Origin of the sequence: Streptococcus infantis ATCC 700779 (genome assembly GCF_000187465.1) — a bacterium.
GTDB classification, from domain to species: Bacteria; Bacillota; Bacilli; order Lactobacillales; family Streptococcaceae; genus Streptococcus; species Streptococcus infantis.
Map to the genome: position 1 here is coordinate 1,453,111 of NZ_GL732439.1, position 57,671 is coordinate 1,510,781.

Annotated in this window: 55 protein-coding genes, 1 tRNA gene and 1 other RNA gene (1 of these 57 running past the window's edge); 52 read left to right on the forward strand and 5 right to left on the reverse strand. The window is 41.3% G+C overall.

The features are described 5' to 3' along the window. Window positions 1–73 precede the first annotated feature (73 nt). The 13 genes from HMPREF9423_RS09620 to HMPREF9423_RS09675 all read left to right on the forward strand — a co-directional run bounded on the left by HMPREF9423_RS09620 (window position 74) and on the right by HMPREF9423_RS09675 (window position 9,021). Window positions 74–147: transfer RNA gene (locus HMPREF9423_RS09620), tRNA-Asn, on the forward strand. A gap of 200 nt (window positions 148–347) precedes the next feature. Then, window positions 348–584, forward strand: a complete 237-nt coding sequence (gene comW, locus HMPREF9423_RS12685) for a sigma(X)-activator ComW (protein ID WP_006149115.1) — start codon at window positions 348–350, stop codon at window positions 582–584. 240 nt (window positions 585–824) lie between these two features. Further along, complete coding sequence (locus HMPREF9423_RS09630) at window positions 825–2,111, forward strand: adenylosuccinate synthase (protein WP_004250345.1); 1,287 nt, start codon at window positions 825–827, stop codon at window positions 2,109–2,111. Between the two features lie 199 nt (window positions 2,112–2,310). Next, window positions 2,311–2,778 carry a tRNA adenosine(34) deaminase TadA gene (gene tadA, locus HMPREF9423_RS09635; RefSeq protein ID WP_006155547.1) on the forward strand — a complete coding sequence of 156 codons (468 nt, stop codon included), beginning with the start codon at window positions 2,311–2,313 and terminating at the stop codon, window positions 2,776–2,778. Window positions 2,779–2,810: 32 nt separating this feature from the next. Further along, window positions 2,811–2,909: signal recognition particle sRNA small type (ffs, locus tag HMPREF9423_RS12085), an RNA gene on the forward strand. A 53-nt stretch (window positions 2,910–2,962) separates the two neighbouring features. Next, window positions 2,963–3,406, forward strand: a complete 444-nt coding sequence (locus HMPREF9423_RS09640; RefSeq protein ID WP_006149117.1) for a dUTP diphosphatase — start codon at window positions 2,963–2,965, stop codon at window positions 3,404–3,406. A gap of 1 nt (window position 3,407) precedes the next feature. Beyond that, window positions 3,408–3,947, forward strand: coding sequence for a histidine phosphatase family protein (locus tag HMPREF9423_RS09645; RefSeq protein ID WP_025170211.1), 540 nt, complete (start codon window positions 3,408–3,410; stop codon window positions 3,945–3,947). A 16-nt stretch (window positions 3,948–3,963) separates the two neighbouring features. Next, complete coding sequence (locus HMPREF9423_RS09650; RefSeq protein WP_006149119.1) at window positions 3,964–4,455, forward strand: hypothetical protein; 492 nt, start codon at window positions 3,964–3,966, stop codon at window positions 4,453–4,455. Window positions 4,456–4,494: 39 nt separating this feature from the next. Continuing rightward, the gene (gene radA / locus HMPREF9423_RS09655) at window positions 4,495–5,859 is read left to right on the forward strand and encodes a DNA repair protein RadA (RefSeq protein WP_080555149.1); all 1,365 of its coding nucleotides are present in this window, start codon (window positions 4,495–4,497) and stop codon (window positions 5,857–5,859) included. Window positions 5,860–5,930: 71 nt separating this feature from the next. Continuing rightward, window positions 5,931–6,626, forward strand: coding sequence for a TIGR00266 family protein (locus HMPREF9423_RS09660; protein WP_006155546.1), 696 nt, complete (start codon window positions 5,931–5,933; stop codon window positions 6,624–6,626). A gap of 161 nt (window positions 6,627–6,787) precedes the next feature. Then, window positions 6,788–7,282 (forward strand): beta-class carbonic anhydrase, encoded by a 495-nt coding sequence (locus HMPREF9423_RS09665; RefSeq protein WP_004250355.1) that lies wholly within the window; start codon window positions 6,788–6,790, stop codon window positions 7,280–7,282. 215 nt (window positions 7,283–7,497) lie between these two features. Beyond that, entirely contained in the window at window positions 7,498–8,466 is a 969-nt protein-coding gene (locus tag HMPREF9423_RS09670; protein ID WP_006149122.1) for a ribose-phosphate diphosphokinase, read from the forward strand. A 117-nt stretch (window positions 8,467–8,583) separates the two neighbouring features. Further along, window positions 8,584–9,021: a CoA-binding protein gene (locus tag HMPREF9423_RS09675; protein ID WP_006149123.1), complete on the forward strand. Its 438-nt coding sequence runs from the start codon at window positions 8,584–8,586 to the stop codon at window positions 9,019–9,021. 28 nt (window positions 9,022–9,049) lie between these two features. On the opposite strand, the gene HMPREF9423_RS09680 is transcribed toward HMPREF9423_RS09675, so the two are convergent. Continuing rightward, window positions 9,050–10,060: a YeiH family protein gene (locus HMPREF9423_RS09680; protein WP_006149125.1), complete on the reverse strand. Its 1,011-nt coding sequence runs from the start codon at window positions 10,058–10,060 to the stop codon at window positions 9,050–9,052. A gap of 154 nt (window positions 10,061–10,214) precedes the next feature. Between HMPREF9423_RS09680 and HMPREF9423_RS09685 the strand changes: the two genes are divergently transcribed. From HMPREF9423_RS09685 to purB, 20 genes are all read left to right on the forward strand, one after another. Further along, a complete protein-coding gene (locus HMPREF9423_RS09685; protein WP_006149126.1) occupies window positions 10,215–11,384 on the forward strand; it encodes a pyridoxal phosphate-dependent aminotransferase in 1,170 nt (389 codons plus the stop codon). Continuing rightward, a complete protein-coding gene (gene recO, locus HMPREF9423_RS09690) occupies window positions 11,381–12,151 on the forward strand; it encodes a DNA repair protein RecO (protein WP_006149128.1) in 771 nt (256 codons plus the stop codon). The genes HMPREF9423_RS09685 and recO overlap by 4 nt, the downstream gene beginning before the upstream one ends. Next, on the forward strand, window positions 12,148–13,140 hold the full coding sequence (gene plsX / locus HMPREF9423_RS09695; RefSeq protein WP_006149129.1) for a phosphate acyltransferase PlsX: 993 nt from the start codon (window positions 12,148–12,150) through the stop codon (window positions 13,138–13,140). Before recO ends, plsX begins: the two co-directional genes overlap by 4 nt. Window positions 13,141–13,150: 10 nt before the next feature. Beyond that, a complete protein-coding gene (locus tag HMPREF9423_RS09700) occupies window positions 13,151–13,387 on the forward strand; it encodes an acyl carrier protein (protein WP_006155550.1) in 237 nt (78 codons plus the stop codon). Between the two features lie 241 nt (window positions 13,388–13,628). Continuing rightward, the gene (comA, locus tag HMPREF9423_RS09705) at window positions 13,629–15,782 is read left to right on the forward strand and encodes a peptide cleavage/export ABC transporter ComA (RefSeq protein ID WP_006149131.1); all 2,154 of its coding nucleotides are present in this window, start codon (window positions 13,629–13,631) and stop codon (window positions 15,780–15,782) included. A gap of 12 nt (window positions 15,783–15,794) precedes the next feature. Beyond that, window positions 15,795–16,712 carry an HlyD family efflux transporter periplasmic adaptor subunit gene (locus HMPREF9423_RS09710; RefSeq protein WP_006149132.1) on the forward strand — a complete coding sequence of 306 codons (918 nt, stop codon included), beginning with the start codon at window positions 15,795–15,797 and terminating at the stop codon, window positions 16,710–16,712. Window positions 16,713–16,873: 161 nt separating this feature from the next. Continuing rightward, the gene (purC, locus tag HMPREF9423_RS09715) at window positions 16,874–17,581 is read left to right on the forward strand and encodes a phosphoribosylaminoimidazolesuccinocarboxamide synthase (protein WP_006149133.1); all 708 of its coding nucleotides are present in this window, start codon (window positions 16,874–16,876) and stop codon (window positions 17,579–17,581) included. A 55-nt stretch (window positions 17,582–17,636) separates the two neighbouring features. After that, window positions 17,637–21,362 carry a phosphoribosylformylglycinamidine synthase gene (locus HMPREF9423_RS09720; protein ID WP_006149134.1) on the forward strand — a complete coding sequence of 1,242 codons (3,726 nt, stop codon included), beginning with the start codon at window positions 17,637–17,639 and terminating at the stop codon, window positions 21,360–21,362. A gap of 159 nt (window positions 21,363–21,521) precedes the next feature. After that, window positions 21,522–22,964 (forward strand): amidophosphoribosyltransferase, encoded by a 1,443-nt coding sequence (gene purF, locus HMPREF9423_RS09725; RefSeq protein WP_006149135.1) that lies wholly within the window; start codon window positions 21,522–21,524, stop codon window positions 22,962–22,964. Between the two features lie 36 nt (window positions 22,965–23,000). Further along, the gene (purM, locus tag HMPREF9423_RS09730) at window positions 23,001–24,023 is read left to right on the forward strand and encodes a phosphoribosylformylglycinamidine cyclo-ligase (protein WP_006155543.1); all 1,023 of its coding nucleotides are present in this window, start codon (window positions 23,001–23,003) and stop codon (window positions 24,021–24,023) included. Next, entirely contained in the window at window positions 24,020–24,565 is a 546-nt protein-coding gene (purN, locus tag HMPREF9423_RS09735) for a phosphoribosylglycinamide formyltransferase (protein ID WP_006149137.1), read from the forward strand. Before purM ends, purN begins: the two co-directional genes overlap by 4 nt. 15 nt (window positions 24,566–24,580) lie before the next feature. Further along, complete coding sequence (gene purH, locus HMPREF9423_RS09740) at window positions 24,581–26,128, forward strand: bifunctional phosphoribosylaminoimidazolecarboxamide formyltransferase/IMP cyclohydrolase (protein ID WP_006155548.1); 1,548 nt, start codon at window positions 24,581–24,583, stop codon at window positions 26,126–26,128. Window positions 26,129–26,248: 120 nt separating this feature from the next. Beyond that, window positions 26,249–27,511: a phosphoribosylamine--glycine ligase gene (gene purD / locus HMPREF9423_RS09745; RefSeq protein WP_006149139.1), complete on the forward strand. Its 1,263-nt coding sequence runs from the start codon at window positions 26,249–26,251 to the stop codon at window positions 27,509–27,511. A gap of 190 nt (window positions 27,512–27,701) precedes the next feature. Further along, window positions 27,702–28,193, forward strand: a complete 492-nt coding sequence (purE, locus tag HMPREF9423_RS09750) for a 5-(carboxyamino)imidazole ribonucleotide mutase (protein WP_025170212.1) — start codon at window positions 27,702–27,704, stop codon at window positions 28,191–28,193. Further along, a complete protein-coding gene (purK, locus tag HMPREF9423_RS09755) occupies window positions 28,180–29,271 on the forward strand; it encodes a 5-(carboxyamino)imidazole ribonucleotide synthase (RefSeq protein WP_006149141.1) in 1,092 nt (363 codons plus the stop codon). The genes purE and purK overlap by 14 nt, the downstream gene beginning before the upstream one ends. 9 nt (window positions 29,272–29,280) lie before the next feature. Beyond that, on the forward strand, window positions 29,281–29,958 hold the full coding sequence (locus HMPREF9423_RS09760; protein ID WP_006149142.1) for a hypothetical protein: 678 nt from the start codon (window positions 29,281–29,283) through the stop codon (window positions 29,956–29,958). Window positions 29,959–30,127: 169 nt separating this feature from the next. After that, the gene (locus tag HMPREF9423_RS12450; protein ID WP_006149146.1) at window positions 30,128–30,295 is read left to right on the forward strand and encodes a hypothetical protein; all 168 of its coding nucleotides are present in this window, start codon (window positions 30,128–30,130) and stop codon (window positions 30,293–30,295) included. Between the two features lie 42 nt (window positions 30,296–30,337). Beyond that, window positions 30,338–30,577 (forward strand): DUF6261 family protein, encoded by a 240-nt coding sequence (locus HMPREF9423_RS12780; protein ID WP_006149148.1) that lies wholly within the window; start codon window positions 30,338–30,340, stop codon window positions 30,575–30,577. 145 nt (window positions 30,578–30,722) lie between these two features. Further along, window positions 30,723–31,589 carry a hypothetical protein gene (locus tag HMPREF9423_RS09765; RefSeq protein WP_233419435.1) on the forward strand — a complete coding sequence of 289 codons (867 nt, stop codon included), beginning with the start codon at window positions 30,723–30,725 and terminating at the stop codon, window positions 31,587–31,589. 13 nt (window positions 31,590–31,602) lie between these two features. Then, window positions 31,603–32,901: an adenylosuccinate lyase gene (gene purB, locus HMPREF9423_RS09770; protein ID WP_006149151.1), complete on the forward strand. Its 1,299-nt coding sequence runs from the start codon at window positions 31,603–31,605 to the stop codon at window positions 32,899–32,901. A gap of 152 nt (window positions 32,902–33,053) precedes the next feature. Here purB and HMPREF9423_RS09775 read toward each other — a convergent pair whose 3' ends face one another. Together HMPREF9423_RS09775 and HMPREF9423_RS09780 are read right to left on the reverse strand one after the other, a co-directional pair. Further along, the gene (locus HMPREF9423_RS09775; RefSeq protein WP_006149152.1) at window positions 33,054–37,199 is read right to left on the reverse strand and encodes a family 20 glycosylhydrolase; all 4,146 of its coding nucleotides are present in this window, start codon (window positions 37,197–37,199) and stop codon (window positions 33,054–33,056) included. A 270-nt stretch (window positions 37,200–37,469) separates the two neighbouring features. Beyond that, window positions 37,470–38,186 carry a GntR family transcriptional regulator gene (locus HMPREF9423_RS09780; RefSeq protein ID WP_006149153.1) on the reverse strand — a complete coding sequence of 239 codons (717 nt, stop codon included), beginning with the start codon at window positions 38,184–38,186 and terminating at the stop codon, window positions 37,470–37,472. Between the two features lie 322 nt (window positions 38,187–38,508). On the opposite strand from HMPREF9423_RS09780, the gene HMPREF9423_RS09785 reads away from it, so the two are divergent. The 7 genes from HMPREF9423_RS09785 to HMPREF9423_RS09815 all read left to right on the forward strand — a co-directional run bounded on the left by HMPREF9423_RS09785 (window position 38,509) and on the right by HMPREF9423_RS09815 (window position 45,246). Continuing rightward, window positions 38,509–40,296, forward strand: coding sequence for a glycoside hydrolase family 35 protein (locus HMPREF9423_RS09785; RefSeq protein WP_006149154.1), 1,788 nt, complete (start codon window positions 38,509–38,511; stop codon window positions 40,294–40,296). Then, window positions 40,293–40,769, forward strand: coding sequence for a PTS sugar transporter subunit IIB (locus HMPREF9423_RS09790; RefSeq protein ID WP_004250394.1), 477 nt, complete (start codon window positions 40,293–40,295; stop codon window positions 40,767–40,769). Before HMPREF9423_RS09785 ends, HMPREF9423_RS09790 begins: the two co-directional genes overlap by 4 nt. Before the next feature lie 26 nt (window positions 40,770–40,795). After that, window positions 40,796–41,701: a PTS mannose/fructose/sorbose/N-acetylgalactosamine transporter subunit IIC gene (locus HMPREF9423_RS09795; RefSeq protein WP_006149155.1), complete on the forward strand. Its 906-nt coding sequence runs from the start codon at window positions 40,796–40,798 to the stop codon at window positions 41,699–41,701. Next, complete coding sequence (locus HMPREF9423_RS09800; RefSeq protein ID WP_006149156.1) at window positions 41,688–42,509, forward strand: PTS system mannose/fructose/sorbose family transporter subunit IID; 822 nt, start codon at window positions 41,688–41,690, stop codon at window positions 42,507–42,509. Before HMPREF9423_RS09795 ends, HMPREF9423_RS09800 begins: the two co-directional genes overlap by 14 nt. 3 nt (window positions 42,510–42,512) lie before the next feature. After that, complete coding sequence (locus HMPREF9423_RS09805; RefSeq protein ID WP_000167445.1) at window positions 42,513–42,917, forward strand: PTS sugar transporter subunit IIA; 405 nt, start codon at window positions 42,513–42,515, stop codon at window positions 42,915–42,917. A gap of 114 nt (window positions 42,918–43,031) precedes the next feature. Beyond that, window positions 43,032–44,195 (forward strand): SIS domain-containing protein, encoded by a 1,164-nt coding sequence (locus HMPREF9423_RS09810; protein WP_006149158.1) that lies wholly within the window; start codon window positions 43,032–43,034, stop codon window positions 44,193–44,195. Window positions 44,196–44,208: 13 nt separating this feature from the next. After that, window positions 44,209–45,246: an aldose epimerase family protein gene (locus HMPREF9423_RS09815; protein WP_006155781.1), complete on the forward strand. Its 1,038-nt coding sequence runs from the start codon at window positions 44,209–44,211 to the stop codon at window positions 45,244–45,246. 42 nt (window positions 45,247–45,288) lie between these two features. Here HMPREF9423_RS09815 and rnjA read toward each other — a convergent pair whose 3' ends face one another. Together rnjA and HMPREF9423_RS09825 are read right to left on the reverse strand one after the other, a co-directional pair. Next, window positions 45,289–46,968, reverse strand: coding sequence for a ribonuclease J1 (gene rnjA / locus HMPREF9423_RS09820; RefSeq protein ID WP_004250408.1), 1,680 nt, complete (start codon window positions 46,966–46,968; stop codon window positions 45,289–45,291). A gap of 1 nt (window position 46,969) precedes the next feature. Next, window positions 46,970–47,203, reverse strand: a complete 234-nt coding sequence (locus HMPREF9423_RS09825) for a DNA-dependent RNA polymerase subunit epsilon (RefSeq protein ID WP_006149161.1) — start codon at window positions 47,201–47,203, stop codon at window positions 46,970–46,972. Window positions 47,204–47,475: 272 nt separating this feature from the next. On the opposite strand from HMPREF9423_RS09825, the gene HMPREF9423_RS0102230 reads away from it, so the two are divergent. The 12 genes from HMPREF9423_RS0102230 to HMPREF9423_RS09880 form a co-directional block, all read left to right on the forward strand. Next, a complete protein-coding gene (locus HMPREF9423_RS0102230) occupies window positions 47,476–47,682 on the forward strand; it encodes a hypothetical protein (protein WP_025170213.1) in 207 nt (68 codons plus the stop codon). 110 nt (window positions 47,683–47,792) lie between these two features. Further along, on the forward strand, window positions 47,793–48,476 hold the full coding sequence (gene tsaB, locus HMPREF9423_RS09830; protein ID WP_006149163.1) for a tRNA (adenosine(37)-N6)-threonylcarbamoyltransferase complex dimerization subunit type 1 TsaB: 684 nt from the start codon (window positions 47,793–47,795) through the stop codon (window positions 48,474–48,476). Further along, window positions 48,473–48,910 carry a ribosomal protein S18-alanine N-acetyltransferase gene (gene rimI, locus HMPREF9423_RS09835; protein ID WP_006149165.1) on the forward strand — a complete coding sequence of 146 codons (438 nt, stop codon included), beginning with the start codon at window positions 48,473–48,475 and terminating at the stop codon, window positions 48,908–48,910. The genes tsaB and rimI overlap by 4 nt, the downstream gene beginning before the upstream one ends. Continuing rightward, window positions 48,900–49,910 (forward strand): tRNA (adenosine(37)-N6)-threonylcarbamoyltransferase complex transferase subunit TsaD, encoded by a 1,011-nt coding sequence (gene tsaD / locus HMPREF9423_RS09840; protein WP_006149166.1) that lies wholly within the window; start codon window positions 48,900–48,902, stop codon window positions 49,908–49,910. Before rimI ends, tsaD begins: the two co-directional genes overlap by 11 nt. 65 nt (window positions 49,911–49,975) lie before the next feature. Further along, window positions 49,976–50,578 (forward strand): hypothetical protein, encoded by a 603-nt coding sequence (locus HMPREF9423_RS09845; protein WP_006149167.1) that lies wholly within the window; start codon window positions 49,976–49,978, stop codon window positions 50,576–50,578. 70 nt (window positions 50,579–50,648) lie between these two features. After that, window positions 50,649–51,344 carry an AzlC family ABC transporter permease gene (locus HMPREF9423_RS09850; protein ID WP_006149168.1) on the forward strand — a complete coding sequence of 232 codons (696 nt, stop codon included), beginning with the start codon at window positions 50,649–50,651 and terminating at the stop codon, window positions 51,342–51,344. Continuing rightward, window positions 51,334–51,657: an AzlD domain-containing protein gene (locus tag HMPREF9423_RS09855; RefSeq protein WP_006149170.1), complete on the forward strand. Its 324-nt coding sequence runs from the start codon at window positions 51,334–51,336 to the stop codon at window positions 51,655–51,657. The genes HMPREF9423_RS09850 and HMPREF9423_RS09855 overlap by 11 nt, the downstream gene beginning before the upstream one ends. 102 nt (window positions 51,658–51,759) lie before the next feature. Continuing rightward, window positions 51,760–52,602 (forward strand): amino acid ABC transporter substrate-binding protein, encoded by an 843-nt coding sequence (locus HMPREF9423_RS09860; RefSeq protein WP_006149171.1) that lies wholly within the window; start codon window positions 51,760–51,762, stop codon window positions 52,600–52,602. 139 nt (window positions 52,603–52,741) lie between these two features. Next, entirely contained in the window at window positions 52,742–55,084 is a 2,343-nt protein-coding gene (locus HMPREF9423_RS09865; RefSeq protein WP_006149173.1) for a CAP domain-containing protein, read from the forward strand. A 185-nt stretch (window positions 55,085–55,269) separates the two neighbouring features. Next, the gene (locus tag HMPREF9423_RS09870; RefSeq protein ID WP_006155779.1) at window positions 55,270–56,124 is read left to right on the forward strand and encodes a MetQ/NlpA family ABC transporter substrate-binding protein; all 855 of its coding nucleotides are present in this window, start codon (window positions 55,270–55,272) and stop codon (window positions 56,122–56,124) included. Window positions 56,125–56,245: 121 nt separating this feature from the next. Next, window positions 56,246–57,619 (forward strand): M20 family metallopeptidase, encoded by a 1,374-nt coding sequence (locus HMPREF9423_RS09875; protein ID WP_006149176.1) that lies wholly within the window; start codon window positions 56,246–56,248, stop codon window positions 57,617–57,619. Then, a protein-coding gene (locus HMPREF9423_RS09880; RefSeq protein WP_006149177.1) for a methionine ABC transporter ATP-binding protein crosses the window boundary here: on the forward strand, window positions 57,612–57,671 show its 5' end (the start). 1,002 nt of this gene lie beyond the right edge of the window; only the first 60 of its 1,062 coding nucleotides appear in the window; its start codon is at window positions 57,612–57,614; the stop codon falls past the right edge of the window. Before HMPREF9423_RS09875 ends, HMPREF9423_RS09880 begins: the two co-directional genes overlap by 8 nt.

Consider the following 57,671-nt stretch of genomic DNA (forward strand, 5'->3'; position numbering starts at 1 on the left):
GAAGTTAAGCCCTAGAACGCCGGAAGTAGTTGGGGGTTGCCCCCTGTGAGATATGGAAGTCGCTTAGCTTTTATCCGCCATAGCTCAGTTGGTAGTAGCGCATGACTGTTAATCATGATGTCGTAGGTTCGAGTCCTACTGGCGGAGTAGTTAAACGTTCTAAGGAACGTTTTTTTTATTTTCTTGGGTTTATTTACCAGAATATTTCAGAGTATTTTTTCATCTATTTTTACTTCTTTTCTTTGTTTTAAGTTTGTTCAGCTTAAAATTTTTACTTTATAGAAATATTTATCTATTTATTTAGCCTTTCTGGTAAACTTGTTTTATCAATAAGAAAGGTTTTTTATATGCTTCAAAAATATTATGATCGATCTTTGGTTTTTCTAAAGCAAATCGAAAATGAATATTCAATTTTATTTCAAAGTACTGATGAATGGGAATTACTTCATCTTAAATTTTTACTTTATTATTTAATTCGTTTTAAGATTAAGAATGAGAAGGATTTTCTTCTCTGTCATTTTAGAGCAGCATACCGGATCTATCTTAATTATCTATTAGGGCAAAATTTAAATTATTCATTTTAATAAAATTTCATTTCATTTATTACGAACAATATGAAGTAATCTATAAAAAATATTTAGATTATGCTAATTTTTTGTATTTTTTTAAATCAAAAATAAAAGAATTCCCTAATCTTTTCTAGTGTTAATTCTTGATAAAATAGGCTTTTTTTCTTATAATAAATTGTAAGATATTATTGTGGGTGAGAGTCCCACCATGTATATGAGAAAGGACGAGCCTTTTGGCTCAGACGAAAATTTATTATGACTTCAGTTGTTGTTGTAGGTACCCAATGGGGTGATGAAGGTAAAGGAAAAATTACAGATTTTCTTTCAGCTAATGCGGAAGTGATTGCTCGTTACCAAGGCGGAGATAATGCAGGTCACACAATTGTTATTGATGGAAAGAAATTTAAATTGCACTTGATTCCTTCAGGTATCTTCTTCCCAGAGAAAATCTCTGTTATTGGTAATGGGATGGTTGTCAACCCTAAATCTCTTGTAAAAGAATTGTCTTATTTGCATGAAGAAGGTGTTACAACAGATAATCTTAGAATTTCTGATCGTGCGCATGTTATTTTGCCTTATCACATTGAGTTAGACCGTCTTCAAGAAGAAGCTAAGGGTGATAACAAGATTGGGACGACAATTAAAGGAATTGGTCCAGCCTATATGGACAAGGCAGCTCGTGTTGGAATTCGTATTGCGGATCTTTTGGATAAAGAAATCTTCCGTGAACGTTTAGAACGTAATCTTGCTGAGAAAAATCGTCAATTTGTAAAATTGTATGATAGTGAACCTATTTCAATTGATGATATTTTTGAAGAATACTATGAGTATGGTCAACAAATCAAGCAATATGTGACTGATACTTCAGTTATCTTGAACGACGCGCTTGATAATGGTAAACGGGTTCTCTTTGAGGGTGCACAAGGTGTCATGTTGGATATTGACCAAGGTACTTATCCATTTGTTACTTCATCAAACCCAGTGGCTGGTGGTGTGACAATTGGTTCTGGAGTAGGTCCAAGCAAGATTGACAAAGTTGTCGGTGTATGTAAGGCTTATACAAGTCGTGTAGGTGATGGTCCTTTCCCAACTGAGCTATTTGATGAAGTTGGTGATCGTATCCGTGAAGTGGGGCATGAGTATGGGACAACTACTGGGCGTCCTCGTCGTGTAGGTTGGTTCGACTCAGTTGTTATGCGTCATAGCCGTCGTGTTTCTGGTATCACAAATCTCTCTTTGAACTCTATCGATGTTTTGAGTGGCTTGGATACAGTAAAAATCTGTGTGGCTTATGATCTTGATGGTCAACGTATTGATTACTACCCAGCTAGTCTCGAACAATTGAAACGTTGTAAACCAATCTACGAAGAATTGCCTGGTTGGTCTGAAGATATCACTGGAGTACGTAATTTGGAAGACCTTCCTGAAAATGCACGCAACTATGTTCGCCGTGTTAGCGAATTGGTGGGTGTTCGTATTTCAACATTTTCAGTAGGTCCTGGTCGTGAACAGACAAATATTTTAGAAAGTGTTTGGTCATAGGAGATTTTTTAAGATTTGTTTAAGACAGGTTGGATATACTATAGACAGTTACAAGAAGACCTCCTAACTTGTTGTAACAAATTTCCTAAACTTTTCTTTTTCATAATAATCTCCCTGTAAAGTCACCGCATTCGGTGGCTTTTTTTGTGTTGAGAAACATGGTATAATGATAGAATTGATAGCTAGGAAGAGAGAAGAGATGAATTACACGCTTGAAGAAAAAGAAGCTTTTATGAGAGAGGCCTTAAAAGAGGCAGAGATTGCTTTAGAGCATGATGAAATCCCGATTGGTTGTGTAATTGTCAAGGACGGAAAAGTCATTGGGAGAGGACACAATGCGCGAGAGGAGTTGCAACGGGCAGTCATGCATGCGGAAATTATGGCCATAGAGAATGCTAATTTGAGCGAAGAGAGTTGGCGTTTGCTCGATTGTACCCTTTTTGTGACCATTGAGCCTTGTGTTATGTGTAGTGGGGCAATTGGTCTCGCACGGATTCCAAACGTGATCTACGGGGCTAAAAACCAGAAATTTGGCGCCGCTGGGAGCTTGTACGATATTTTAACAGATGAGAGGCTCAATCACCGTGTGGACGTTGAAACAGGTGTTTTAGAGAATGAGTGCGCAGAGATTATGCAAGACTTTTTCCGAAATCGACGTAAAAAATAATTTCTCTTTAAAAATAAAGGGGAATGTGGTATAATAACTAGTGGAGCAACAGTTCTGCGTGAAGCGGGTCAGGGGAGGAATCCAGCAGCCCTAAGCGAGTGTGAATTGTGTGCTCTTTTTTCGTGCTTTTTTCGAATAAATAAGATAAAATAGCCTAGAATAAAAGATTAAAAAGAGGAATAATATGAAAATTCGTGGTTTTGAATTAGTTTCTAGTTTTACAGATGAAAATCTGTTGCCTAAACGTGAGACAGCGCATGCAGCTGGCTACGACTTAAAGGTTGCGGTGCGTACGGTTCTCGCTCCAGGAGAGATTGTTCTCGTCCCAACAGGTGTTAAGGCTTATATGCAGCCGACTGAAGTGCTCTATCTTTATGACCGTTCATCAAATCCTCGTAAAAAAGGTTTGGTCTTGATTAACTCTGTGGGTGTCATTGACGGAGACTATTATGGCAATCCAGGGAATGAGGGACATATCTTTGCACAGATGAAGAATATCACAGATCAAGAAGTTGTTCTTGAAGTTGGAGAACGTGTAGTTCAGGCTGTCTTTGCACCATTTTTAATCGCAGATGGAGATGAGGCAGACGGAGTTCGTACTGGTGGGTTTGGATCGACAGGGCACTAAGATGAAGATTGTCTTTGTACGTCATGGAGAGCCAGATTATAGTATGCTTGATAAACTTGAAAATCCGCAACTCTATAGTGGTTTTGGTCGTGATTTAGCACCATTGACAGGAAAAGGTCGCAGTCTGGCAAAAGAAGTTGCTAAAACTGCATGTTTTGGAAAGGCAGAGATTATTATTTCATCGTCTGTGACGAGGGCTTTAGAAACAGCACATTATATAGCAGTTGAAACAGGATTGGACTTATTTGTAGAGCCGTTTTTTCATGAGTGGCGTCCAGACTTAGATGGCACTAACTCTGATTTAACTAGTGTATTGGTAGCTCATGAATATTATCTAAAACATCCAGGAGTTGTATCTGAAGATTCTCCTTATCGCTATGAAACTGATCTAGAGATGCGTCATCGTTTTTTAAGAGCTTTGGAAAAATATAAAGATTATAAAACTATTATCATTGTAACTCACGGAATGCTCATGCGCCAATTTGTACCAGACGATAAGATTGATTTTTGCCAAGTGATTGAGTGTGAGATAGAGATATAGAAAGAAGCACAATGGAATGAGTTATAAGGATTTTCAAGCTTTAACCGCAGAGAATTGTCGAGGGTATAAGAAGGTGTATGAGATCAGTATTGGAGGATTTCTTTACCTAGCATTTCTCCCTGATGCCTATCATAAAATTCTGTGTATTTCTTCAGACTACATGTCAATTATTGACAGCGAAAATGGGAAAGTAACACCGATAGGCGGAGATTACGATGAGATAGAGTTAGTAGCCATGTGTGAGGGATATGATTCACCTATCCCTATCGCTGGTCAATACGGTGGAAATCTCCCTCTGGATAATGGCAAAGACATCAGAGTGACAATGGATAAAGACCAATCTGAAGAGTATCCCATTTTAACTATTTATTGGGGGAAAGATGAGGAAGCTAAAAGTCAAATTTATAAAGGTTATTTACCCTATATTTTTGGATTCAGTCCTGATAGTCGGTATTATGTCCATGCGGATGATGGTGGCCTTACTGTTCTGAAACAAGATAGTTGCTGACGTGAAAAGAATAAGAGATTTTATAATGAGAGGAATAGAATTATAGCTAAGAAAAAAGCGACATTTGTGTGTCAAAATTGTGAATATAATTCACCAAAGTATTTAGGACGCTGTCCAAACTGTGGAGCTTGGTCTTCTTTTGTGGAGGAAGTTGAGGTTGCAGAGGTAAAGAATGCGCGTGTGTCCTTGACAGGTGAGAAAACCAAGCCTATGAAATTGGCTGAAGTAACTTCTATTAATGTCAATCGAACCAAGACTGAGATGGAGGAATTTAACCGTGTACTCGGTGGGGGTGTGGTACCAGGAAGTCTCGTCCTTATCGGTGGAGATCCAGGGATTGGTAAATCAACCCTTCTCTTACAAGTCTCAACCCAGTTGTCTCAAGTGGGGACTGTTCTCTACGTCAGTGGGGAGGAGTCTGCTCAACAGATCAAACTCCGTGCAGAGCGCTTGGGGGATATTGATAGTGAGTTTTATCTCTATGCTGAGACCAATATGCAGAGCGTGAGAGCTGAGGTGGAGCGAATCCAACCAGACTTTCTTATCATCGATTCGATTCAGACCATTATGTCTCCTGAGATTTCAGGGGTGCAAGGATCGGTTTCTCAAGTACGCGAGGTGACAGCTGAACTCATGCAGCTGGCCAAGACCAATAACATCGCCATCTTTATCGTCGGCCATGTGACCAAGGAAGGAACCTTGGCGGGACCTCGAATGTTGGAACATATGGTGGATACGGTGCTTTACTTTGAAGGGGAACGCCACCATACCTTCCGTATCTTGAGAGCAGTCAAAAATCGTTTTGGCTCGACCAACGAGATTGGAATCTTTGAGATGCAATCAGGTGGCTTGGTTGAAGTCCTTAATCCTAGTGAAGTGTTTCTGGAAGAACGCTTGGATGGAGCGACTGGTTCGTCCATCGTTGTGACTATGGAAGGAACACGTCCAATTCTTGCTGAAGTGCAGGCCTTGGTGACGCCGACCATGTTTGGAAATGCTAAGCGTACGACGACAGGGCTTGATTTCAATCGTGCTAGTCTGATTATGGCTGTCTTGGAAAAACGGGCTGGTCTCTTGCTTCAAAATCAGGATGCCTATCTTAAATCAGCTGGTGGTGTCAAATTAGATGAACCTGCTATTGACCTGGCTGTTGCAGTTGCTATTGCTTCTAGCTACAAGGACAAACCAACCAATCCTCAGGAATGTTTTGTAGGAGAGTTGGGTTTGACGGGAGAGATTCGGCGCGTAAATCGTATCGAACAACGGATCAATGAAGCTGCTAAGCTTGGATTTACAAAAATCTATGTACCAAAAAACTCCCTAACAGGTATAAAGCCACCTAAGGAAATTCAGGTGATTGGGGTGACGACTATTCAGGAAGTCTTGAAAAAAGTATTCTCCTAATCGTTATGGTCAGTTTTAGATGACTAATTATTTTATTGCTAACATTTATTAAAAATAAGGAGGAATTTCTGATGAAATTTTCTATGGATAGTCACATGCAGTTTCCTTTGGTAGAGTTGTCGCTCAATCAGGGGGAAACGGTCTTTATTCAGCGTGGTAGCATGGTCTACCATACACCTAATGTAAGTCTCAATACCCAGCTCAATGCAAGCGGTTCTGGTTTGGGACGTTTTGTCAAAGCTGTAGGGCGTTCAATGGTTTCTGGTGAAAGTACCTTTATCACTCAAGCTGTTGCAGAGTCTGATAACGGCAACCTTGCTTTAGCACCAGACACTCCTGGTCAAGTGATTGCTCTTGAGCTAGGCGAAAACCAGTACCGATTGAATGATGGGGCCTTTTTAGCTCTTGATGGTACAGCTTTCTATACAATGGAGCGCCAGTCTATTGGGAAAGCTCTGTTCGGAGGGCAAGGCGGTCTCTTTGTGATGACAACCCAAGGTCAGGGAACTCTTTTGGCCAATGCTTTTGGATCTATTAAGAAAATTGAGCTACAAAACCAAGAAATAACGATTGACAATGCCCATGTGGTGGCTTGGAGTCAATCTCTGGACTATGATATCCACTTAGAAAATGGTTTCTGGCAGTCTATAGGTACGGGTGAAGGAGTGGTGAATACCTTCCGAGGTACCGGTGAGGTCTATGTACAGAGTCTCAATCTTCAGAGCTTTGCAGGCTCTCTTAACAAGTATATCCAAAAAGGCTCATAATATTAAAAAACTAGGACAGAAACCCAAGCTAGTTGCTGGATGTCTCTGTCCCAGTTTTTTTATATGAAAGTTGACAGCTGACAAGACAAAGAAAAGATGGTAAGATAGGAGATAAATAATTTGGTGTTCAAATTATCTGGCAGACTAGAAAGTGAGTTGTCATGTCCTATTTTGAAAATTTTTTAAAAGCCAATCAAGCTTATGTAGAACTACATGGAGATTTGCATTTATCCATTAAACCCAAGACCAAGGTTGCAATCGTAACTTGTATGGATTCGCGTCTACACGTTGCGCCAGCTCTGGGGTTAGCTCTGGGAGATGCCCATATTTTACGGAATGCGGGTGGTCGAGTGACTGAGGATATGATTCGTTCACTTGTAATTTCCCAACAACAAATGGGGACAAGAGAAATTGTGGTTCTTCATCATACAGACTGCGGGGCTCAAACCTTCAATAACGAGGATTTTCAAGAGCACCTAAAATGTGAATTGGGAGTTGATGTATCTGGGCAGGATTTTTTACCGTTTCAAGACATCGATGAGAGTGTTCGAGAGGATATGAAGTTGTTGCGAGAATGTCCCTTAATTCCAGATGATGTCATTATTTCAGGAGCTGTTTATGATGTAGATACAGGTAGTATGAGGGAGATATACTAACTTTCTAATTAAAAGCTTCTGGAGTAGCATGAAGTAGGATGAGAAGGTTGACAAGTTTTACCTTTGATATCACTAATATAAAATAGCATAAGATAAGAGTATAAAAGTCTACTCTTGTCTTATTTTTTATTGAAAAATCGAGAAAAAAGCGCTACAATGGTAGATGGAAAAATGTTGTGAAAAACACAAGTGATACATAAATACCGGAGGAAATCATGTCTTTTTCTGATTTAAAGCTGTTTGCCCTTTCTTCAAATAGAGAATTGGCAGAGCGTGTGGCGCAAGAGATTGGGATAGAGTTGGGAAAATCGACTGTTCGTCAATTTTCAGATGGAGAAATTCAAGTTAATATCGAAGAATCGATCCGTGGAAAACACGTCTTTATTCTACAATCAACTAGCTCACCAGTAAATGATAATCTACTTGAGATTTTGATTATGGTAGACGCTTTGAAGCGCGCCAGTGCAGAATCTGTCAACGTTGTTATGCCTTACTATGGTTATGCACGTCAGGATAGAAAGGCAAGAGCGCGTGAGCCAATCACTTCAAAACTCGTTGCAAATATGCTTGAAGTAGCTGGAGTTGATCGTTTGTTGACGATTGATTTGCACGCTGCACAGATTCAAGGGTTCTTTGATATTCCGGTGGATCACTTGATGGGTGCTCCATTGATTGCGGATTACTTTGAGCGTCGTGGCATGGTTGGTTCCGACTATGTCGTTGTCAGCCCAGACCACGGTGGGGTGACTCGTGCTCGTAAATTAGCAGAATTTTTGAAAACTCCAATTGCCATTATCGACAAGCGTCGTAGTGTAGACAAGATGAATACTAGTGAAGTTATGAATATCATTGGTAAGGTAGAAGGTAAGACTTGTATCTTGATTGACGATATGATTGATACAGCTGGAACTATTTGTCATGCTGCGGATGCTCTAGCAGAAGCAGGAGCTATTGAAGTTTACGCAAGTTGTACGCACCCAGTTCTTTCTGGTCCAGCAATGGAGAATATCCAGAAATCAGCCATTAAAAAATTGGTTGTTTTGGATACTATCTATCTTCCAGAAGAACGTTTGATTGATAAGATTGAACAAATTTCTATCGCTCATCTCCTAGGTGATGCTATTGTACGTATCCATGAAAAACGTCCTCTTTCTCCATTATTTAGTATTGAGAAAAAAATCTAAACTTTCACTTGAATAAACGAATTTCCTAGCAGACTTTCCTCTTGCTAGGAAATTTTTTGTAGCCAATAACTGCAAGCCTTTTCAAAATATGCTATACTGATGAAAAGGAGGATTTCTATGACTCAAGAATTTATCAATCCAAGTGATGGTGTGGTCCGTCAGTATCTAGCAACCAGTAAAACTCTAGCTGTAGTAGGCTTATCTGATCGTGAGGAAACAACTAGCAATCGAGTGACTAAAGAAATGCAGGCTCGTGGCTATAAAATTATTCCAGTTAACCCTAGAGCTGCAGGTAGCGAGATTTTGGGAGAAAAGGCTTATGCCAGTCTAGCTGAAATTCCTTTCCCTGTAGATATCGTTAATGTCTATCGTCGCAGTGAATTTTTACCTGATGTAGCACGAGACTTTCTCAAGGCGGATGCCAAGATTTTCTGGGCACAACTAGGACTTGAAAGTTTGGAAGCAGAAGAAATCTTGCGTGCTGGGGGATGCGATGACATCGTGATGAACCGTTGCATTAAGAGAGAACATACACGTTTAATTCTTGAACAATAAAAAGGTAGCCTAAAGGCTACCTTTTTTCTTAGAAAATACCAATGAAGGCTTGCATACCAAGACTAGTCAGGATGATAGCAATCCAGCAAAGGGCTCCAAGAAGAATGGATTTTCCACTGGATTTGATCATAGCAATGAGGTTGGTTTTGAGACCGATAGCGCTCATAGCCATGATGATGAGGAATTTGGAGAGTTGTTTGAGAGGTGAAAAGAAGCTATTGCTGACACCGAATGATGTGAGAAGAGTAGTTAGCAGAGAAGCTAGGATGAAGTAGAGAATGAAAACGGGGAAGATTTTTTTAAGCTTCACTCCTTGGTTGTTGCCTTGTTGACGGCTTTGCCAATAGGAGAGGAAGAGAGTAATAGGGATAATAGCCAGGGTGCGTGTCAGTTTGACAATAGTAGCAGATTCGAGAGTATTGCTTTGGTAAAGACTATCCCAGGCGCTAGCTGTGGCTGTTACAGAGGATGTATCGTTGACTGCAGTACCCGCAAAGAGAGCAAAACCTTCGTTGGAAAGATGGAGCCAAGAACCTAGAGTTGGAAAGATAAGAGCTGCCAAGACATTGAAGAAAAAGATAACAGAAATGGCTTGGGCTACTTCTTTTTCCTTGGCGTGAATAACAGGAGCAGTCGCTGCAATGGCAGAACCACCACAGATAGAAGAGCCTACCCCAACCAAGGTAGCTAGCTTTGTATCAAGGTTAAAAAAGCGTTGGAAAAAGAAAGCTATAATCAAAGCAATTGAAATAGTTGAGAGGATGACAGGAAGGGAAGATTTTCCAACTGCGAAAACTTGTGAGATATTGAGTCCAAACCCAAGCAAGATAACAGCATACTGAAGCAATTTTTTGGAGCTATAAGTCAAACCAGCATCCAGTTGTTTATAGGGAGTGAGAAAGGGGTAGAGAATCATTCCGATAAAAATGGCGAAAACAGGTGCTCCCACAACAGGCAGAAAGCCTCCTAAAACCCAAGAGATGATTGAGATGATCAGACAGACTAACAGTCCTGCCCAATTCTTTGATAGAAATGACATAAAAACCTCCGAAAATAAATACTCCTTATTATAATCTTATCTGTCAGAAAAGTAAAATAGAAAGTAGGAATAAGGTTGTAAATTAACGGAATTTTGCGGTCAGAGAGCTTTTGTAGTATAATAGATATATGTTCTTTGATCAAGGAGGATATATATGGATTTAACCAAACGCTTTAATAAACAATTAGATAAGATACAAGTTTCCTTGATTCGTCAATTTGACCAGGCTATTTCAGAGATCCCTGGAGTCCTGCGATTGACCTTGGGAGAACCAGATTTTACAACACCAGATCATGTCAAGGAAGCTGCAAAGCGAGCCATTGACCAAGATCAATCCTACTATACAGGGATGAGTGGTTTGTTGACCTTGCGTCAGGCGGCGAGTGATTTTGTAAAAGAGAAATATCGGCTAGACTACAATCCAGAGAATGAAATCTTAGTCACAATTGGTGCGACAGAGGCTCTATCAGCTACTCTGACAGCTATTTTGGAGGAAGGAGACAAGGTTCTCTTGCCAACTCCTGCCTATCCTGGCTATGAGCCAATAGTTAATCTAGTTGGTGCAGAGATTGTCGAGATTGATACAACTGAAAATGGTTTTGTTTTGACGCCTGAGATGTTGGAAAAGGCAATTTTGGAGCAGGGGGACAAGCTCAAGGCAGTTATTCTCAACTATCCAGCCAACCCTACAGGAATTACTTATAGTCGCGAGCAATTAGAAGCCTTGGCAGCTGTTTTACGTAAGTATGAGATTTTCGTAGTCTGTGATGAAGTCTACTCAGAATTGACCTATACAGGGGAAAATCATGTATCTTTGGGAACTATGTTGAGAGATCAGGCAATTATTATTAACGGTCTTTCCAAATCCCATGCCATGACAGGTTGGCGTTTAGGTTTTATCTTTGCACCAGCAAACTTCACAGCTCAACTCATCAAGAGTCATCAGTATTTGGTAACTGCTGCAAACACCATGGCGCAACATGCTGCGGTGGAAGCATTGACAGCTGGTAAGAACGATGCAGAACCGATGAAGAAGGAATATATCCAGCGTCGGGACTACATTATCGACAAGATGACTGACCTTGGCTTTGAAATCATCAAGCCGGACGGTGCTTTTTATATCTTTGCTAAGATTCCAGCAGGCTATAATCAAGATTCTTTTGCTTTTCTGAAGGATTTTGCCCAGAAGAAGGCTGTTGCTTTTATCCCTGGTGCTGCATTTGGACAGTATGGAGAAGGCTATGTTCGCCTATCTTATGCAGCTAGCATGGGAACCATCAGAGAAGCTATGAAACGACTTGAGGAGTACATGAGAGAGGCATGATTCAATCGATTACGAGTCAGGGTTTAGTACTTTACAATCGAAATTTTCGAGAGGATGATAAGCTTGTTAAAATCTTTACAGAACAGGCAGGCAAGCGCATGTTTTTTGTCAAACACGCCGGCCAATCCAAACTAGCTCCTGTCATTCAACCTTTAGTCTTAGCCCATTTTCTCCTAAAAGTCAATGACGATGGACTTAGTTATATAGAAGATTATCATGAGGTGAAGACTTTTCCGAAAATCAATAGTGATCTCTTTGTTATGGCTTATGCGACTTACGTTGCAGCCTTGGCAGATGCGAGTTTGCAGGATAACCAAGAAGATGCTCCCTTATTTACTTTTTTGCAAAAGACTCTAGAGCTGATGGAAGAGGGTCTGGATTATCAAGTTTTGACCAATATTTTTGAAATTCAAATATTGACACGTTTTGGAATCAGTCTTAATTTTAATGAGTGTACCTTTTGTCATCGTGTGGGGCAAGCCTTTGACTTCTCCTTCAAATACGGGGGTTGTCTTTGTCCCGATCATTACCATGAAGATGAGAAACGATGTCATTTAAATCCCAATATTCCTTATCTGCTCAATCAATTTCAAGCCATTGATTTTGAGACCTTGGAGACTATCTCACTTAAGGCCGAAATCAAGCAAGAATTGCGCAAGTTTATGGACCAAATCTACGAGGAATATGTCGGCATTCATCTGAAATCAAAGAAATTTATTGATTCCCTAGCCGATTGGGGACAACTACTGAAAGAGGAAGACAAATGAAAAAAATCGCAGTTGATGCAATGGGTGGCGATTACGCACCACAAGCTATTGTAGAGGGAGTTAATCAAGCCCTTGCTGACTTTTCAGATATTGAAGTCCAACTTTACGGAGACGAAAGTAAAATCAAGCAATATCTAACAGCTACAGAGCGCGTCAGCATTATCCATACAGATGAGAAAATAAATTCTGATGATGAGCCTACAAAAGCTATCCGCAAGAAGAAAAATGCCAGCATGGTATTGGCAGCTAAGGCTGTCAAAGATGGAGAGGCAGATGCAGTTCTTTCTGCAGGAAATACAGGTGCCTTGTTAGCAGCGGGATTTTTCATCGTTGGTCGTATCAAAAATATCGATCGACCAGGTCTTATGTCAACCTTGCCAACTACTGATGGAAAAGGTTTTGACATGCTTGACCTTGGTGCTAATGCAGAAAATACAGCTCATCACCTGCATCAATACGCTATCCTAGGTTCCTTCTATGCTAGAAATGTTCGTGGTATTGAAAAACCTCGTGTAGGTTTGCTTAATAACGGGACAGAGAGCAGCAAGGGAGATCCACTCCGCAAGGAAGCCTATGACCTATTAGTGGCTGACGAGAGTTTGAATTTCGTCGGGAACGTGGAAGCGCGTGATTTGATGGATGGTGTTGCCGATGTAGTCGTAACAGATGGTTTCACGGGAAACGCTGTGCTCAAAGCTATTGAAGGGACTGCTATGGGTATCATGGGCTTGCTTAAAAATGCTATTGTAGGTGGCGGTCTTAGAGCCAAGCTAGGGGCTTTCCTTCTTAAGGATAACCTAAGAGGTTTGAAAAAACAGCTCAACTATTCAGATGTTGGAGGTGCGGTTCTGTTTGGTGTTAAGGCACCAGTAGTTAAGACTCATGGCTCAAGTGATGCCAAGGCTGTCTATAGCACAATACGCCAGATTCGTACCATGCTTGAGACAGATGTAGTTGCCCAAACTGCGCGTGAATTTTCAGAGGAATAAGGAGAACAATATGACAGAACAACAAATTTTTGACCGTATCGTAACCATCATTCAAGAGCGTCAAGGAGAAGACTTTGTCGTAACCGAAAACTTGAGCTTAAAGGATGACTTGAATGCTGATTCAGTAGATTTGATGGAATTTGTCCTAACCATTGAGGATGAATTTGGAATCGAAATCGATGATGAAGAAATTGACAACCTCCAAAGTGTCGCAGACGTATTAGCAATCATTAAAAATAGAATATAAGAAAAAGCAACATGCTGGTCATGTTGCTTTTTTATGTAGACTGTGCTGATATGGTTTTTTTGTGATAGGTAAAGCATTTATCTTGACAAATTTGTTTATTCATATGAACACTTAAACTTATATCAGTACAGTTTGAGTACAGATATTGTTTTTTTAGAAAGAGTTACCTATTTCTTACTTTGTTTGGCTAAAATAATCTTACAGAACTTTTAATTAGATTGTTAAGAAAAAGGATAAGAATATGAAATTTAGGAAAAAACACTACCGCTCACAGATGGATCAGAAGGACTGCGGAGTGGCTTCGTTGGCCATGGTGTTTGGCTATTTTGGAAGCTATTATTCATTAGCACGTCTACGAGAGTTAGCCAAAACGACTATAAATGGGACGACAGCTTTGGGGCTAGTGAAAGTTGCGGAGGAACTTGGGTTTGAAACACAGGCTATTCAAGCGGATATGAGCCTGTTCGATTTGCCTGATTTGACATTTCCTTTTATCGTACACGTACTTAAGGAAGGAGAATTACTTCATTACTATGTAGTAACCGGACGGGATAAGGAGAATATTCATATAGCTGACCCAGATCCAGGGATTAGATTGACAAAACTATCGCGCGAAAGATTTGAAGAAGAATGGACAGGAACAACTATCTTTGTGGCTCCCTCCCCAAATTATCAGCCACATAAGGACAAGAATCAGGGTTGGACTTCTTTTCTACCTATTTTGATAAATCAGAAAGGTTTAATCATCAATATCATTTTAGCGACTACTCTAGTAACCTTGATTAATATCGTTGGTTCATACTATCTACAATCTATTATTGATACCTATGTACCAAATCAGACATCTTCTACCCTAAGTGTTATTTCTATATGTCTTGTTATCGTGTATGCCCTTCAGCAGATTTTGTCTTTTGCTCAAGATTACCTATTAATTGTCCTTGGGCAACGTCTATCGATTGATGTTATTTTATCTTATATCAAACATGTTTTTCATCTACCTGTGTCTTTTTTTGCGACTCGACGGACGGGGGAAATCGTGTCTCGATTTACAGATGCCAATAGTATCATAGATGCCTTAGCTTCAACCATTATTTCAATTTTTTTGGATATATCTACGGTATTGATTATTTCCATAATCTTGTTTTTGCAAAATAGTAGTCTTTTTTTCATAAGTTTATTGGGTCTCCCTATTTATGCTGCAATTATTTTTGCTTTTATGAAACCTTTTGAAAAGATGAACCGGGATACTATGGAAGCAAATGCAACCCTATCATCATCCGTTATAGAGGATATCAATGGTATTGAAACGATTAAATCCTTGGCTAGCGAAAAAATACGCTACCAAAAGATTGATAGGGAATTTGTGGACTATCTGAAAAGATCCTTTACTTATAGTAGAGCAGAAAGTCAGCAAAAAGCTCTTAAAAAACTTGCTCAACTTTTTCTAAATGTCTGTATTTTATGGATGGGGGCCAATCTTGTTATGGATGGGAAAATGAGCTTAGGACAGTTAATTACCTATAATACACTTCTTTATTATTTTACGAATTCTCTAGAAAACATCATCAACCTTCAGAGTAAGCTTCAAACAGCTCAAGTTGCTAATAGTCGTCTCAACGAGGTGTATCTGGTCAAATCCGAGTTTGAAGAACAGAAAATGGTAGAGGATTTGAGTATGGTTCAAGGAGATATGACTTTTAAGGGAATTCACTACAAGTATGAATATGGTCAAGATATCTTATCAGATATCAATTTGACAATCAAACAGGGCTCTAAAATAGCTCTTGTAGGGGTTTCAGGATCAGGGAAGTCGACCCTAGCTAAGATGATGGTTAATTTTTACAGCCCAAGTCAGGGAGAAATCAGACTGGGGGATCTGAATTTAAATCATATTGATAAAAAGTCTCTGCGCCAATATATCAACTATTTACCTCAACAACCATATGTATTCAATGGAACAATATTAGAAAATCTCCTTCTTGGAGCTAAAGAGGGAACTACTCAGGAGGATATAGTGCGTGCGGTGGAATTAGCAGAAATTCGTGAAGATATTGAGCGTATGCCCTTGAATTACCAGACAGAATTGACTTCTGATGGTACAGGAATTTCTGGTGGTCAACGCCAGAGGATTGCTTTGGCGCGTGCTCTCTTGACAGATGCCCCTATCTTGATTCTGGACGAGGCGACGAGCAGCCTAGATATCTTAACAGAGAAACGGATAGTAGACAATCTCATGAATCTAGATAAGACCTTGATTTTCATTGCTCACCGCTTGACTATTGCTGAACGAGTGGAGAAAGTTGTCGTTTTGGATCGGGGTAAGATTGTAGAGGAGGGGAATCATGCTGACTTACTTGTTCAAAATAGTTTTTATACTCATTTAGTTAACTGTTAGAAAGGAGAAATAATGCACCTTGAATTTTTAGAAAGTGCGGAATTTTATAATCGACGTTATCATAATTTTTCCAGCCGAGTGATTTTTCCTATGTCACTTTTGGTGGTGTTTACGTTTGGATTTGCAATGTTTGCAGAAAAGGAAATTAGTTTATCTTCGAAAGCTACAGTTGAACCTAGTCGTATCATTGCTAATATCCAATCAACTAGTAATAGGCGGATGGTAGTTAATTATCTGGAAGAGAACAAACAAGTGCAACGAGGAGATTTACTTGTTCAGTATCAGGAGGTTGGAGATGTGATCCAGGATGAAGCCAATGTTAATCAGTTGGAGAGTTTTAGAAATCATCAAAGTAAAACAAGTAACCTTAAGAACAGTACTACACAGCCCAATATAGGTCTCTTTTCTCAGAATTCTTCGACTGTACAAGAGCAGATAGCTGTAGAGCAAGATGATTTAGAAAGAGAAATAGGCAAAAAAAATCAAACTAGCTTACTTGAAAAAGGAACAATAAGAGCCCAGGAAGACGGAGTTCTTTATCTCAATCCTGAAAGGAATCAATCTGCGGTCGTCACAGAAGGGACATTACTGGCTAAATTATATCCACTATTAGATAGAGAAGGGAAAACAAAATTGACGGCCTATCTTAGTTCAAAAGATATTGTGAGAATCAAGATTGGAGATTCTGTACGCTTTACCACGACTAATGGTGCTAATGGTCAAGTGAGACTTGTTTCTACTATCACTAGTATTGATACAATTGCAACGAGAACTGACCAAGGAAATTTCTTTAAAATAGAAGCGGAAACAAAAATAACTCAAGAACAAGCTGAAAAGCTTAGGTACGGTTTAGAAGGCCACTTACAAATAATCATAGGCAAGAAAAGTTATTTACGCTATTATTTGGATGATTTTTTGAATTGGGAATAATAATCACCTTTTCTTAAATAATATTTAAAAACTGTAATCCTAAAACGATTTACAGTTTTTATAAAACTCAGAAGAGAATACGTTTTCGTTCGTAAAACATTTGATTTCTGCTTATTTTTGTGTTAGAATGAGGCCAAGTAATACGAAAGGCGAATAATAAAATGTCCAGTAAACTTATTTATACGGGAAAAGCTAAAGATATCTATACTACAGAAGACGAACATGTGATTAGGTCCGTTTATAAGGACCAGGCTACCATGCTGAATGGTGCTCGTAAAGAGACTATCGAAGGTAAAGGTGTGCTCAATAATCAGATTTCGTCTCTTATTTTTGAAAGATTAAATGCTGCGGGTGTGGCTACTCACTTTATCGAACGTATCTCTGATACAGAACAACTTAACAAGAAGGTTTCAATCATTCCTTTGGAGGTTGTGCTTCGTAACGTGACTGCGGGTTCTTTCTCAAAACGTTTTGGAGTTGAAGAAGGTTTGGAATTAGAAACTCCAATCGTTGAATTTTACTACAAGAACGATGATTTGGATGATCCATTTATCAATGATGAGCATGTGAAGTTCTTGGATATTGCCAACGATGAGCAAATTGCTTATATCAAGGAAGAAACGCGTCGTATCAATGAATTGCTGAAAGATTGGTTTGAACAAATTGGTCTGCGTTTGATTGACTTCAAATTGGAATTTGGTTTTGATAAGGATGGCAAGATCATCTTGGCAGATGAATTTTCACCAGACAACTGCCGTCTTTGGGATGCGGAAGGGCACCATATGGACAAGGATGTTTTCCGTAGAGATTTGGGCAGTCTAACGGATGTTTATAAGGTTGTGTTAGAGAAATTGCAGGGATTGAAGTAAAGTTTTACTTGCTCTTCACTACAATCTTTAAGTAGAAATAGATAAAGGAACTAAAATGGATAAACGTATTTTCGTTGAGAAAAAAGCTGATTTTCGTGTCAAATCTGACTCTTTAGTAAAAGAATTGCAGCATAATCTTCAGTTGAAAACCTTGAATGATCTTCGTATTGTTCAGGTTTATGATGTTTTTGGTTTGGCAGAGGATTTGTTTGCGCGTGCGGAAAAACATATTTTTTCTGAGCAAGTGACAGATACTGTTTTGGATGAAGCTGAGGTTAAGGCTGATCTTGAGAAGGTTGCTTTCTTTGCCATTGAAAGCTTGCCTGGTCAATTTGACCAACGTGCGGCCTCTTCACAGGAAGCTTTGCTTTTGCTTGGTAGCTCAAGTGATGTAACGGTGAATACAGCACAACTCTACTTGGTCAATAAGGATATTGATGCGAATGAATTGGAAGCTGTCAAAAACTACCTTTTGAACCCAGTGGATTCTCGTTTCAAAGATATCACTCTTGACATTGCGAAACAGGATTTCTCTGAGTCCGACAAAACGATTCCAAACTTGGATTTCTTTGAAACTTATACAGCAGAAGATTTTGCACAGTATAAGGCCGAGCAAGGATTGGCAATGGAAGTGGATGACCTTCTCTTCATTCAAGACTATTTCAAGTCAATTGGACGTGTGCCAACTGAGACGGAGCTTAAGGTTTTGGATACTTATTGGTCTGACCACTGCCGTCACACAACTTTTGAGACGGAGTTGAAGAATATCGACTTCTCAGCTTCTAAATTCCAAAAACAATTGCAAGCGACTTATGACAAGTATATTGCCATGCGTGATGAGTTGGGGCGTTCTGAAAAACCTCAAACCTTGATGGATATGGCGACTATTTTTGGTCGTTATGAGCGTGCCAATGGTCGTTTGGACGACATGGAAGTGTCTGATGAAATCAATGCCTGCTCTGTTGAAATTGAAGTGGATGTCAATGGTGTGAAAGAGCCATGGCTTCTCATGTTTAAAAACGAAACTCACAACCACCCAACGGAAATCGAACCATTTGGTGGAGCGGCTACTTGTATCGGTGGGGCCATTCGTGACCCATTGTCAGGGCGTTCCTACGTTTACCAAGCCATGCGTATTTCAGGTGCTGGTGATATCACGGCTCCAATTTCAGCGACTCGTGCTGGTAAATTGCCACAACAAGTGATTTCTAAAACAGCGGCTCACGGTTATTCTTCATATGGTAACCAAATTGGTCTTGCAACAACCTATGTTCGTGAATACTTCCACCCAGGTTTCGTTGCTAAACGTATGGAGCTAGGTGCCGTTGTCGGTGCGGCTCCTAAGGAAAATGTTGTCCGTGAAAAACCTGAAGCAGGTGATGTGATTATCTTGCTCGGTGGTAAGACTGGACGTGATGGTGTCGGTGGTGCGACAGGTTCTTCTAAAGTTCAAACGGTTGAATCTGTTGAAACGGCTGGTGCTGAGGTCCAAAAAGGGAATGCCATCGAAGAACGGAAGATTCAACGTCTTTTCCGTAATGGGGAAGTGACACGTCTGATCAAGAAATCAAATGACTTTGGTGCTGGCGGTGTCTGTGTAGCTATCGGTGAATTGGCAGATGGTCTTGAAATTGATCTAGACAAAGTGCCATTGAAATACCAAGGTTTGAACGGTACAGAAATTGCCATTTCTGAATCTCAGGAACGTATGGCTGTAGTGGTTCGTCCAGATGATGTAGATGCCTTCGTTGCAGCATGTAACAAAGAAAATATTGATGCAGTTGTCGTTGCGACAGTGACCGAAAAACCAAATCTTGTCATGCACTGGAATGGTGAAACCATCGTTGATTTGGAACGTCGTTTCCTTGATACAAACGGTGTACGTGTAGTTGTGGATGCTAAGGTGGTTGACAAGGATGTCAAGCTTCCAGAAGAACGCCAAACATCTGCCGAAACCCTTGAAGCTGATACTCTTGAAGTCTTGGCTGACCTCAACCATGCTAGTCAAAAAGGCTTGCAAACTATCTTTGATAGCTCAGTTGGTCGTTCAACAGTCAATCACCCACTTGGTGGTCGCTACCAAATTACACCAACTGAAGCTTCTGTACAGAAATTGCCAGTCCAACATGGTGTGACAACAACTGCTTCTGTTATGGCGCAAGGGTTCAACCCTTATGTAGCAGAATGGTCTCCATATCATGGTGCGGCTTATGCGGTCATCGAAGCAACCGCTCGTTTGGTTGCTACCGGTGCAAACTGGTCTAAGGCTCGTTTCTCTTATCAAGAATACTTCGAGCGTATGGATAAACAAGCAGAGCGTTTTGGCCAACCCGTAGCTGCTCTTCTTGGATCCATTGAAGCTCAGATTCAACTTGGTTTGCCATCTATCGGTGGTAAAGACTCTATGTCTGGTACCTTTGAAGAATTGACAGTACCACCAACCTTGGTTGCTTTTGGGGTCACAACTGCAGATAGCCGTAAGGTCCTTTCTCCAGAATTTAAGGCTGCTGGTGAAAATATTTACTACATCCCAGGTCAAGCTTTGGCCCAAGAAATTGACTTCGATCTGATCAAGTCTAACTTTGCTAAGTTTGAAGCCATCCAAGCTGATCACAAAGTGACAGCTGCATCAGCGGTCAAATATGGTGGTATCCTTGAAGCTCTTGCACTTGCAACGTTTGGGAACCATATCGGTGCCACTGTAAGCCTTGAAAATCTTGAGACTGCCTTGACAGCTCAATTGGGTGGATTCGTCTTCACATCTCCGGAAGATATTTCAGGTGTTGCCAAGATTGGACAAACAGCAGCTGACTTTACACTTACTGTCAACGATGTAACGCTTGATGGACACAAACTTGACAGTGCCTTCCAAGGTAAATTGGAAGAAGTTTACCCAACGGAATTTGCACAGGCAACTGAGTTGGAAGAAGTACCTGCGGTGGCATCAGATGCTGTTATCAAAGCCAAAGAAACAGTTGAGACACCAGTGGTTTACATCCCAGTATTCCCAGGTACTAACTCTGAGTACGATTCAGCTAAGGCCTTTGAAAAAGAAGGCGCAAAAGTTAACTTGGTACCATTTGTAACACTTAATGAAGAAGCTATTGTCAAGTCTGTTGACACCATGGTTGACAATATCGAAAAAGCTAACATTATCTTCTTTGCAGGTGGCTTCTCAGCCGCCGACGAACCAGATGGATCAGCTAAATTCATCGTTAATATCTTGCTTAACGAAAAAGTGCGTGCAGCCATTGATAGCTTCATCGAAGGTGGTGGTTTGATTATCGGTATCTGTAATGGATTCCAAGCTCTTGTCAAATCAGGTCTCCTTCCATATGGTAACTTTGAAGATGCAAACAGTACTAGTCCAACCCTCTTCTACAATGATGCCAACCAACACGTGGCTAAGATGGTTGAAACACGTATTGCTAACACGAACTCACCATGGCTTGCTGGCGTGAAAGTTGGTGACATCCATGCCATCCCAGTATCACACGGTGAAGGTAAGTTTGTCGTAACAGCTGAAGAATTTGCAGAGCTTCGTGATAATGGTCAAATCTTTACTCAATATGTTGACTTCGAAGGTAAACCAAGCATGGATTCTAAATACAATCCTAACGGATCTGTCAATGCGATTGAAGGTATCACAAGCAAGAACGGTCAAATTATTGGTAAGATGGGGCACTCAGAACGTTTCGAAGACGGTCTCTTCCAAAATATTCCAGGAAATAAAGATCAACACATCTTTGCATCAGCGGTTAAATACTTTACTGGAAAATAAGCTTTGCAGATTTATAACCATCAGTAAATGTAAAATCAAGTAGATCTAACTTGCGACAATTGCAAATGATTTATTTTGCGAGTGAAACGAACTTCTGCCGTATCATTCCGCTCTGGTATCGTTAAGGAATGATACACAAATAAAAATTAGGTATATAAAATGACATACGAAGTAAAATCTCTTAATGAAGAATGTGGTGTTTTTGGTATCTGGGGTCACCCAGACGCTGCCAAATTGACCTATTTTGGACTCCATAGTCTTCAGCACCGTGGTCAGGAGGGTGCAGGAATCCTCTCCAATGATCATGGACAATTGAAGCGTCATCGTGATATGGGGCTTTTATCAGAAGTCTTCAAAAATCCTGCTAATTTAGATAAATTGACAGGAACTGGAGCGATTGGGCATGTGCGTTATGCGACTGCGGGAGAAGCTTCTGTAGACAATATCCAACCTTTCCTCTTCCGTTTTCACGATATGCAGTTTGGTTTGGCTCACAATGGGAATTTGACCAATGCAGAATCTCTCAAGCAAGAATTGGAACAAAGAGGGGCAATCTTTAGCTCGACTTCTGATTCAGAAATCTTGGCTCACTTGATTCGCCGAAGTCACAATCCTAGCCTGCTGGGGAGAGTCAAAGAAGCGCTCAGTCTTGTCAAAGGTGGTTTTGCTTATCTCTTGATGTTTGAAGATAAGTTAATTGCAGCGCTTGATCCAAATGGCTTCCGACCTCTGTCAATCGGGAAAATGGCTAATGGAGCTGTAGTGGTTTCATCTGAAACCTGTGCCTTTGAAGTCATCGGTGCTGAGTGGATTCGCGACGTAAAACCAGGCGAGATTGTCATTGTTGATGACAATGGCATCCAGTATGATAGCTATACAAACGATACTCAGTTGGCTATCTGTTCCATGGAGTATATCTACTTCGCACGTCCTGACTCCAATATCCACGGAGTCAATGTCCATACGGCTCGTAAGAGAATGGGAGCTCAACTGGCACGTGAGTTCAAGTATGAAGCTGATATCGTAGTCGGGGTGCCAAACTCCTCACTAAGCGCAGCGATGGGCTTTGCCGAAGAATCAGGTCTACCAAATGAAATGGGGCTCATCAAGAACCAATATACGCAACGGACCTTTATCCAGCCGACTCAAGAATTACGTGAGCAAGGGGTTCGGATGAAGTTATCTGCTGTTTCTGGTGTTGTTAAAGGCAAACGCGTTGTCATGATTGATGATTCGATTGTACGAGGCACGACATCTCGTCGTATTGTCCAACTCTTGAAAGAAGCGGGGGCATCAGAAGTACACGTTGCCATCGGGAGTCCTGCTCTTGCCTATCCATGTTTTTACGGGATTGATATCCAGACACGTCAGGAGCTGATTGCGGCCAATCATACTGTTGAGGAAACTTGCCAAATCATTGGTGCGGATAGTCTGACTTATCTTTCTATTGATGGCTTGATTGATTCTATCGGCATTGAAACAGATGCGCCAAATGGCGGTCTCTGTGTGGCTTACTTTGATGGGAAATATCCAACTCCTCTCTATGACTATGAAGAAGAATATCGTAGAAGTTTAGAAGAAAAAACGAGTTTTTACAAGTAAAATTCCCCATTGAAGGAAAGGAAAAGGAAAAAACAAATGACGAATAAAAATGCATACGCGCAGTCTGGTGTAGATGTTGAAGCGGGTTATGAAGTTGTTGAACGAATTAAAAAACACGTTGCTCATACGGAACGTGCGGGTGTTATGGGAGCTCTTGGTGGTTTCGGTGGTATGTTTGACCTTTCAAAAATAGGTGTCAAAGAACCTGTTTTGATTTCAGGTACAGATGGTGTCGGTACTAAACTCATGCTTGCTATCAAGTACGACAAACACGATACCATCGGTCAAGACTGTGTGGCTATGTGTGTCAACGATATCATCGCTGCAGGAGCGGAGCCCCTCTACTTCCTAGACTATGTGGCGACTGGGAAAAATGAACCAGCTAAATTGGAACAAGTCGTTGCTGGTGTAGCCGAAGGGTGTGTACAAGCCGGTGCAGCCCTTATCGGTGGAGAAACGGCTGAAATGCCCGGTATGTATGGCGAAGACGACTATGACTTGGCTGGTTTCGCAGTCGGTGTTGCAGAAAAATCTCAAATCATCGATGGTTCAAAAGTAGCTGCAGGCGATGTGATCCTTGGGCTTGCTTCAAGCGGTATCCACTCAAATGGTTACTCACTTGTGCGTCGTGTCTTTGCTGATTACACAGGGGAAGAAGTTCTCCCAGAATTGGAAGGCAAGAAACTCAAGGAGGTTCTTCTTGAGCCAACTCGCATCTATGTCAAGGCTGTCTTGCCACTCATCAAAGAAGAATTGGTTAACGGAATTGCCCACATCACAGGTGGTGGTTTCATCGAAAATGTGCCACGTATGTTCTCAGATGATTTGGCTGCAGAGATTGAGGAAAGCAAAGTTCCAGTTCTTCCAATTTTCAAAGCCCTTGAAAAATATGGTGAAATCAAGCATGAAGAAATGTTTGAAATCTTCAATATGGGTGTGGGACTTATGCTGGCAGTTAGCCCTGAAAATGTAGGTCGCGTCAAGGAATTGTTGGATGAACCAGTTTATGAAATTGGTCGCATCGTTAAGAAAGAAAACGAAAGTGTCATCATCAAATGAAAAAAATAGCGGTTTTTGCCTCTGGTAATGGCTCGAATTTTCAGGTGATTGCCGAAGAATTTCCGGTAGAGTTTGTCTTTTCAGACCATCGTGACGCCTATGTGCTCGAGCGTGCAGAAAAGCTCGGCGTCCTGTCCTATGCTTTTGAACTCAAGGAGTTTGAGAACAAGGCGGACTACGAAGCTGCTCTTGTCGAACTCTTGGAAGAACACCAGATTGACTTGGTTTGCCTCGCTGGCTACATGAAAATCGTTGGGTCAACCTTATTGGCAGCTTATGAGGGTCGAATTATCAACATTCATCCGGCCTACCTGCCAGAATTTCCAGGAGCTCATGGGATTGAGGACGCTTGGAATGCTGGGGTTGCTGAGAGCGGCGTCACCATTCACTGGGTGGACTCTGGTGTGGATACAGGCAAGGTCATCAAACAAGTCCGTGTGCCACGTCTATCTGCTGATACCATCGAAAGCTTTGAAGCTCGCATTCATGAGGCAGAGTATAAGTTGTATCCAGAGGTTATTAGAGAATTGTTGTATAAGTAAATGAAAGGAAAAAACATGACTAAACGCGCCTTAATCAGCGTCTCAGACAAAGCGGGCATTGTTGAATTTGCCCAAGAACTAAAAAAACTTGGTTGGGACATTATCTCAACAGGTGGGACAAAGGTTGTCCTTGACAATTCTGGGGTGGAGACCATTGCGATTGATGATGTGACGGGTTTCCCAGAAATGATGGACGGTCGTGTCAAGACCCTTCACCCAAATATCCACGGTGGTCTTCTCGCTCGTCGTGACTTGGATAGCCACCTTCAAGCGGCCAAGGACAATAATATCGAATTGATTGACCTTGTGGTGGTAAACCTTTACCCTTTCAAGGAAACGATTCTCAAACCAGATGTGACCTACGCTGACGCAGTTGAAAACATCGATATTGGTGGGCCATCTATGCTTCGTTCAGCGGCTAAAAACCACGCTAGTGTGACAGTTGTAGTAGACCCTGCTGATTATGCTGTGGTTTTGGACGAATTGTCAGCAAACGGTGAAACAAGTTATGAAACTCGCCAACGTTTAGCAGCAAAAGTATTCCGTCACACTGCTGCTTACGATGCTTTGATTGCAGAATATTTCACAGCTCAAGTGGGTGAAGAAAAACCTGAAAAACTCACTTTGACCTATGACCTCAAGCAACCAATGCGTTACGGTGAAAATCCTCAGCAGGATGCGGACTTCTACCAAAAAGCCTTGCCGACAGATTACTCCATTGCTTCGGCTAAACAGCTCAACGGTAAGGAATTGTCCTTTAACAATATTCGCGATGCAGACGCTGCTATTCGTATTATTCGCGATTTCAAAGAACGTCCAACTGTTGTAGCTCTCAAACACATGAACCCGTGCGGTATCGGTCAAGCTGATGACATCGAAACAGCTTGGGATTACGCTTATGAGTCTGACCCAGTATCGATTTTCGGTGGGATCGTTGTTCTCAACCGTGAAGTAGATGCTGCGACAGCTGAGAAGATGCATGGTGTTTTCCTTGAAATCATCATCGCGCCAAGCTATACGGATGAAGCGCTAGCCATTTTGACCAATAAAAAGAAAAACTTGCGAATCCTTGCCTTGCCATTTGATGCCCAAGACGCTAGCGAGGTGGAAGCAGAATACACAGGTGTTGTTGGAGGCCTCCTCGTTCAAAACCAAGACGTGGTCAAAGAAAGTCCCGCTGACTGGCAAGTGGTTACTAAACGCCAACCAACAGAGACAGAAGCGACTGCTCTAGAGTTTGCTTGGAAAGCCATCAAGTATGTCAAATCAAACGGAATCATCGTAACTAATGACCACATGACACTTGGCGTTGGCCCTGGTCAAACCAATCGTGTGGCTTCCGTCCGTATTGCTATTGACCAAGCTAAAGATCGCCTCGACGGTGCTGTCCTTGCTTCGGATGCCTTCTTCCCATTTGCGGATAACGTGGAAGAAATCGCCAAAGCAGGGATCAAGGCCATCATCCAGCCAGGGGGGTCAGTCCGTGACCAAGAGTCTATCGAAGCTGCTGATAAATACGGCTTGACCATGGTCTTCACAGGCGTGAGACATTTTAGACATTAAAAAAACAAAAGGGAAGAAAACAGTTTCTTTCTTTTTTTGCTTTAAAAGCGAAACGAAACAAGATTAAAACGAACGTTTATGGTATAATATTAGTAAATAATTCGCAAAAGAGGTTGAAAGATGAAGCTGTTAGTTGTCGGCTCGGGTGGTCGTGAACATGCCATTGCTAAGAAGTTGCTTGAGTCAAAAGACGTTGAAAAAGTCTTTGTAGCTCCTGGGAATGACGGGATGACTCTGGATGGTCTGGAATTGGTGAACATCTCTATTTCCGAACATTCTAAATTGATTGAGTTTGCAAAAGCCAACGATATTGCTTGGTCCTTTATCGGGCCAGATGATGCCCTTGCGTCTGGTATCGTGGATGATTTTAATAAAGATGGTCTCAAAGCCTTTGGTCCGACTAAAGATGCGGCTGAGCTGGAGTGGTCTAAGGATTTCGCTAAGGAAATCATGGTCAAATACGACGTTCCGACAGCAGCCTATGGGACCTTCTCAGATTTCGAGGAAGCCAAGGTCTATATCGAAGAAAAAGGCGCTCCAATCGTAGTCAAGGCTGATGGTTTGGCCCTTGGGAAAGGTGTTGTTGTTGCGGAGACAGTCGAGCAAGCAGTCGAAGCTGCTCACGAGATGCTTTTGGACAATAAATTCGGTGACTCAGGTGCGCGTGTGGTTATCGAGGAGTTTCTTGCAGGAGAGGAATTTTCACTTTTTGCCTTTGTAAATGGTGACAAGTTCTACATCATGCCAACAGCTCAGGATCACAAACGTGCCTATGATGGGGACAAGGGGCCCAACACTGGTGGGATGGGTGCCTATGCGCCAGTTCCTCACTTGTCACAGAGCGTGGTTGACACAGCGGTTGACACCATTGTCAAGCCAGTCATCGAAGGCATGATTAAAGAAGGTCGTCCTTATCTTGGTGTACTTTATGCCGGTCTTATCTTGACAGCTGATGGGCCCAAAGTCATCGAGTTCAACGCTCGTTTTGGAGATCCTGAAACTCAAATCATCTTGCCTCGTTTGACATCTGACTTTGCGCAAAATATCACTGACATTTTGGATGGCCAAGAGCCAACAATCACCTGGACAGACAAGGGTGTGACTCTGGGTGTGGTTGTCGCATCAAACGGTTATCCACTCGCTTATGAGAAAGGTGTCAAGCTTCCTACCAAGACAGAAGGCGACATCATCACTTACTATGCCGGAGCTAAATTTGCTGAAAATGGACAAGACCTTCTTTCAAACGGAGGCCGTGTTTACATGCTGGTTACCACAGCTGATACCGTCAAAGACGGGCAAAACACCATCTATAGCCAACTCGACAAACAAAACACAGAAGGCCTTTTCTATCGTACGGATATCGGAAGCAAGGCAATAAGATAAAGATATAAGAAAAGGCGACGCAGTCGCCAAACACGACAATGGTCGCCGTGGTGAAAAGACCAGAACAGATACTGTTCTGGTCTAGGGAAAATTTGAGACCTTAGGCTCAAATTTTAGGAATGAAACCGAAGGTTTGCTTCCGTTCCCACCACCTAAGACCATTATCAAAAAAGAAGAAAAAGGAAAAATTATGACTAAACCAATTATTTCCATCATCATGGGTTCAAAATCCGACTGGGCAACCATGCAAAAAACAGCAGAAGTCCTAGACCGCTTCGGTGTAGTCTACGAAAAGAAAGTTGTTTCCGCTCACCGTACACCAGACCTCATGTTTAGACATGCGGAGGGAGCCCGTAGCCGTGGCATCAAGGTTATCATCGCAGGTGCGGGTGGCGCAGCCCATTTGCCAGGTATGGTAGCTGCCAAAACAACCCTCCCTGTCATCGGTGTACCAGTCAAATCACGTGCGCTTAGTGGCGTGGATTCTCTTTATTCTATCGTTCAGATGCCAGGTGGTGTGCCAGTCGCAACCATGGCTATCGGTGAAGCAGGTGCGACTAACGCTGCCCTCTTTGCCCTCCGTCTCTTGTCAGTAGAGGATCAGGCTATCGCGACAGCTTTAGCAGATTTTGCAGAAGAACAAGGAAAAATTGCAGAGGAGTCTACAAATGAGCTCATCTAAAACAATCGGAATTATCGGTGGCGGTCAGCTGGGTCAGATGATGGCCATTTCTGCTATTTACATGGGTCACAAGGTCATTGCACTTGATCCTGCGGCGGATTGCCCGGCATCTCGTGTAGCGGAAATCATCGTGGCGCCTTATAACGATGTGAACGCCCTACGTCAGCTGGCTGAGCGATGCGATGTCCTTACCTATGAGTTTGAAAATGTCGATGCTGACGGTTTGGATGCTGTCATCAAGGAGGGACAACTCCCACAAGGGACCGACCTACTTCGTATCTCCCAAAACCGGATCTTTGAGAAGGACTTTCTTTCTAACAAGGCCAAAGTCACTGTGGCACCCTACAAGGTTGTGACTTCTAGTCAAGACTTGGCAGATATGGATCTGTCGAAAAACTATGTCCTCAAGACGGCGACTGGTGGCTACGATGGGCATGGACAAAAGGTCATTCGTTCAGCAGAAGATTTGGCAGAAGCCTATGCGCTAGCTGACTCAGCAGACTGTGTTTTGGAAGAATTTGTCAACTTTGACCTTGAAATTTCTGTCATCGTGTCTGGAAATGGCAAGGATGTGACTTTTTTCCCAGTTCAGGAAAATATCCATCGCAACAATATCCTGTCTAAGACCATTGTGCCAGCTCGCATTTCAGAAAGTTTAGCTGAAAAAGCCAAAGCCATGGCAGTGCGAATTGCAGAACAGCTTAACCTCTCTGGAACTCTTTGCGTGGAAATGTTTGCGACAGCTGATGACATCATTGTCAATGAGATTGCTCCACGCCCACATAACTCAGGCCACTACTCGATTGAAGCTTGTGACTTTTCACAATTTGACACACATATCTTGGGCGTTTTCGGAGCACCATTGCCAGCGATCAAACTACATGCGCCTGCCGTTATGCTCAATGTCCTCGGCCAACACGTCGAGGCTGCTGAAACATATGTGACAGAAAATCCAAGCGCCCACCTCCACATGTATGGTAAAATAGAAGCGAAGCACAACCGCAAAATGGGACATGTGACTTTGTTTAGTGATGTGCCGGATAAGGTTGAGGAGTTTGGGGAAGGGATGGATTTTTAGAGGAGAGGTATGTCATTAAAGTATTTTGAGATCAAAAAATTATTAAGAAGCCAGATAGGTTTAGTTGACTCCCTTACGGGAAAAGTTATGAAGTATGTATTATTGTATGGGATTTTATATGCGCTTTTTCTAATTGGTAGAGTTCAAGATCCAGATTCCTCAGGGGGACTTGTTGCTTTATTATTAATTATGGGAGTGCTTTATAGATTTAATTTTCTTTTTGAGAAAATTAATATTAAAAATTTAACGATAGCTTTTAGAAAAGGATATTTTTTAAATGAAGAACATACGGAAATGTTAATTTCTGATATAGAATTATCGTTGAAAAAAATAAATAGTTTTGCAAATTGGAGTTGTGGTATTTTAGCAACTATTTCAATATTTGTGACTACAACCTATCTTAATTTTTTTAAAGATTCTATTCCTAAAGAAGAACTTTCAAAACTGTTAATTGATGAAAATGCTGGTTTGCAAAATGATTTGGTTGTTTTTTTAGCATTGTTGATGTTTCTGATAATTTTAGGATTACTAGGTTATTATCTTGCTGTTCAAGCCTTTACTTACGATATGCGATTTGTAAATACTATTTTAAAAAGCAGCCTTTACATTGATGAAGATGACATAATCATAGGTGGATTTTGGAAGAAGCTTGCGTACAGTTTAGATCATTTTATTTCGGGATTTTGATAAGTAGACGATATGAAAGGTGATCAATTGCTTCCTCCTCCCCAATCCCTCCCCGTCAGAATCAGACCGCTGAAACTTCCCGACTATGTGTTTCTGTTTGCGGGAAACCTTTGGGATTTTCTCCCATATCATTTATGAAAATAATATTTTTAAAAAAAGGAGACGATAGATGAATTTGAAAACTTATGGGATTGAGTCTCTGTCGACAGAGAAGTTGAAAACCGCTGAGTTTTCGCAGTTGACAGCTGACACGGTTTCAGCTTTGATAACTTTTGCCAAGGAGCACAAGCAGGAGCACTTGCTCACGACTCACGCTAGCCGTCTGGAAACGGCTTAGGCTAATTATCAGAGCGCGCCAAAGGGCAAAGCAGCATCGGCTGTGGTCAAGGACTTGGACGAGGTCGACCAAAAGCGTGACAATGCCTACCAAACGCTGGTCAATTTTGTAAAAGCCTACGCTCATGTTGACGGACAGGCGGTGGAGGCAGCCTACACCAAGCTGCGCAAAGCAAATTCGTTGCGGTTTATAAAGCCCGCCTCAGCGAGCAAGCCAATACAAGATTGGCCAAAGCAAGCAACAAAAACAAACCCTGCAAGCCGCTTACGACTACATCATTGACCTAGTCGCCGTCCTATCCCACGGCCAACCCGAACACTAAGACTACCAAAATCTCAAAGCCCAACTCAACACCATCAGGAAGAGATATAGGGCTAGTGGGAAGAAGAAAGTTACAAAACCAGAGGGTAAGAGTTGAGGAGGAAGTTTGAAAAAAGTAATTTACTTAATTACAGCCGTAATTACACTTTTATTAATAATATTGAGCTGTTCTTATTGGAATAGCATTGTTAATAACTTTGAAACTAAACTAGGTGATTACCTTATCCAATTACTGTGTATGTTGATTCCTGTATTAATATCATTATTTCTTTTTCATGTCGAGAGTTTGGAAAGGAAAGACGATCTGATTTTACAAGAGCAACGTTTAGATAAACAAGAAGAAAATCAGAAACAAATGCAAGAAACTTTTGTAGAAATTACAAACATTTTAGATGCACAGAATACAAAACAAGAAAAGATGGGGGAATCTCTAGAAAAAACAGCGCTTGAGTTAAGACGAATAAGATTACCGAAGGGATTAGAATTTTTATATGAAAATATTGATCGTATTGAGGAATATATTCAGAGTGACTCAAGGGTTCAAAACACAATGAATGTCGTTGCTAGACATTATGCTATGGGAGAATTGCTAGAAAAGTGGAGGGAAATAGAGCTTGAGGAAGTTCCGCTAAAAATTAGAAGAGAGTTTGGAAACACAAGATACTTTTTTGAAGATTATTCAAAATTACTATTTATTTCATATAATTTTTTGGTATCTCAAGAGAAAGATTTAGAAAAGAAAAATATTTTTGCTATTGGTTTTAATGCTTCAATTAGAATTGTAGACATGATTGCGATGGCATCAGAAAAATTAAATAGTCTACCTGATGAGAATCGGAAAGATATCAGTAAGGAAGATAGTCAATTACTATCTATTTATTATAACGATAGTAAAGAAAAAACTGTTGAAGCACTTGAAAAAAGAATTGAAAATTTTCATTCTAACCTGTTCAAGATGAAAGAAATGCTTTAAAGGAGGAAACAACATGATCAACCGTTACTCTCGCCCTGAGATGGCGAATATTTGGAGTGAAGAAAATAAATACCGTGCTTGGCTTGAGGTGGAAATCTTGGCTGACGAGGCCTGGGCTGAGTTGGGAGAAATCCCTAAGGAAGATGTGGCTTTGATTCGCGAAAAAGCGGACTTTGATATCGACCGTATTTTGGAGATTGAGCAGGAGACTCGCCATGACGTAGTGGCTTTTACGCGTGCGGTTTCTGAGACGCTTGGTGAAGAGCGTAAGTGGGTCCACTATGGTTTGACTTCTACCGACGTGGTGGACACTGCCTATGGTTACCTCTACAAGCAGGCCAACGACATCATCCGTCGTGACCTTGAAAACTTCACCAACATCATCGCTGACAAAGCGAAAGAACACAAGTTCACTATCATGATGGGACGTACCCACGGTGTGCACGCTGAGCCTACAACTTTTGGTCTTAAATTGGCTACTTGGTACAGCGAAATGAAACGGAACATCGAGCGTTTCGAGCATGCGGCTGCTGGTGTGGAAGCTGGTAAGATTTCTGGTGCGGTTGGTAACTTTGCCAACATCCCACCATTCGTTGAAAAATACGTCTGCGATAAGCTGGGTATCCGTGCTCAAGAAATCTCTACACAGGTCCTTCCTCGTGACCTTCACGCTGAGTACTTTGCAGTTCTTGCCAGCATCGCAACATCTATCGAGCGTATGGCTACTGAAATCCGTGGTCTGCAAAAATCTGAACAACGTGAAGTGGAAGAGTTCTTTGCTAAAGGTCAAAAAGGGTCTTCAGCAATGCCTCACAAACGCAACCCTATCGGTTCTGAAAACATGACAGGTCTTGCACGTGTCATCCGTGGTCACATGGTAACAGCTTATGAAAACGTAGCCCTCTGGCACGAACGTGATATCTCTCACTCATCAGCTGAGCGCATCATCACACCAGATACGACTATCTTGATTGACTACATGCTCAACCGTTTTGGAAATATCGTTAAGAACTTGACCGTCTTCCCAGAAAATATGACCCGCAACATGAACTCTACCTTCGGTCTTATCTTCAGTCAACGTGCTATGCTTACCTTGATTGAAAAAGGCATGACCCGTGAGCAAGCTTACGACCTTGTTCAACCAAAAACAGCCTACTCTTGGGACAACCAAGTAGACTTTAAACCACTTTTGGAAGCCGATCCAGAAGTGACTTCACGCCTCACTCAAGAAGAAATCGATGAAATCTTCAACCCTGCATACTACACCAAACGAGTGGATGAAATTTTCGAACGTATTGGTTTGGGTGACTAATCATAAAATAAAAAAAGCGAGATTGAATCTCGCTTTTTATTTGTGCTTATACTCAATGAAAATCAAAGAGCAAACTAGGAAGCTAGCCGCAGGCTGTACTTGAGTACAGCAAGGTGAAGCTGACGTGGTTTGAATTCGATTTTCGAAGAGTATTAATCTTTTTTCTTGCTAAGTCCATATGCTGTGAGTGCAGCCATCAAACCTGTAGCAATCAACCATTCTGAACCTTGGCTTCCTGTCTCAGGAAGTTTATTTTCTTTTGCCACAGGAGCTGGGGCTTGAGGAAGAGCTTTGTTTTCCTCGGCAGGAACAGTTGCTGGAGCTGGTTTACTTGGGATCTCTAATTTTGGTTTTTCTTCTGCAATAGGAGCCGGTATATTTGGAATCTCTAGTGCTGGTTTTTCTTCCGCAACAGGAGCTAGACCTTTTTCATCTCCCACATGTGTTACAGGAGTACCAATTTCGATGATTTGAGTAACTGGTTCTTGAGCGACAACACTAGTAACCAATGTTTTCACTTCGCTTCCGTCAGCAGCAGTAGACACAGAATAGAAATGACTACGACGTCCCTTAACACCTTCAGTTACGACACGAGTTTCTCCCTTAGGTAAGGCATCAGTTTCACGAGTGATAGTTGTAAACGGAATTTCTTCGTCCTCGATGACAACACGTGGTTTTTCTTCCGCAACAGGAGCTAGACCTTTTTCATCTCCCACATGTGTTACAGGAGTTCCAACTTCGATGATTTGAGTAACTGGTTCTTGAGCGACAACACTAGTAACCAATGTTTTCACTTCGCTTCCGTCAGCAGCAGTAGACACAGAATAGAAATGACTACGACGTCCCTTAACACCTTCAGTTACGACACGAGTTTCTCCCTTAGGTAAGGCATCAGTTTCACGAGTGATAGTTGTAAACGGAATTTCTTCGTTCTCTATCACAACACGTGGTTTGGCATCTGCAACAGGAGCAACTCCTTCTTCGTCGCCGACATGAGTGACAGGAGTTCCAACTTCAACCACTTGGTTGACAGCTTCTTTTGTGACTTTTTCTTCAAGAACTGTTTCGGTTTCCTTACCATTTTCAGTAGTAACTGAGATATAGATTGTACGTTCACCTTTGGCACCTTCAGTGACAACTTTTTCTTGTCCTGCTGGAAGGTTAGGATTTTCCTTCTTGACAGTCTCAAATGGGATTTCTTCCGTTCTTGTGATAAGCTCTGGTCGGTTTTCAACGTTGGCAGCAACTTCATTTTCATCAAGGCTTCCTGAGTGAGTTGCAGCTGGTTTGAGACCAAGTCTTGCTGCTTTAAGGTTAGCTACAAGTGTATCCAACTCAGCTTGTTTATTACGGTTGAGATTGTAGTTTAGTGCTTCTTTAGCAGCCTTGAGAGCGTCGAGACTTTCTGTGCTATATCCTTCTAAGTTTTCAGGGATTTGAGCAAGTTCATCGCGTAGAGCCTTATAATCGGCACGGAAGTATTCTTTGTTGTGGTCTGCAAATGCAGTCATGAGCTCAAAGATTTCTTCTTCTTTGTACTCAGCGCTTGGTCTATCTGCCCAGATAGCTACCATACTACCAACAGTAGGTAGATCAACCTCAGGATATTTAGTTGAAGCTAGCTGGTTGAATGGAGTTTTTTCAGTGTTTTCGATAGCTTTCTTGAGGAAACCACCACCATCTTCAGGTTTTTGACCGAGGATATAGTACCAGTCTCCGTTAGTGTTAAGGAACTTATACCCCTTGCTTGCTAGATATTGAGGAGATGCAAGGTTATAACCCCACCAACCTTTAGACCAGTAAGAGATGATAACATCTTTATCAAACTCAACATCGTCCTTATCTTCATAGTAGAAACCATCGTTAAAGGCCATTGGTTGAAGACCTTTTTCTTTAGCCATGGCAGCTAGACCATTAGCATAATCTGCAAACTTACCATAGAGTCCATACCACTTGAGGTAGTACCAACCTTGAGCGTTAGTAGCGTCGTTGGCATACTCGTCTGTACCATAGTTAAAGATCTTAGTCTTGCCTGCAAAGAAGTCCATGTATTTGCCGATAAGGGCTTTTGTAAAGTTCATTGCTTCTTCGTTTTCAAGGTCCATTGTTGTTTTTGAAACCTTGTCAAAGTTAGCTTGAGGGTTTGCAATGCCCAATTTTTCCATAGCGACAAGCATAGCATCCATGTGGCCAGGACTGTTGATAGCAGGGATAATTCCAATGCCTCTATCCTTAGCGTATTGGATAAGCTCAGTGATTTCAGTCTGGTTCAAGGTTGTTCCGTTTGGATCATCGTAGTAAGATTTTGTTCCTTCAATGATGGCATTTTTAACATCGTCACTTGCATAGGTCTTACCGTTTGCAGTGATTGTCATGTCATCTAAGAGGAAGCGAAGTCCGTCATTTCCAAGGAGGAGATGAAGGTCAGAGTAACCAAGTTCGCTGGCTTTATCTACGATACGTTTGAGTTGGTCTAGAGTGAAGTATTTACGTCCAGCATCGATTGAGATAACTTTATTTTTCTCAAGTTTTTCAACTTCACGTTTAGCGTCTTCCTCTTTTTGTGCTTCTGGCGTGAAGGTTAAGTTGCTAACGGCTTCTTGGAGTTTTGCGATGGCTTGGTCAATGCTATCTTGTTCAGCGCGGCTAAGGTTGCTATCAAGAGAGCGAATGGCTTTTTCAGCTTCTTTAACGGTAGCAACACTTTCTGCTGTATAGCGACTAAGGTCGGTTGGCACCTCTTTAAGAGCTTGTTCAGCAGACTCGTAGTCAGCAGCGAAGTATTCAGCATTTGAATTTGCGAATTGACGCATGAGCTTAAAGAGACGAGATGGAGAGTAGCGAGCAGATGGAGTATCAGCCCAAGCAGCTACCATGCCACCGATGATAGGGATATCGGCACCTTCAGTTTTTGGAACTGAAGTAATCGGTGTACTCTTAATACCATTCAAACCTTGGTCCAAGTTGTACCAACCTTGTCCATCAGCATTACGGCCGAGAACGTAGTACCATGCATCGTTAGTGTTAAGGATTTCATGCCCTTTTTCAACTAGTAATTTAGAAGAAGCAACATCGTAACCGCCCCAGCCACCAGTCCACATGGACACGATGATGTCTTTATCAAAGGTACCAAAAGTAGTGTCACTATTATAGTAGATACCGTCGTTGAAGGCCATTGGTTTAAGACCGTGAGATTTGACGATACGAGCTAGGTCATTAGCATAGGCGATGAATTTATCATAACCCTTGTCTGGGAAACCATCTTCTGGATACCATTTATAGGCTTGAAGTACACTCCATCCCTTGGCATTAGTAGCATCATTAGCATACTCATCCAAACCGATGTTAAAGATTTCAGACTTGCCAGCAAAGTAAGCAGCATATTTATCAATCAAAGCTTTTGTGAAGGCAACAGCCTTTTCGTTGTCAAGGTCTACTGTACGTTCTGATTCTTTACCAAAGTAGTTGAAGTTAGGCTTTTCAATACCAAGTTCTTTCATGGCATTGAGGATAGCATCCATATGACCTGGGCTATTGACTGTTGGGATAAGTCCAATACCTTTATTCTTAGCATAACCAATCAAGTCGGTCATTTGGCTTTCAGTTAGGTGATTACCATTTGGATCGTTGTAGTAGGCATTCGTTCCGTTTTCAACAGCACGTTTGACATCGTCACTTGCATAAGTCTTGTCACCAACAGTTAGAGACATGTCATCAAGCATAAAGCGCAAGCCATCATTTCCAACCAAAAGGTGAAGGTCAGTATAGCCATAGTGTTTGGCTTTATCGATGATTTCTTTTAGTTGGTCAGGAGAGAAGTATTTGCGTCCAGCATCGATAGAAACAATTTTCTTTTTAGCCAGTTTTTCATTCACTTGAGCTGCTCGTTCTGTAGCGACTGCGGGTGCTTGGACCTTAGCAACTTCTTTGTTTTCTACCTTTTCTGGTTCTGGCTGCTTAGCTTCTTCAGTTACTTCTGGTTTTGTTGGAGCTTCTTCGGTTGCAACAGTTTTTTCTAAGACAGGTGCAGGAGCAACTTCAACTTTTGGAGCTTCAGTAGTTGCTACTGGAGTAGCTGGAGAAGCATTTTCTGTTGTTGGAGCAGTCTCGAGTTTTTCTTCACTAGTTGGTGGAGTGACTTCTCCAGTAGTTTGGACAGCAGGCTGATTTTCTGTTGGAGCAGGTACGACTCCGTCAGCAGCAACGGCTTGAGCATGAAAGGCAAAGCCGATCAATACAGAAGCTGCTCCGATTGCATATTTACGAATAGAGAAGCGCTGTTTATTTTCTGGTTTCATTAAAAAACCTCCCCTTTTATATTTTTGATAGCGTTTTCACATACTAACTCTATTGTATGTTCTAACTAAAATAAAGTCAAGTTTTTGAGGAAATTACTATAAAAAATAGAATAATTTATAAATTAAGATGTATTTTTCTAATTTTGACTATTTTTTAGTAAAAAGGTTACTAATTATAGAATTGCTTGAAATGCTATTTCCAGGGAAGGGAGCTGATGCTATAATGGGTATATAAAAACCCTGAGACAGTTGCCTCAGGATTTTTATAAATTAGTGACCACGGTCACAAGAAATGAATTTAATTTTGTAGAAATCAGAACGTTTATAAGTTTCGATGTATTCCAAAACTTGGCCAGTTGCTTCAAGCTGAGTTGTCTTAGTTTGGAAGACAGTTGGGAATTTAGTGTCGATTCCTAGGATAGAAGCGGCATGTTTTGGAGTCGGAAATACAATTTCGTTAATTTCTTCAAAATGCTCGTCATTCATGTGAATGTGGTAGTCCAATTTGAAACGAGTATAGATAGAACTATAGTATTCAAGATTTGGATAGTTGGCATTGATGTATTGTTCAGGAATGTATGAATTGTGATAGATATAGATAACGCCATTTGTTTCACGAACACGTTCAATCTTATAATAGAATTGATCGCCGCGTAGGCCAAGTTTTTCTAAATATTTAAGATCGTTCCCACGTTCGATAGAAAGAACAGTTACTTTATCATCTTTTGTTTCGAAGATTTCCACATCAGAAAATTCAACGAGTTTATGTTTACGTGCACGAGCCACGAAAGTTCCCTTCCCTTGTTGGCGGACAATATATCCATCTTTGGCAAGGTCGTTCAAGGCACGAACGACTGTGATTGAACTAACATCATACATGGAAATCAATTCTGCTTCAGTGTAGAACTTATCTCCACTAGCAAATTGACCAGAAATGATCTTATTTTTCAATTCATCTTTAATGTATTGATACTTTGGAATTGCCATATTTTCACCTCATTTTTTTTCTTCTCCACTTATCATTTTAACATAAATTCTTAAAAATAGCTGAAAAGCACTTAAAAAAATTAAAATATCGGAATAAGAATTTAGGATAGATATAAATAATTCGTGTTTTCCTCCTTAATTTCATTAGTTTTTCAGAATGTTGATTTTATGGGATTTGAGAAGAGTTTTAGAAAAGATTCAGTAAAAAAATAGAAAAATTTTAAAGAAAATTTCAAAAAGTATTGACATTAATCCCCGATTAGTTTATAGTTGATATAACAATACATGAAAGCGCAAACTTTTCGCTTTTAGGGGAGGAAGAATGGCAAGATTTGAAATTAAAGATGATTTCTATCTGGATGGGAAACCATTCAAGATTTTGTCTGGCGCCATTCACTATTTTAGAGTTCCTGCGGAAGATTGGCATCATTCATTGTATAACCTCAAGGCACTAGGTTTCAATACGGTTGAGACTTATGTTGCTTGGAACATGCATGAACCTGCTGAAGGTAACTTTAACTTTGAAGGCAATCTTGATTTAGAGAGATTTCTTCAAACTGCACAAGATTTGGGCTTATATGCAATTGTACGTCCTTCTCCATTTATCTGTGCAGAATGGGAATTCGGTGGTTTACCAGCATGGCTCTTGACCAAGGATATGAGAATTCGGTCATCTGACCCAGCTTTCATTGACATGGTTGGTCGCTACTATGATCAGTTGCTTCCACGTCTAGTTCCGAGATTATTGGAAAACGGTGGGAACATTCTCATGATGCAAGTCGAAAATGAGTACGGATCTTATGGTGAGGACAAGACATACTTGAGGGAAATTCGACGTTTGATGGAAGAACGAGCAGTTACTTGTCCGCTTTTCACATCAGATGGACCATGGAGAGCAACTCTTAAGGCTGGAACCTTAATCGAGGATGATCTCTTTGTGACAGGGAACTTTGGTTCCAAGGCTGCTTATAATTTCTCACAAATGCAAGAATTCTTTGATGAGCACGGCAAGAAATGGCCACTCATGTGTATGGAATTCTGGGATGGCTGGTTTAATCGATGGAAAGAACCAATCATCAAGCGTGAACCTGAGGAATTAGCAGAAGCTGTCCACGAGGTTTTAGAGCAAGGCTCTATTAACCTTTACATGTTCCACGGCGGAACCAACTTTGGTTTTATGAATGGTTGTTCAGCTCGAGGAACCATTGATTTACCACAAGTAACATCTTATGATTATGACGCTCTTCTTGATGAAGCTGGCAATCCAACTGCTAAATATTTCGCAGTGAAAGAAATGATGGCGACTTACTATCCTGAGTATCCGCAATCTGAACCGCTTTACAAAGAGAGTATGGAAGTTGAAAACATTCCACTGGTCGAGAAAGTTTCTCTTTTCGAAACCTTGGATAGCCTATCCAGTCCGATTGAAAGTCTCTACCCTAAGAAAATGGAAGAGCTAGGACAAGGTTACGGCTACCTACTCTATCGTACGGAAGCAAGTTGGGATGCGGATGAAGAACGCATTCGAATCATTGACGGACGTGATAGAGCTCAACTCTTTATCGATGGCAAACGAGTGGCAACACAGTACCAAACAGAAATCGGTGAAGATATTTTATATCAAGGCAAAAAGAAAGCGCTCTCTAGATTTGATATCCTTATTGAAAATATGGGGCGTGTCAACTATGGACACAAATTCTTAGCAGATACACAGCGAAAAGGAATTCGCACAGGTGTTTGTAAAGATTTGCATTTCTTGCTCAACTGGAAGCAATATCTACTTCCTCTTGATAACCCAGAGAATATTGATTTCTCTAAGGGATGGACAGAAGGGCAACCTGCCTTTTACGCTTATGACTTTGAAGTTGAGGCGCCAAAAGATACCTACTTAGACTTATCTGAGTTTGGTAAAGGGATTGCTTATATCAACGGACATCACCTAGGTCGTTTCTGGAATGTCGGTCCAACCTTATCTCTTTATATTCCGCATAGCTATCTCAAAGAAGGTGCCAACCGCATCATTATCTTTGAAACAGAAGGGGAATATAAGGAAAAAATACATTTAACTTGTAAACCTACACTAAAACTTATAAAGGGGGAAAACTTATGACAATTGTAGGATGCCGTATCGATGGGCGCTTAATTCACGGACAAGTAGCAAACCTTTGGTCTGCTAAACTGAATGTTTCACGTATCATGGTCGTTGACAATGATGTTGTGAACAACGACGTTGAAAAAAGCGGCTTGAAACTTGCAACACCACCAGGTGTAAAACTTAGTATTTTGCCAGTTGATAAAGCAGCAGCGAATATCCTTGCTGGTAAATACGATAGCCAACGTCTTTTGATTGTAGCACGCAAACCTGACCGTTTCCTCGGTTTGGTAGAAGCAGGTGTGCCACTTGAAACTGTCAATGTCGGCAACATGTCTCAAACACCAGAAACACGTGCGATCACACGTTCAATCAACGTTGTAGATAAAGACGTAGAAGATTTCCACAAATTGGCGGAAAAAGGTGTTAAACTTACTGCTCAAATGGTTCCAAATGATCCAGTTTCAGACTTTTTGAGCTTATTAAAATAGGAAAAAATTTTTAGGAGGTCATTGTTATGATACAATGGTGGCAAATTTTACTTCTCACTTTGTACTCAGCTTATCAAATCTGTGATGAGTTGACGATCGTTTCTTCTGCAGGTTCTCCTGTGTTCGCTGGTTTCATTACTGGTTTAGTCATGGGAGATTTGACAACTGGTTTGTTTATCGGTGGTAGCTTGCAGTTATTCGTACTTGGGGTAGGTACCTTCGGTGGTGCTTCTCGTATCGACGCAACTTCTGGTGCGGTTCTTGCGACAGCTTTCTCAGTTTCACAAGGTATCGAAACAGATCTTGCGATCACTACAATCGCTGTACCAGTAGCGGCACTTTTGACTTACTTCGACGTACTTGGTCGTATGACTACTACATTCTTCGCACACCGTATTGATGCTGCGATCGAACGCTTTGACTACAAAGGAATCGAACGTAACTATCTTCTTGGTGCAGTTCCTTGGGCTCTTTCTCGTGCCCTTCCAGTCTTCTTCGCCCTTGCTTTCGGTGGAGAATTCGTACAAGGTGTTGTAAACCTTGTTAAAGAATACCAATGGGTTGCAGACGGTTTGACTCTTGCAGGTCGTATGCTTCCAGGTCTTGGATTCGCTATCTTGCTTCGTTACCTTCCAGTTAAACGTAACCTTCACTACCTTGCTATGGGATTTGGTTTGACAGCTATGTTGACTGTACTTTACTCATACGTAACAGGTCTTGGTGGAGCAGTTGCTGGTCTCATTGGCACTCTTCCTGCTGACGTTGCTGAAAAAATTGGCTTTGCTAACAACTTCAAAGGATTGTCTATGATCGGTATCTCTATCGTGGGTATCTTCCTTGCGGTTGTTCACTTCAAGAACAGCCAAAAAGTTGCTGTAGCAGCACCTTCTACACCATCAGAAAGTGGGGAAATTGAAGATGACGAATTCTAATTACAAATTAACAAAAGAAGATTTTAATCAAATTAACAAACGTAGCTTGTTCACTTTCCAATTGGGATGGAACTACGAACGTATGCAAGCATCAGGTTACCTTTACATGATCTTGCCACAATTGCGTAAAATGTATGGAGATGGAACTCCTGAGTTGAAAGAAATGATGAAAGTTCATACTCAATTCTTCAACACTTCACCATTCTTCCACACAATCATCGCTGGTTTTGACCTTGCCATGGAAGAAAAAGATGGTGTAGGTTCAAAAGATGCGGTTAACGGTATCAAGACAGGTTTGATGGGACCATTCGCTCCTCTTGGAGATACAATCTTTGGTTCACTTGTACCTGCTATCATGGGATCTATCGCTGCAACAATGGCTATCGCTGGCCAACCTTACGGTATCTTCCTTTGGATCGCAGTTGCAGTAGCGTATGACATCTTCCGTTGGAAACAGTTGGAATTTGCATACAAAGAAGGGGTTAACCTTATCAACAACATGCAAAGTACTTTGACAGCTTTGATTGAAGCTGCATCTGTACTTGGTGTATTCATGATGGGTGCTCTTGTAGCAACAATGATCAACTTTGAAATTTCTTACAAATTGCCAATCGGTGAAAAGATGATTGACTTCCAAGATATCTTGAACTCAATCTTCCCACGTTTGCTTCCAGCAATCTTCACTGCCTTTATCTTCTGGTTGCTTGGTAAGAAAGGTATGAACTCTACTAAAGCAATCGGTATCATTATCGTTCTTGCAGTAGGTCTTTCATTCATCGGTAAATTCTTGCTTGGAATGGGCGCATAATTTATGACTAAATCATTAATTTTAGTGAGCCACGGTCGTTTCTGTGAAGAACTTAAAGGTAGCACAGAGATGATTATGGGACCACAAGACAACATTCATGCAGTAGCTCTTCTTCCAGAAGATGGACCAGAAGAATTTACTGCAAAATTTGAAGCTGCTGTCGAAGGTTTGGATGATTTCCTAGTCTTTGCTGACCTACTTGGTGGAACACCATGTAACGTGGTGAGCCGTTTGATTATGGAAGGTCGTGACATCGAACTTTATGCAGGAATGAATCTTCCAATGGTGATTGAATTTATCAATGCGAGTCTAACTGGAATGGATGCGGACTATAAGAGTCGTGCTTCAGAAAGCATTGTGAAAGTTAATGATTTATTGGCAAGCTTCGACGACGATGAAGATGAATAAGGTGTAATAACTGAAATACTGTTAGAACACATTTCATAGAATATAAATGGGAATGGGAGCGACTCCCATTCCCATGTTTTCAATCATGAAACAATATTAGATTAGAGGTTTTCAATGCTAGATTATACAAAAGAAGATTTGCTTGAGTTGGGAGCAGAGATCACCACACGCGAAATTTACCAACAACCAGATGTTTGGAAGGAAGCTTTTGAATCTTACCAAGCACGCCGTGATGAAATTGTAGCCTTTTTGCAAGGAATTGCAGATAAACATGACTACATTAAGGTTATCCTGACTGGTGCTGGGACTTCAGCTTATGTAGGCGACACCTTAGTTCCATACTTCAAGGAAGTCTATGACGAACGTAAATGGAATTTCAATGCTATTGCGACAACAGATATCGTTGCCAACCCACAAACGTATTTGAAAAAAGATGTGGCAACTGTTTTGGTATCATTCGCACGTAGTGGAAACTCACCTGAGAGTGTAGCAACCGTTGACTTGGCTAAGGCTTTAGTTGACGAGCTTTATCAAGTAACAATCACTTGTGCGGCTGAGGGGAAATTAGCACTTCAAGCCCACGGTGACGATCGCAACCTCTTGCTCTTGCAACCGGCAGCTTCTAACGATGCTGGCTTTGCTATGACATCAAGCTTTACTTCAATGATGTTGACAGCACTTTTGGTCTTCGATCCAACTGAATTTGCTGTTAAAGCTGAACGTTTTGAAGTGCTTTCTAGTCTTGCTCGTAAAGTTCTTGACAATGTGGCAGATGTGAAAGAGTTGGTTGACCTAGAATTTAACCGTGTCATTTACCTAGGTGCAGGTCCATTCTTCGGTCTTGCTCATGAAGCACAACTGAAAATTTTGGAATTGACTGCTGGTCAAGTTGCGACTATGTATGAAAGTCCAGTTGGCTTCCGTCACGGTCCAAAATCATTGATTAATGAAGATACTGTAGTTTTAGTCTTTGGTACTACAACAGACTATACTCGTAAGTACGACTTAGACTTGGTTCGTGAAGTTGCAGGGGATCGAATCGCTCGTCGCGTTGTTCTCTTGAGTGATCAAGCCTTTGGTCTTGAAAACGTTAAGGAAGTAGCACTTGGCTGTGGCGGTGTCTTGAATGACGTTTACCGTGTATTCCCTTATATTGTTTATGGTCAATTATTTGCTCTCTTGACTTCGCTTAAGGTTGGAAATAGACCAGATACACCATCACCTACTGGTACAGTAAACCGCGTCGTTCAGGGTGTTATTATTCACGAATTCAAATAATAAGGAGAAAAGGATGAAAACATACACAGAACGTGTATTTGGGAAAGTTGATGGCAAGGATGTTGTCGCTTATCGCTTTGAAACGGAAGCAGGCTATCAACTAGAAATCATGACCTATGGTGCAACGATTCTACGCTATGTAACTCCTGATAAGGCTGGTAATTTTGCCAATGTTATCCTAGGCTTTGATGATTTTGACAGCTATGTAGGTAACAGTCCTAAACATGGAGCGAGTGTAGGTCCAGTTGCAGGTCGTATCGCAGGTGCGACATTCGAATTGAATGGGGAAACCTATGAACTCGAAGTCAATAACGCAAGCAACTGTAATCACAGCGGCTCAACAGGTTGGGATTCTAGTCTGTTTGAGCTAGTCGAAGTGAGCGACCATGGTTTGACTCTTTACACAGAAAGAACAGACGGTACAGGAGGTTTCCCTGGGAATCTTAAAATCTGGATTAGCTACCACTTGGAAGAAACTGGTGCCTACGAAGTTAGCTACAAGGTAACGACAGACAAAGATACTTTGGTCAATCCGACCAACCATAGCTACTTTAACTTGTCAGGCGATTTCACTCAGACGGTTGATCGCCATGTTTTCCAACTGAATACAGAAGGTATTTATCCAATCGCTCCTGACGGTGTCCCAGCTAAAGCTCCAGATGCTAATCGTGATGTGGTCAAACATATCTACAATGGCGCCTTGTTGAAGGATATCTTTGCAGAAGAAGATGAACAAATCAAACTCGTATCTGGTTTAGACCATCCATTTGCTCTGCCTACAGGACATGACAATGCTGGTTTCCTCTATGACCAGGGTTCAGGTCGCTTCTTACTCTTTAAGACAGAAGCTCCTTGTTTTGTAGTTTATACAGCAAACTTTGTGGATGAGAGTGTCATCATCGCTGGTCAACCAATGATGCAGCACAATGGGATTGCTCTTGAAGCACAGGCTTTACCAGATGCTATTCACAGTGACCTGAAAGATCAAGTCATTCTAAAAGCAGGTGAGACTTTCACTAGCAAAACTCGTTACGAAATTGTCGTTAAATAATAAAAAATTCTCTGAAGTCATAGGATTTCAGAGAATTTTTTATTATTCTTCATCTGGTGTGAGAATCATCGGAATGATGATTGGTTCACGTTCAGTGTTTTCGTAGAGGAATGGTCGAATGGCGTTTACGATAGCACCATTGACAGATTGGACGCTGGCATCCTTGTTTTTCAAAGCGATACGAATAGCATTGAAAAGGATGCGCTGACTTTGACGGATCAAGTCGCCAGATTCGCGCATGTAGACGAAACCACGACTAAGGATATCTGGTCCAGAAATAATCATCTGAGACTCAAAGTCTACCGTTGCGACGGCAAGTACGACACCATCTTCGGATAGGTCTCGGCGGTCTTTAAGCACAGCTGCACCGATTTCACCGATACGATTTCCATCGACGTAGATATCCTGAGCATTGAAGTGACCTGCGATACGAGCAGAGTTTGCAGTAAGGGCAAGGACATCACCATTGCTCATGATAAAGATATTGTCTTTTTCAACTCCAGTATCTACAGCAAGTCCAGCGTGGACTTTTTGCATGCGATATTCACCGTGAACAGGCATGAAGTATTTTGGCTTAATCAAGCGGAGCATAAGTTTTTGCTCTTGCTGACCACCGTGTCCAGATGTATGGATGTTGTTAATCTTACCATGGATGACTTCAACACCAGCTTCAGAAATGATGTTAATCAGCTTGTTAACGCTAGTGGTGTTTCCAGGGATTGGACTAGATGAGAAGATAACCGTATCGCCAGGTTGGAGTTGTACTTGACGGTGAGTTCCGTTAGCGATACGAGAGAGAGCCGCCATAGGTTCACCCTGGCTACCTGTACAAAGAATAAGAATTTCACCTGCAGGGTAATCTTTGATTTCATTTGGCTCGATGAAGGTTCCCTTTGGCGCTTTGATGTAGCCAAGTTCGATTCCGTTAACAATAGCCTTTTCCATAGAGCGTCCAAAGACAGCAATCTTGCGTCCAGTCTTAACAGCAGCATCTGTTGCTTGTTGGAGACGGAAGATATTTGAGGCAAAGGATGCAAAGATGATACGTCCCTCGATACCTTGTATAATCTTCATAATAGACTGACCAACGACCTTTTCAGAGTTTGTAAAGGTTGGCACTTCAGCATTTGTTGAGTCTGAGAGTAAGCAAAGCACTCCGTCTTCACCTAGGGCTGCCATACGGTGCAAGTCTGCAGGTTCACCAACTGGTGTAAAGTCAAACTTGAAGTCACCGGTACAGACGATTTTTCCTTGAGGTGTGTGGATAACAATTCCCAAAGGTTCTGGGATCGAGTGAGTTGTTCTAAAGAAAGTTGCTTTAAGATTTTTAAAGGTCAACTCAGTGTTGTGGTTGATTTCGTGAAGTGTAGCATTGCGCAAAAGGCCATGCTCTTCGAGTTTTCCACGGATCAAAGCTAGAGCTAGTGGACCTGCATAGATAGGGATATTTGCTTGCTTGAGCAAGAAAGGAATCCCACCAATATGGTCCTCGTGTCCGTGTGTGATCAAGAGAGCCTTGACGCGGTCGATGTTTTCGACAATATAAGAGTAATCAGGGATAACGTAGTCGATACCAAGCAAGTCATCCTCGGGGAATTTAATCCCTGCATCAACAATGATGATTTCGTCTTGGTATTCGATTCCGTATGTATTTTTACCGATTTCTCCTAGACCACCAATGGCAAAAACACCCACTTCTTCTGGTTTAAGAGTATAGGCCATATTAGAACTCCGTAATTTCGAATGCGCCAGTTTCTTTTTCGTAGTCTAGCAATTTGTCTGACAAGAGCTCGATATATTCAACGTTGAATTCTGGACGGTTTTTTTCAACAAGTTCACGGGCTATGATACGTCCCTCAAGTTCTGAGCTGGCATCAATGTCTAAGTAAAGTGAGCGTGTTGTTTCACGACGTGGACTACGGTCTTTTGTTTCTTGATAAAAAACTTTGTAAATCATGTGTTTCCTTTCTGTTTTCAGGTCAGCTGTATTCAAAAAATTACCAGCTTGAAGCTGTTTGTTTCTATTTCATTTTCTGCCTGTATTGACCTTGATTCGTTACAATTATCTCAATTATAACATAAAAAGGGGAATTAGTAAAAGCAGGAAACATGAAAGTAAGGAGCTTGAAATATGTTTCATTTTGCCCGATACAAGTATTTGAAGACTTTGAAATCACGTGCTATAATAAAGTTAGAAAAGAGGTTTTTCCTTATGAAGGAGGGCAGGATATGTTTCAACTAGCTATTATCATTCGTCTTCTGGCCTTTGCGGGATTTGTTGCCTGTGTTTACGGAGGAAATGTTTTGTATACTCGGCTGGAGTATCGGAAAGCCAAACTCCTTTGGAAGATTTGCTTTGTGACTCTGTATTCGTTTTTCCTTCTCCTAGTGACCTATGTGGTCTGGTTCGTATTTTACTTTGGTTTGAATTCTTGAGTGCTTGTCCTGTCTGTTTGGCAGGACATTCTTGTTTGGAAACAAAGAAAATTCCCATGTGTCAGCTTTTGTAGTATAATAGTAAACAGACAAAAAGATAGGAATGTGTTATGAAAGTATTAGCTTTTGATACGTCCAGCAAGGCACTGTCTTTAGCCATTTTAGAGGACAAGCAGCTTCTTGCCGAGACGACTATTAATATCAAGAAAAATCACAGTATCACTCTGATGCCTGCCATTGATTTTTTGATGGGTAGTCTAGATTTGACACCAAAGGATTTGGATCGAATCGTCGTGGCAGAGGGGCCTGGTAGCTATACAGGTTTGCGAATCGCAGCAGCCACTGCCAAGACCTTGGCTCATACCCTAAACATTGAGTTAGTAGGGATGTCTAGCCTTTTAGCTCTGGTACCGAATCAACAGGAAGGTCTGGTTGTTCCTTTGATGGATGCGCGTCGCAACAATGTATACGCAGGATTTTATGAACATGCTCAACCTGTCTTTCCAGAAGCGCATCTGTCTTTCGAGGAGGTCCTAGAGCAAGTCAAGGATGCCGACCAGGTGACCTTTGTTGGTGAAGTGGGTGCCTTTGTCGAGCAGATTCAAGAGCAATTACCACAGGCTAACTATCAAGAAACCTTACCAAACGCAGCGAATCTTGCTCTTTGGGCCTGGGATAAGGAAGCAGACTCCTTACACGATTTTGTGCCGAATTACCTCAAGCGTGTCGAAGCTGAGGAAAATTGGCTCAAGAACCACGCCGAGTCTGGCGAGTCTTACATTAAACGCCTATGATAGAAATCAAACGAATCCAACAGCAGCCTGATGTGGCACAAGCTATCTACGAAGTGATGACGGATGTTTATCCCGTCAGTCCTTGGACGTTGGAACAAATCCAAGCAGACCTGTCTCAAGACCAGACTTGGTATGCTCTAGCTTATGATGGGGAAGAAGTGATAGGTTTTCTAGCAATTCAGGAGAATCTTTTTGAAGCAGAAGTCTTGCAAATCGCTGTCAAGAAAGCTTATCAAGGTCAGGAGATAGCCTCAGCCTTGTTTGCAACATTGCCGACAGACAGGGAGATTTTCCTCGAAGTTAGAAAGTCCAACCACCGAGCGCAAGCATTTTACAAGAAAGAAAAAATGGCGGTCATCGCTGAGAGAAAGTCCTACTACCATGATCCAGTTGAGGATGCCATTATCATGAAGAGAGAAATAAATGAAGGATAGATATATTTTAGCATTTGAGACATCCTGTGATGAGACCAGTGTCGCCGTCCTGAAAAACGACGACGAGCTCTTGTCCAATGTCATTGCTAGTCAAATTGAGAGTCATAAACGTTTTGGGGGCGTAGTGCCAGAAGTGGCTAGCCGTCACCATGTTGAAGTTATCACAGCTTGCATTGAGGAAGCTCTAGCAGAGGCAGGGATTGCCGAAGAGGACGTGACAGCTGTTGCCGTTACTTACGGACCAGGCTTGGTCGGCGCTTTGCTTGTTGGTTTGTCAGCCGCCAAGGCATTTGCCTGGGCACATGACCTTCCGCTTATCCCTGTGAACCACATGGCTGGTCACCTCATGGCAGCTCAAAGTGTGGAGCCTTTGGAATTCCCCTTGTTAGCCCTTTTAGTCAGTGGTGGGCACACAGAGTTGGTCTATGTTTCTGAGGCCGGTGATTATAAGATTGTTGGTGAAACACGTGATGATGCGGTTGGTGAAGCCTATGATAAGGTCGGTCGCGTTATGGGCTTGACCTATCCAGCAGGTCGGGAGATTGACGAGTTGGCCCATCAAGGTCAGGATGTGTATGATTTCCCTCGTGCTATGATTAAGGAAGATAATCTTGAGTTTTCATTCTCAGGTTTGAAGTCTGCCTTTATCAATCTTCACCACAATGCCGAGCAAAAGGGAGAAAGCTTGTCCAAGGAAGACCTATCTGCTTCCTTCCAAGCAGCAGTTATGGATATTCTCATGGCAAAAACCAAGAAAGCCTTGGAGAAATATCCTGTTAAAACCCTAGTCGTGGCTGGTGGTGTGGCTGCCAATAAAGGTCTCAGAGAACGCTTAGCAGCTGAAATCACCGATGTCAAGGTTATTATTCCACCTCTACGTCTTTGCGGAGACAATGCAGGAATGATTGCCTATGCTAGCGTCAGCGAGTGGAACAAAGAGAACTTTGCAGGCTTGGAGCTAAATGCCAAACCCAGCCTCGCTTTTGATACCATAGAATAAAGAGTCAGCTTGAGGCTGGCTTTTTTGTTTGGACAAATGCGCGAGTTTTTTAGTATAGTAGAAATATGAGATTTAAAAAAATAATGAGTATAGCACTTGCTATAGGGGTATTGTTGCTGTCTCTGCTGGCTTTTCAGATGTTTCAAAAGATGCAATTGGTCATGTTTGACTCTATTTCACTTAACATGCCCATCGAATCTGTTGAAAAAGTGTTTGGAAAACCTAATGAGATAGTAGAAGAGACAGAAACAGGCTATCACAATCCTTGGCGTGCAAAAGATCCTTATCTCTTTAAAACTGGGCGCCTTTTCTACGACTATGAAAATTTTAAATGGAAAGGTTATAGTGGTCGCGTGACCTTTACTTTTTCAAAATCACATCGTTTACAAGAGGCGTCGGTTTATTTCCCTGTAGCTTCTAAAGCTCAACAGAAAGAAATCTTTTATCAGATGACCCAAGACATGAAAGCAGAAATCGAAGCTTTACCTAACTTTCAGTCTTTGAAAGTTGATGCCTTGGTCGGGGATGATGGTGGTTATCGGTTTAAGGTTAAACTGAAAGGGCAACTGAGAGAACCCTGGATCGATGTTTATCCTACAAAATATGAGGATGATGACAGACCTGAGATTAACCAATATAATATTCGCATCGATCAATCTCAGTGGTAGTCGCCCTAGGGTTCTTGTTTTGAACGCTTTATGACAATAGAATGATGTATTTGTAAGAATGAGGAGGTTTATGAAAGAAAAAGGATTTTGGGAGGGGGCACAGGCTGCAGTGCCGACCGCTTTAGGCTATGTCAGCATCGGACTTGCTTGTGGGATTATTGGGGCTCCATATGTAACCCCTGTAGAGATGGGCTTGATGAGTCTCTTTGTTTATGCTGGAAGTGCCCAGTTTGCCATGCTGGCCTTAATTGCAGTCCAAGCGCCTGTGGCTGCTATTGCCATGACGGTCTTTTTGATCAATCTACGGCTCTTTTTATTGAGTTTACATGCATCGACCTATTTCCGTCATACTAGTCTCTGGCATAATATCGGAATGTCTAGCCTCTTGACGGATGAGACATACGGGGTCTTGATGGGCGAGCTGGTTCATAGGGACAAGGTCAATCCAATGTGGATGCACGGGAACAACCTTAACAGCTATCTAGTTTGGTTTGTCGGGACTGTTTTCGGGACTGCTCTAGGTGGACTTTTGCCAAATCCGGAAGTTATTGGTCTAGATTTTGCCTTAGTGGGGATGTTTATCGGGATTTTTGCTTCCCAGTTTCAAATTATGCAAAAACGGATTCCCTTGCGCAACCTCTTCATCATTTTAGGAGTTGTTGCCCTTTCCTTCTTTATACTTTTGACAGTGGTGTCCCAGTCACTAGCTGTTCTGTTTGCAACCTTGCTAGGTTGTACGATGGGAGTGATTTTGGATGGCCAGTAAGTATATTTTAATAGCAATTATCTTCTCTGGCTTGGTAACTTGGATTCCGAGAATGATTCCTTTCATCCTTGCTAAGTACAAAGGATTGCCAGCAATCGTAGAGCGTTTTTTGAAATTCCTACCAGTCTCTATTATCTTTTCCTTGATTCTTTCAAGTGTGGTGACAGGAAAAATCGGAAGCTTCCCACAGATAAAATGGTTAGACTTTTTAGCAGTCTTTCCAACAGCCTTTGTCGCCTTTCGCTACCGCAATCTGGTGGGGACGGTTATCTTTGGAGTGGTCTTGATAGCAGTCCTACGCTTGGTTTTTTAATCAGCCATAAAGAAAACCTATGGCAAATATAGAAATCATATAATGGCGCAATTACTTTTTTTCTGTTAAGATAAGACTGTATCTTATTTTGGAGGAAATATCATGAAAAAAATCGTTAAATATTCATCACTTGCTGCCCTAGGGCTTGTTGCCGCAGGTGTATTAGCAGCTTGCTCAGGTGGTGAGAAGAAAGATGCTGCATCTGGTGAAGCAACATCTGGTAAGAAAGAAATCGTTGTAGCAACTAATGGATCACCAAAACCATTTATCTATGAAGAAAATGGTGAATTGACAGGTTACGAGATTGAACTTGTTCGTGCTATCTTTAAAGACTCAGACAAGTATACTGTCAAGTTTGAAAAGACAGAGTGGTCAGGGATTTTCCCAGGACTTGATAGCGATCGTTACCAAATGGCCGTTAATAACCTTAGTTATACCAAAGAACGTGCAGAGAAATACCTCTACGCAGCGCCAACTGCTAAAAACCCTAACGTTCTTGTTGTGAAGAAGGACGACACTAGCATCAAGTCTCTTGATGATATCGGTGGAAAATCTACTGAAGTCGTTCAAGGAACAACCTCAGCTAAACAATTGGAAGCATACAACACAGAACATGCGGACAATCCAACTATCCTTAATTATACTAAGGCAGATTTCCAACAAATCATGTCTCGTTTGAGCGATGGACAATTTGACTATAAGATTTTTGACAAGATCGGTGTAGAGACAGTTATCAAAAACCAAGGTTTGGATAATTTGAAAGTCATCGAACTCCCAAGTGACCAACAACCTTATGTTTACCCACTTCTTGCCAAAGGTCAAGATGAGTTGAAGGCTTTTGTGGACAAACGAATCCAAGAACTCTATAAAGATGGAACGCTTGAAAAACTATCTCAACAGTTCTTTGGTGGCTCTTACCTGCCAGCAGAAGCTGATATTAAATAGTTAAAAATTACCTCTGTTAGTGACAGGGGTATTTTTTATGTAAGCACATTCAAAAAAGCGACTGGATTACCTCATATTCTTTGACAGAAGGCGTTTACATAGATTATAATAGTATATAATACCTTTAAAGGAGATTGTCATGAAATACAAAAAGTTTCTATCCTCATTTACATTAGCGACTGCTTTGTTAGCAGCAAGTGCGATAAATCAGGAAGTTCAAGCTAATGAAAAGCCTGTAGATGGTAAGGAAAAAGCTGTTGCACAGTCATCATCTGAAAAACAGATTACAGATGCGCAAAAGGAAGTTAAGAAAGACCAAGCCTCTGTAGATGAAAAAGCTTCAAAAGAAGCGGAGGCTAAAAAGGACTTAGCCAAGGCTGATAAAAAAGTTGCTGAGACAAAAGAAGCTATCAATATCGCTAAAAATGCTGATGCTATCATCGAAGAAGAATCAAAAGTAGCATCTGAGAAGAGCGCTGAAAAAACAGAAGCTGACAAAGCTTTGGCAAATGCAGAATCTACAGCAACAGCAGCTAAATCTTCAGAAACTGCAGCTAAAGAAGCTAGCCAATCTGCCAATGAAAAGCGTGATGCTAAAGCGGCAGAGGTAAAAGCTAAACAAGCTGAACTAGATGGTATGACTGATGAAAGTCTTAAAAATCAAATCTCTAATGCAGAAAACGAGGTTAAAAAAGCCGATCAGTCTCTTCAAGAACAGACTAAAGCAGCAAGTGAAGTAGCGAATAAGATAGCAGATAAACAAAAGGAACTTGACAATTACAAGCCAACAGTTTTGAAAAAAGTCTTGAATCCAGAAGAACAAGGTCGTAAAGCTCCAGCATCTGAGGATGGTTATGACTATAACAAGCAATATCGTCCTAAAGACGCCTCAGGTAATCCTTTGATGGAGAATGTTGCCTTCCAAGGTGTTCGTGAAGTTGAGGTAGAAGCAACTGAAGAAATGAAGCGCTTCACTAAGGCTTTAGCTGATTATAATGCAAATCCATCCAAATATAAAACAAGACCAGTCTTTAAGTTTGTTGTGGATAATCGCAAATTGACAGAAGCTTTCATTGAGGTAGCAAATGAACTCCGTCGCGCTAATGGTGTTACACAAGATTTAGCTCTAGATGAAGCCTACATCAAACATGCAGAAGAACGTTCAAATGAAATGGCTACCACTGGAGTTTTAAGCCATGATACCAAGTTCTCACACCCAGATGGAGAAGGTGTTCGTGTAGAAAATATTGGAATGAAAGATCTAATTCCTGGATCCGATGGTGGACCAAACTTTGTGGAAGTTAAAAATGGTCAAACGATTTATAATTACGATAAGATTATGAGTTATAAACAGTTTGCTTATGAATCCCTTTTAGCTTGGTATGCAGACTTTAATAATATAAAAGGAATCGACTATGGACACCGCAGAGCCCTTCTTACACCGGTTGGAGGGAAAGTAGGAGTTGCCCAAGGAACGATTGAAGGAAAAAACCCTAATAACATTTATTATACATATACAAGTAATGCCTATTCACCTGAAACAGTGGAGGAATACAGATCTAATTTCCATGCCTTTAAAGAAGATGATCCTTTGCATCCAACCTTCTATGGCAAACGTATGAAGTTCTTGCCTGAGCATCACTTTGTATACGTTGAAAAAACAGTTATTGATAAATCTGCTGACATTAAGGCTGAACTTGCGTCATTGAAAAAAGAAAAAGCTGATAAAGATGCTAAAAAAGTAGCTGCTGAAAATAAAAAAGCTGATTTGTTGGCATCTTTGGATAAATTAAATAAACAAGCCAATAATTTAGTAAGTTCTCGTGAACAAGTTAAAAAGGACCTGGAACAAGCGAAATCTGATTTGGCAACCTTGACTGCAGATGCGAAAGCAAAAGCTGACTTAGTTGCTACAAAATCACAAGAAGCAACTAAAGCAAGTCAAAATCTAAAAGCCTTGCAAGTCAAGGTAGCAGAATTGGCTACAGCTATTAAAAATGCAGAAGAAAAACGCGATAAAGCAAAAGCCTTGAAAGGTCAAGCATCAAACTTGGAAACAACCTTGAAGCAAGCAGAAACTGATAAAGCAAATGCACAGAAAGTTAGTGATCAAGCAGAAGCTGAATTGAAATTGGCTCAAACAGCTCTTGCAGAAGCTAAAGCAAAGCTACAAGCTTTATTAGATGTACTTGAAGCAGAAAATATGCTGAAAGTGGCAGAAAAAGACGGAATGATTATTGGGCTACCAAAAAATGCACCAATTCAAGACCCACTTCCAGAATTTGATCTTCGTAAACTTGCTGATAAACCTCAAGGTGCAGAAGCTAATAAACCTGGAGAAAAAGCTTCTACTAAAGCATTGCCAAATACAGGAACAAACTCAGGTGTAGATGGACAAACGACTCTGTTCGGAGTTTACGGTTTACTTGCGAGTATCGGCTTAGCAGGCATCGTAACACGACGCAGAAGACAAGGTGAATAAATCTTAAAAGCTATCTAGCAATCAGCTAGATGGCTTTTTTGTAGAATGATAGATCCGAAGATAGGTCTAATATCAGCTTAATATGTATAGTTTCAAACTATATGCCTGCCTATCTAATAACAATTTGCGAAATCAAATAAAGTATGAGATACTATTACGGTATTATTTTTAAAGGAGAAAGAATCATGAAAATCAAAAAATGGTTAGGTGTAGCAGCGATTGCTACAGTAGCAGGCCTTACACTTGCAGCTTGCGGAAATTCAAACAAGAAAGCGGACAATACAACTACAGTTAAAATCGCAACTGTAAACCGTAGCGGTTCAGAAGAAGCACGTTGGGATAAAATCCAAGAACTAGTTGAAAAAGACGGAATTAAACTGGAATTTACAGAGTTTACAGACTACTCACAACCAAACAAAGCAACTGCTGATGGTGAAGTAGACTTGAACGCTTTCCAACACTACAACTTCTTGAACAACTGGAACAAAGAAAACGGTAAAGATCTTGTAGCGATTGCAGATACTTACATCTCACCAATCCGTCTTTACTCAGGTTTAAACGGAAGTGAAAACAAGTATACTAAAGTGGAAGAAATCCCAGATAAGGGTGAAATCGCAGTACCTAACGATGCTACAAACGAAAGCCGTGCCCTTTACCTTCTTCAATCAGCTGGTTTGATTAAGTTGGATGTTTCAGGAACTGCACTTGCGACAATCGCAAACATCACAGAAAATCCAAAGAACTTGAAAATCACTGAATTGGACGCTAGCCAAACAGCTCGTTCATTGTCATCAGTTGATGCAGCTGTTGTAAACAACACTTTTGTTACAGAAGCAAAATTGGACTACAAGAAAGCACTCTTTAAAGAGCAAGCTGACGAAAACTCAAAACAATGGTATAACATCATCGTTGCGAAAAAAGATTGGGAATCATCACCTAAAGCTGATGCAATCAAGAAAATTATCGCAGCTTACCACACTGACGAAGTGAAAAAAGTCATCGAAGAAACTTCAGACGGCTTGGATCAACCAGTTTGGTAATAAACACAGGGAGGTGGGAGAGATTTTTTCCACCTCTTGCTTTTATATAGAGCCTAAAACAAATGAAATCCACTTGTATTGATTCTAAAGGTACAAGTCCTAGTAGAAAGGTAGAGAGAAAATGGTTTTCCCTAGCCAAGAAGAACAAATTGAAAAGTTTGAAAAGGATCATGTAGCGCAACATTATTTTGAAGTTTTGCGTACCTTGATTTCTAAAAAATCAGTCTTTGCCCAACAAGTCGGCCTGAAAGAGGTGGCTCGTTATCTAGGTGAGATTTTTAAACGTGTTGGTGCAGAAGTTGAGATTGACGAGAGCTATACGGCGCCTTTTGTCATGGCACATTTCAAAAGTTCACGACCAAATGCCAAGACTATCATTTTCTACAACCACTATGACACAGTACCAGCAGATGGTGATCAAGTTTGGACCGAGGATCCTTTTACACTCTCTGTGCGTGATGGCATTATGTATGGACGCGGGGTTGATGATGACAAGGGGCATATCACTGCTCGCTTGAGTGCTCTGAGAAAATACATGCAACATCACGATGATCTTCCGGTCAATATCAGCTTCATCATGGAAGGAGCTGAAGAGTCTGCCTCTATGGACTTGGACAAATATCTAGAAAAACATGCGGACAAGCTCCGAGGTGCAGATTTATTAGTCTGGGAACAAGGAACAAAGAATGCCTTAGAACAGTTAGAAATCTCTGGTGGAAACAAGGGAATTGTGACCTTTGATGCCAAGGTCAAGAGTGCAGACGTCGATATCCATTCTAGCTATGGTGGAGTCATCGAATCAGCTCCATGGTATCTCATTCAAGCTTTGACTAGTCTTCGCGCTGCCGACGGCCGTATCTTGGTAGAAGGTTTGTACGATGATGTGCAGGAACCAAACGAACGAGAGTTGGCCTTGGTTGAAACTTATGCCCAACGCAATCCAGAGGAAATCAGCCAGATTTATGGCTTGGAATTGCCACTTTTACAAGAGGAACGTACAGCCTTTCTAAAACGTTTCTTTTTTGAGCCAGCGCTCAATATTGAAGGAATTCAGTCAGGCTATCAAGGTCAAGGAGTTAAAACGATTCTACCAGCAGAAGCTAGCGCTAAGCTAGAAGTCCGCTTGGTTCCTGGCTTAGAACCACATGATGTTTTAGAGAAAATTCGGAAACAACTAGACAAAAATGGCTTTGATAAGGTAGAATTGTACTATACTTTGGGTGAGATGAGCTATCGAAGTGACATGAGTGCGCCGGCCATTCTCAATGTCATTGAGCTGGCCAAGAAATTCTATCCACAGGGCGTATCTGTCTTGCCAACAACAGCTGGTACAGGTCCTATGCATACGGTATTTGATGCCTTAGAAGTACCTATGGTTGCCTTTGGTCTAGGAAATGCCAATAGCCGAGACCACGGTGGAGATGAAAATGTGCGAATCGCCGATTATTACACCCATATTGAATTAGTAGAGGAGCTGATTAGAAGTTATGAGTAGAGACATTATCAAATTAGACCAGATTGATGTGATTTTTCATCAAAAGAAAAGA

What these genes read in the sequence shown, in the direction of transcription:
- comW (WP_006149115.1), top strand. Translation starts at nt 348, where the DNA reads ATGCTTCAAAAATATTATGATCGATCTTTGGTTTTTCTAAAGCAAATC.
- HMPREF9423_RS09630 (WP_004250345.1), top strand. Translation starts at nt 825, where the DNA reads ATGACTTCAGTTGTTGTTGTAGGTACCCAATGGGGTGATGAAGGTAAA.
- tadA (WP_006155547.1), top strand. Translation starts at nt 2,311, where the DNA reads ATGAATTACACGCTTGAAGAAAAAGAAGCTTTTATGAGAGAGGCCTTA.
- HMPREF9423_RS09640 (WP_006149117.1), top strand. Translation starts at nt 2,963, where the DNA reads ATGAAAATTCGTGGTTTTGAATTAGTTTCTAGTTTTACAGATGAAAAT.
- HMPREF9423_RS09645 (WP_025170211.1), top strand. Translation starts at nt 3,408, where the DNA reads ATGAAGATTGTCTTTGTACGTCATGGAGAGCCAGATTATAGTATGCTT.
- HMPREF9423_RS09650 (WP_006149119.1), top strand. Translation starts at nt 3,964, where the DNA reads ATGAGTTATAAGGATTTTCAAGCTTTAACCGCAGAGAATTGTCGAGGG.
- HMPREF9423_RS09660 (WP_006155546.1), top strand. Translation starts at nt 5,931, where the DNA reads ATGAAATTTTCTATGGATAGTCACATGCAGTTTCCTTTGGTAGAGTTG.
- HMPREF9423_RS09665 (WP_004250355.1), top strand. Translation starts at nt 6,788, where the DNA reads ATGTCCTATTTTGAAAATTTTTTAAAAGCCAATCAAGCTTATGTAGAA.
- HMPREF9423_RS09670 (WP_006149122.1), top strand. Translation starts at nt 7,498, where the DNA reads ATGTCTTTTTCTGATTTAAAGCTGTTTGCCCTTTCTTCAAATAGAGAA.
- HMPREF9423_RS09675 (WP_006149123.1), top strand. Translation starts at nt 8,584, where the DNA reads ATGACTCAAGAATTTATCAATCCAAGTGATGGTGTGGTCCGTCAGTAT.
- HMPREF9423_RS09680 (WP_006149125.1), bottom strand. Translation starts at nt 10,060, where the DNA reads ATGTCATTTCTATCAAAGAATTGGGCAGGACTGTTAGTCTGTCTGATC.
- HMPREF9423_RS09685 (WP_006149126.1), top strand. Translation starts at nt 10,215, where the DNA reads ATGGATTTAACCAAACGCTTTAATAAACAATTAGATAAGATACAAGTT.
- recO (WP_006149128.1), top strand. Translation starts at nt 11,381, where the DNA reads ATGATTCAATCGATTACGAGTCAGGGTTTAGTACTTTACAATCGAAAT.
- plsX (WP_006149129.1), top strand. Translation starts at nt 12,148, where the DNA reads ATGAAAAAAATCGCAGTTGATGCAATGGGTGGCGATTACGCACCACAA.
- HMPREF9423_RS09700 (WP_006155550.1), top strand. Translation starts at nt 13,151, where the DNA reads ATGACAGAACAACAAATTTTTGACCGTATCGTAACCATCATTCAAGAG.
- comA (WP_006149131.1), top strand. Translation starts at nt 13,629, where the DNA reads ATGAAATTTAGGAAAAAACACTACCGCTCACAGATGGATCAGAAGGAC.
- HMPREF9423_RS09710 (WP_006149132.1), top strand. Translation starts at nt 15,795, where the DNA reads ATGCACCTTGAATTTTTAGAAAGTGCGGAATTTTATAATCGACGTTAT.
- purC (WP_006149133.1), top strand. Translation starts at nt 16,874, where the DNA reads ATGTCCAGTAAACTTATTTATACGGGAAAAGCTAAAGATATCTATACT.
- HMPREF9423_RS09720 (WP_006149134.1), top strand. Translation starts at nt 17,637, where the DNA reads ATGGATAAACGTATTTTCGTTGAGAAAAAAGCTGATTTTCGTGTCAAA.
- purF (WP_006149135.1), top strand. Translation starts at nt 21,522, where the DNA reads ATGACATACGAAGTAAAATCTCTTAATGAAGAATGTGGTGTTTTTGGT.
- purM (WP_006155543.1), top strand. Translation starts at nt 23,001, where the DNA reads ATGACGAATAAAAATGCATACGCGCAGTCTGGTGTAGATGTTGAAGCG.
- purN (WP_006149137.1), top strand. Translation starts at nt 24,020, where the DNA reads ATGAAAAAAATAGCGGTTTTTGCCTCTGGTAATGGCTCGAATTTTCAG.
- purH (WP_006155548.1), top strand. Translation starts at nt 24,581, where the DNA reads ATGACTAAACGCGCCTTAATCAGCGTCTCAGACAAAGCGGGCATTGTT.
- purD (WP_006149139.1), top strand. Translation starts at nt 26,249, where the DNA reads ATGAAGCTGTTAGTTGTCGGCTCGGGTGGTCGTGAACATGCCATTGCT.
- purE (WP_025170212.1), top strand. Translation starts at nt 27,702, where the DNA reads ATGACTAAACCAATTATTTCCATCATCATGGGTTCAAAATCCGACTGG.
- purK (WP_006149141.1), top strand. Translation starts at nt 28,180, where the DNA reads ATGAGCTCATCTAAAACAATCGGAATTATCGGTGGCGGTCAGCTGGGT.
- HMPREF9423_RS09760 (WP_006149142.1), top strand. Translation starts at nt 29,281, where the DNA reads ATGTCATTAAAGTATTTTGAGATCAAAAAATTATTAAGAAGCCAGATA.
- HMPREF9423_RS12450 (WP_006149146.1), top strand. Translation starts at nt 30,128, where the DNA reads ATGAATTTGAAAACTTATGGGATTGAGTCTCTGTCGACAGAGAAGTTG.
- purB (WP_006149151.1), top strand. Translation starts at nt 31,603, where the DNA reads ATGATCAACCGTTACTCTCGCCCTGAGATGGCGAATATTTGGAGTGAA.
- HMPREF9423_RS09775 (WP_006149152.1), bottom strand. Translation starts at nt 37,199, where the DNA reads ATGAAACCAGAAAATAAACAGCGCTTCTCTATTCGTAAATATGCAATC.
- HMPREF9423_RS09780 (WP_006149153.1), bottom strand. Translation starts at nt 38,186, where the DNA reads ATGGCAATTCCAAAGTATCAATACATTAAAGATGAATTGAAAAATAAG.
- HMPREF9423_RS09785 (WP_006149154.1), top strand. Translation starts at nt 38,509, where the DNA reads ATGGCAAGATTTGAAATTAAAGATGATTTCTATCTGGATGGGAAACCA.
- HMPREF9423_RS09790 (WP_004250394.1), top strand. Translation starts at nt 40,293, where the DNA reads ATGACAATTGTAGGATGCCGTATCGATGGGCGCTTAATTCACGGACAA.
- HMPREF9423_RS09795 (WP_006149155.1), top strand. Translation starts at nt 40,796, where the DNA reads ATGATACAATGGTGGCAAATTTTACTTCTCACTTTGTACTCAGCTTAT.
- HMPREF9423_RS09800 (WP_006149156.1), top strand. Translation starts at nt 41,688, where the DNA reads ATGACGAATTCTAATTACAAATTAACAAAAGAAGATTTTAATCAAATT.
- HMPREF9423_RS09805 (WP_000167445.1), top strand. Translation starts at nt 42,513, where the DNA reads ATGACTAAATCATTAATTTTAGTGAGCCACGGTCGTTTCTGTGAAGAA.
- HMPREF9423_RS09810 (WP_006149158.1), top strand. Translation starts at nt 43,032, where the DNA reads ATGCTAGATTATACAAAAGAAGATTTGCTTGAGTTGGGAGCAGAGATC.
- HMPREF9423_RS09815 (WP_006155781.1), top strand. Translation starts at nt 44,209, where the DNA reads ATGAAAACATACACAGAACGTGTATTTGGGAAAGTTGATGGCAAGGAT.
- rnjA (WP_004250408.1), bottom strand. Translation starts at nt 46,968, where the DNA reads ATGGCCTATACTCTTAAACCAGAAGAAGTGGGTGTTTTTGCCATTGGT.
- HMPREF9423_RS09825 (WP_006149161.1), bottom strand. Translation starts at nt 47,203, where the DNA reads ATGATTTACAAAGTTTTTTATCAAGAAACAAAAGACCGTAGTCCACGT.
- HMPREF9423_RS0102230 (WP_025170213.1), top strand. Translation starts at nt 47,476, where the DNA reads ATGTTTCAACTAGCTATTATCATTCGTCTTCTGGCCTTTGCGGGATTT.
- tsaB (WP_006149163.1), top strand. Translation starts at nt 47,793, where the DNA reads ATGAAAGTATTAGCTTTTGATACGTCCAGCAAGGCACTGTCTTTAGCC.
- rimI (WP_006149165.1), top strand. Translation starts at nt 48,473, where the DNA reads ATGATAGAAATCAAACGAATCCAACAGCAGCCTGATGTGGCACAAGCT.
- tsaD (WP_006149166.1), top strand. Translation starts at nt 48,900, where the DNA reads ATGAAGGATAGATATATTTTAGCATTTGAGACATCCTGTGATGAGACC.
- HMPREF9423_RS09845 (WP_006149167.1), top strand. Translation starts at nt 49,976, where the DNA reads ATGAGATTTAAAAAAATAATGAGTATAGCACTTGCTATAGGGGTATTG.
- HMPREF9423_RS09850 (WP_006149168.1), top strand. Translation starts at nt 50,649, where the DNA reads ATGAAAGAAAAAGGATTTTGGGAGGGGGCACAGGCTGCAGTGCCGACC.
- HMPREF9423_RS09855 (WP_006149170.1), top strand. Translation starts at nt 51,334, where the DNA reads ATGGCCAGTAAGTATATTTTAATAGCAATTATCTTCTCTGGCTTGGTA.
- HMPREF9423_RS09860 (WP_006149171.1), top strand. Translation starts at nt 51,760, where the DNA reads ATGAAAAAAATCGTTAAATATTCATCACTTGCTGCCCTAGGGCTTGTT.
- HMPREF9423_RS09865 (WP_006149173.1), top strand. Translation starts at nt 52,742, where the DNA reads ATGAAATACAAAAAGTTTCTATCCTCATTTACATTAGCGACTGCTTTG.
- HMPREF9423_RS09870 (WP_006155779.1), top strand. Translation starts at nt 55,270, where the DNA reads ATGAAAATCAAAAAATGGTTAGGTGTAGCAGCGATTGCTACAGTAGCA.
- HMPREF9423_RS09875 (WP_006149176.1), top strand. Translation starts at nt 56,246, where the DNA reads ATGGTTTTCCCTAGCCAAGAAGAACAAATTGAAAAGTTTGAAAAGGAT.